The following is a 57671-nucleotide window of genomic DNA, read 5'->3' on the forward strand; positions in this document are numbered from 1 at the left end:
AATAAAAGGCTGAACAAGAGGTTTTATTGGCAATTTATTCTGCGGCAAATAACTGCGGGTTTGCGTCGGCACTAACACCATAAACACTACAAGTCAAAATCCAAGCAACTAATCCAAATCCAGCTGCTTTAACAAGCCAAATTTGCGCTTGAATAGTCAGTTTATTCACTAATCTTAGGTACATTAAATAAGAAAAAACAATAAGAAATGGCACTACCCAAAACGCACCAATAGCAAAGCTTCTATGCCCGATATAAATAGCCTTTTCATTAATCTTTTCTAAAACACTATATTCTTCTATAAATCCTAAAAAAGTACCATAAACACCAAAAAAACATAAGATAACAAAAAATACAGCTAAGACTTTATGCCTTTTTTTATCACTATATTCATCGTGAATAATATCTGACTTATCACTCATTTTAGGCTTCCATGAAAATAAGGGACCCCAAATAATTTATGTAAAAAACGTATAGGGTCATGATTATAATCATCGATTAAACGATTAGTCTCAGCGCTCAACCTTTCCCCATTATTAATAAGATTTTTTTCAGCCAATAACAATGATTGACTTATTTTATCTGACCAATACTCAGTGTCTATAAATAAATTAGTCACGAAAGCCAGAACCACACCTACGATGACAATTACTACCATTGAACCAATAGTTAATGAAGCTGCTGTACCGGCTATACCTATCGCAGCCCAAGTAATCAATGAACTAGCAGAGACAATTGCAATATCAACGGCCATTCCACCAACAAAATGACGCCAAGTTTTGGTATCATTCATCATTTGCTCTAAAGAGTAAAATGCACCTGAAATCAGTATGGTAAGAATACTACCCTGAGTAATAGATTTTAAAGCACCCAATTTACCAATCCCCAATGAAATAACTTTGGGATTGTTAGCCAAATAACGACTGCCGGTTAAATCTCTCCTTAAACGAGCATACCCTTGAAAAACAACGTAAGGTTGACCTGAATAGGTCACAGTCTTAAAAGCACTAAAGGCACTCCCACCTCGTTTCATCTCAATAGCCAGTGCACTCAGGGCGACTATATCTGTCATCAAGGGGATCAATCCACTACCAGTTTTTATTTTAGCATTATGCTTATCCCAAAATTGCTTACCAATAAGCGAGGACTGGGAAATAACTATACCCAGATCCTCAATAGCATCAACCCTAGTCATACCTTGTTTTTGTTTATGACTAATATAAAGTTCGATAAACTCAGCCGAGTTCATTTGTACCAGTTGGTATTCATTTTCAGAAAGTGCTTTAGCAAGCTTTTTCTTTCTTTGATAATCATTGATCGCACGATTGGCATAAGCAGACATGTAATATCCTTATTTTAATTAACTCCTTTAGAACGATATTGTATCTTAGATTAGGTAAAGTTTAATCTACCCCAAATAGCTAGTTAAACTAACCAATACACCTTATATAATGTGCTGAGAAATTTCTCTAAATGAAAGTCTATCACTCAGTAACTTCATAACGGTTATAGTTGCGATGACATAAAACTAAAAGGGCTGATGTTATATAGCACATCAGCCCTTTTATTATTCTCGATTTAATTGTCGATTTAGTGCCGTTTAAATTCCTGCACCAGCGATTTCTCTCGGTGGGTTAAGCACCTCAATCGCTTTTAAGTAAGCCAGTAAACCATTCACCTGAGTATCGAGATCACCTTTACTGGTATCTATGGTTAACTCTGCAGATTCTGGCACTTCGTAAGGTGATGAAATGCCAGTAAAGTTGCTAATTTCTCCCTTTCGAGCTTTGGCATACAAGCCTTTGGTGTCGCGCGATTCGCACACGCTCAATGGCGTAGACACATGTACTTCAACAAATTGTCCTTGTGGGAATAACGCCCTGACGCGATCACGTTCTTCGCGGGTCGGTGAAATAAACGCCGACAACACCACTAAGCCTGAATCAACCATTAATTTAGCCACTTCACCGACACGACGTAAATTTTCATCGCGATCTTCAAGGCTAAAGCCTAAATCTTTACACAGACCATGACGAACATTATCACCATCAAGTAAATAAGTATGAAAACCGTATTCAAATAACGCCCGCTCTAATGCACCTGCAAGGGTTGATTTACCTGAGCCTGATAGCCCGGTAAACCATAATAATACCGGATTTTGGCCTTTTTGGGCGCCACGGGCAGCTTGGTCAATGGCATGTTGATGCCAAACAATATTGCTCATCACTACTCCTATAGAGTGGTTATTACACCACACTAAAATTCTTTGTTAAAACGGGAAAAAATACGGGATCGAAAAAATAACCACTAAGGAATACACTATTGATAACGGTAAACCTAAGCGAACAAAGTCGCTTAATTTATAATTACCGGCATTAAATACCATTAGGTTAGTTTGATAGCCGTAAGGCGATATAAAGCTCGCACTTGCCCCAAATACCACCGCCATAATAAACGGACGAGGATCCGCGCCAAAGCTGGTGGCAACCGCGTAAGCTACCGGAAATGCAAGTGCGGCGGCGGCGTTGTTGGTAATTAACTCGGTAACAATTAAGGTAATGAGATAAATCCCAACAAAGGCGGCAAACACACCATAACCATTAAAAAGACTTAACAACGCTTGCGCCATGATGTCTGCTAGGCCGGTTGTGACCATTAAGTTAGCTAAGCCTAAGGCACTTCCTACGATAACCACCAGTTCTAACGGAAAGCGACGTTTAAGCTCACTTAAGGTTATCGCGCCAATCGCCACATAGCTGAGTAACAATAAAACTAAGCCTTTGGCTAATGGTAATACATCGAAAATGCTCGCCAAAATGGTTAATGCAAACCCAACAAGCACCCAGCTACCGCGTTTTTCATCTAAACGGACACTTAACTCTAAGCCACTGATAGCCGCAAAGTCGGTGGTTAAATTAGGACATTTAGAAAAACGGTCGCCTGGGGTGAGCAGTAATACGTCACCGGGTTGTAACACCACATCGCCTAGTCCACCTTTTAACGGTAGATGACCTCGACGAATAGCCATCACGGCAGCATCAAAGACTTCACGAAAGCGCGAATCTTTTAAGCTTGTGCCCACTAAACTTGATGATGGCGCTAGCACGGCTTCAACCAGATTTTGACCTTTTGCGTGCTGCTTACCAAACCATTCTAAACCGTCAAACTGATGTAACAGCTCAACCGACTCAACCGCACCGCTAAAACGTAAAACGTCATCGGCTTGCAGCACCATTTGCGGCGGCACTGGACAGATACGGATCCCACTGCGCTCTAACTCAACTAAATACAGTTTTTTAAGTGCCCGCAAACGGTTATCTATCACGCTCTTACCCACCAGGGTAGAGGTTTTGGCCACATGAGCTTCCAATAGATAAGGTAAAGACTCATCTTCGGATTCTTCACGTCTATCGGGTAAAAAGTTAGCCATGATGGTTAACACAACTAAACCACTTATGACCACTAATGCGCCGACTTGTGAAAACTCAAAAAAACCTAAAGGCTCAAGGCCCGCATTTTCAACAAAAGAGTTAACAATTAGACTCGTAGAGGTGCCAATTAGGGTTAATGTGCCGCCCAAAATTGCCGCGTAGTTTAATGGCAATAACAACTTAGAAGGCGCATGTGCTTGATTACGGCGCACCACACCGATTAACGAGGCGACGACCGCAGTATTATTGGTAAACGATGACAATAAGGCTGTCGATATACCTAACTTCGCTAATGTGGAAAATAACGAGCCTTTGCCAATGACTTGGCTTAATTTGCCCAGTAATGAGGTTTTCTCAAGTGCTGTGGCCGCCAGTACTAACAGCACTAAAGTGATCAGTCCGTTATTAGTAAAGCTGCCAAGTGCTACATTTAAGTCAACTAGCCCAAGGATATAACAAATTAACGAAGCGAAAAAAAACATGGCGGCCGGTTTTGCAAGCCCAGCAAGAAGCCCACCGACCAGCGCTAACAAGATAATCGCTAACAACCATATTTCGCTCATTAATTATTTTCCAAGTACGCTGATATCGCGCGCATTCCAATGCGGATAATGCTTACGCACTAACGCATTAAATTCGACTTCAAATGCACTAAACTCAGTGTTGGTTTGCTTGTCACCCTGATGACCACTGACGACCATAGCGGCAGCAACAGTGGCATTGGACAAACGATCAATTAAAATCATTCCACCGGTATCACGTACTAAGCTATAGGCATCTAACACAACCGATTCGGTTAAATCTAACTTAACCCGAGCGATGGTATTTAGGCTTAATGTGCTTGCTGCGCTGCGCTCAAGCGTATTGACATCGGTAATGTATTCAATTGCGCTTACCACCGCTTGGGTTTTCTTACCCGCCACTTTCACATCATATAACTGACCGATTTGTAATGGCTTTTCATCCATCCACACTAGGTCCGCTACTATGTGGTTAGCCATTTCTGGCGCGGTCGCCGGGTGAGCCAATAAATCACCACGTGAAATATCAATCTCATCTTCAAGGGTAATGGTGATTGCTTGACCTGCTACGGCTTCGGGTAAATCACCGTCAAAGGTGACAATACGTTCAATTTTACTGCGCTTGCCCGATGGCAATGCGACTAATTCGTCACCCACTTTAATGATGCCTGACGCTAACGTGCCAGAGAAACCACGAAAATCTAAGTTAGGTCGTAATACGTACTGCACCGGAAAACGTACCGGTAGCTCGCTCAGTTCACGCTGTGTATCGATAGTTTCAAGCAGCTCAAGTAATGTGCCACCTTGATACCAATCACATTGAGTACTAGGGTTGACCACGTTATCACCATTTAAGGCCGACAAGGGCACATAGTGAATATCTAAATCACCAAAGTCTTTCACAAAATCAGTAAAATCAGCTTGGATTTGGTCAAACACCGTTTGATCAAAGCCAACCAAGTCCATCTTATTCACGGCTACGACAAAGTGACGTAAACCTAATAATGAGGCAATAAACGCATGGCGTTTAGTTTGGGTTTGCACCCCATAACGCGCATCAACCAAAATGACCGCTAAATCACAGTTTGACGCACCCGTTGCCATGTTACGCGTGTATTGTTCATGGCCAGGGGTATCAGCAATAATAAACTTACGTTTTTCACTGGAAAAATAACGATAAGCCACATCGATAGTAATGCCCTGCTCACGCTCAGCTTGTAAACCATCTACCAATAGCGCAAGGTCAATGGCTTCGCCAGTGGTGCCCATTTTAGCGCTATCACTTTTTAAGCTTGCGAGCTGATCTTCATAAATTTGCGCGCTGTCATGCAATAAACGCCCAATAAGGGTACTTTTACCATCATCGACACTGCCACAGGTTAAAAAACGCAATAAGCCTTTATTTTGTTGTAATGCCAAATATTCTTTTACACCGTGCAGCTGGATCTCTGCGGCCATACGGTCGGTATTCTTTGTTGCTTGGTCCATAATCTTTCTCACTCAAATTCGTTCGCATGCTGGGTCGATAAAACAACCATATTCAATTGCTTAGAAATAGCCTTGACGCTTTTTCTCCTCCATTGAAGCACTTTGGTCTGAATCAATTAAGCGACCTTGACGTTCACTTGAGCGAGTTAACAGCATCTCTTCAATAATTTTTTCTAAGCTATCGGCTTCTGATGGCATCGCCGCCGTTAGTGGATAACAACCTAAGGTTCTAAAACGAACCCGCTCAACCGATTCAACATCGCCGGATTCGATTGGCATACGATCATCATCTTTTAAGATCAGCTGGCCGCCTTTGTTCACCACGGTGCGAGGGGCTGCAAAATATAACGGTACGATTTCGATATTCTCTTGGTAGATATACTGCCAAATATCAAGCTCAGTCCAGTTAGATAATGGGAACACCCGAATGCTTTCGCCTTTATTTACCGCGCCGTTATAGGTGCGCCATAATTCTGGACGTTGGTTTTTAGGATCCCAGCGGTGGTGCTTATCACGGAACGAATACACCCGCTCTTTGGCACGGGATTTTTCTTCATCTCGACGTGCGCCACCAAAAGCGGCATCAAATCCATATTGATTTAAGGCTTGCTTTAGCGCTTGGGTTTTCATGATGTCGGTATGTTTAGCACTACCATGGGTAAATGGACCAACACCTTGTTCAACGCCTTCTTGGTTAGTGTGAGTCAGTAGCTCAAAACCAAATGCTTTAGCTTGCGCATCACGAAAAGCGATCATCTCTTTGAATTTCCACCCCGTATTGACATGCAATAATGGGAATGGAATTTTGCCGGGGTAAAATGCTTTGCGCGCAAGATGCAGCATAACAGATGAGTCTTTACCAATAGAATAAAGCATCACAGGGTTACCAAACTCAGCTGCAACTTCACGGATGATCTGGATGCTCTCTGCTTCCAGTTGTTGTAAATGGCTTAACGAACGGCCTGCCATGATGATTCTCCATTAGCTAATATTGCTGCATCGCAGCGGGTTAAATTAATCGACTACAGCGCTTTAGCGACTGTGTCTAAATCTGTTTTTTGTTGCGCAGTGACGGGATCAAACCAATTCAAGCTCTCCGCTAATTCAACAACTTCACCGATAATCATCAGCGCAGGCATCTGCAAAGCAGGATCTGCGGCTAATTGAGCCAGTTCACCTAACTTACCCATAAACCGCTGTTGTGATGAGGTGGTTGCGTTAGACACGATTGCCACGGGCGTCTCAGCACTACGACCAGCATTGATCAAACCCTCACTGATAATATTGGCGTTTAATATGCCCATATAGACCACTAAGGTATTGTTGGAATTAGCATAACCGTGCCAATCCATAGGGCGACTCGCTAACTGGCAGTGACCTGTAATAAAGGTGACACCTTGAGCATAATCACGATGCGTTAGCGGAATACCAGCATAAGCCGACGTACCGCTGGCGGCGGTAATGCCAGGAACTACTTCAAAAGCAATACCCGCTGCGACTAAGATTTGTAACTCTTCGCCGCCCCTGCCAAAAATAAACGGATCGCCACCTTTTAAGCGCACTACATTTCTACGGGTGAATGCTTTGGTCACCAACAACTGATTAATTTCATCTTGGGCTGCGCTGTGTTTACCTGCGCGCTTACCCACGGCAATTTTTTCAGCATGACTGGGGATTAAATCTAAAATATCTTGGCTGACTAATGCGTCATATAACACTGCATCGGCATTCTTTAGGATGCGATAGGCTTTTAGTGTTAGCAGCTCAACGTCGCCAGGACCTGCGCCGACTAACCACACTTTGCCTTTGGCTTGTTGCCCCGGCATCGATACTAATTCCATCACATTAACCTTAAGATATTTGACCATATACAAATATAGCGTTTTCCATATTCCATATACAATAGTTTATAGTTAGTTTTTATAACTAAATAGCATATAAAGCCGTTTGTTGGTCGTTTACTCCATTTGACAGGCTAATACGGGCTGAATTAAGGGCTAGAATGAAAAAATGTTAACTTAATTCGACAAATCTCTGACAATTGATAACAATGACTCTCGAAAAATACTGTTTCTAAGAATGATATTAAAATTAAACCAATAATTATGCTTATGGATACTGCAATGATAAAAATCACTCAATATGTTGGACTCTCGCTGTTGTTACTTGGCTATAGTACGATCGCCATTGCAGAAGTTTCATTAGTCGACGAGCGCGTAAAAGGAGAACTCGCCACATCTGAAAAGCCATTTGTGATCACCCCGCACAAGGCCAATTACCTTCTACCAGTGACTTACCAAACCCGCACTAACGCATTGCCATTTGAGAGTAAATATCCAGATGAAGACTTCACCATTGATAACTTAGAAGCAAAGTTTCAAATCAGTTTTAAATTTCCAATTATGTATAACGTTTTTGGTGATAATGGCCATTTGTTCTTTGCCTACACCAATCAATCTTATTGGCAGGTTTATAACGAAGATGCGTCGTCTCCCTTTCGTGAAACTAACCACGAACCTGAAGTGTTTATGTTATTTAATAATGATTGGAAAATTGGCGGTTTTACTAACTCATTTTTAGGCATTGGCGCGGTACACCAGTCTAATGGCCAGACCAATCAATTGTCACGCAGCTGGAACCGAATTTATGGCAGTGCGGTATTTGACCGTGGTCCATTCGCACTGGGGCTTAGAGTGTGGTGGCGTCTACCAGAAGATGAAAAAGAAAACATTAATGTTGCTAAAGGTGATGATAACCCTGATATCAACCGCTATATGGGCAACTTTGAATTAACCGGAGTTTACGGCTTAAATGAGCATCGTTTTACCATGCTACTGCGTAACAACTTACGCGATACCAATCGCGGCGCTGTTGAATTGACTTGGAGTTATCCGATTATTGGTACATTACGTATTTATACTCAGTACTTTAATGGTTATGGTGAAAGCTTAATTGACTATAATCATCATAATCAGCGTGTTGGTATTGGTATTGCGTTAAATGACATTCTATAACATACGCGATTAACGTCGATTAAATCCGCAAGTGATCAACACTAAAGTGGCATGTGTGCCACATAAAAAAAGGTGACCATTGGGTCACCTTTTTAGTTTCGTTAACCATCTTGTGGTTTACGTCGCTTTAGCGAAACAGCCTTAATAAAAGCGGTTAACAGAAGCTACTTAGCACTGGCTTTGCTGTTTACTATAGAGCCAATCACTAAGCCTTTATCGGTAAAGTCTACCGACATCTGTAAACGCATATTGTAGTCTTTTAACATGAGCAACTCTTCTGGCATCGGTTCGCCACTCATTTCTACCATATCGACTAATGGGGCAAACATTTTCTGATAATCAACAGATAAGTTAACAAACCCATTAGACTCAAGAGTTTGCTTAAACATCAAATCAGCTAACTCTGTACCTCTATCGCCAGTATAAGCCACTAAATGATTACCTTTGATGGCTAATTTAGCGCTAACACCTAATTCAGGCGGTAACATTAACATGGGGGTAATGTCGACCGGATCACCATTATCTTTTAAGTCCACATTTGCCAGCGGTGGATAAAATGGCCTCATCATATCCACTAACATCATCGGCTTTTCAGCCGAAACGCTTATCAATGCATCTAGCTTTTCAAAGCTAGGCTGGCCATTTTTCTCGGTCAACTGGTAATCTGCTAGCGTCACACTGATGCCTTTAACACCATTCGCCATACCAGCCATCATGCCAAGCATCGCTGGATTGAGCTCACTTAACTCTGATTGCATTTGAGCCAGTGCAGTACATTGATATTGCGGTGTTTGTAAATCTTTCCATACTTCATTCAATGCTGGAGCTAATTGCTTCACATCAAGCCCAAACGCAACTGATAAGATATTGTCATGACCGTTGCTGGCAAATGATGGTACAAAACCACGCATTTTATTTAAGGCAGACAAAATCACTTGATTGTTACTTTCAATCACCACGGCCGCATCGATAGTGCTTTCTTCGCGGGTAATTGAGTATGAGTTGAGTCCCATCACACTGCGTGGCCAATTGGCCGCAATCGCCGAAAACTCACTCTGGCAAGTTGGCGTCTTTAACTCCGCAAATGGATCTTCGCCCTGTATTTCAATCATTTTGGTCATTTGCTTGGCCAGCATATTGCCGTCTGTCGACGTTAACCCTTTGACCAATTCAACATGGTTAATAAAGCTAATACTGTTTTGCATAAAACCATGAGTATTGGCAATGTCTTGCAACAGGGTAGTTTCGCTAATAGGGTGCTCAACTTTCTTCTCACCCAACGCGGTTTCAAGTAATTGAGGGGTGTTTAATGACGTATTCAAGGTCACCGTTAACCAGCCATCTTTAACGGAAAATACAACCTCAGCGTGTTCTTTTTCATCAACATCGGTTAATGCATAACCACGATATTCAACATTACCCGACTTGCCCATGGTGTGAGTTAAGCCGCTTTCCTGCTCGGCGCGATCTAATTCCGCCCAGAATGCTGCAGGATTGCTGATCTCAATTTTCATTACCGGCAATGCGCCTAAAGTATAAAAATAACTCTTAATTGAATCCGCTAAACCGTATGTTGATAGCAAGGTCTCAGGGTTAGGCAACACAGTCATGTATTGCTTATATAAACTGACAAAAAAGCGCTCTTGAGCTGATGAGCTATCATCGAGCGACAACATTTTATCCTTATCATAAGCTTGATAATTGCCAGCAATGCTATACAAATAATCTTTTAATGGAAATGGCACTAACTGCCCAGAAAACGCTAATGTATCAGCAGGGATATAGTCCAACATTGGGTCGTTTTTAACCACTGACGTCCCTTGTTGCGACAGAAAATATCCACCAGCACCAACAGCCAATACCACAGCAGCAATTGCCATTTTATTCATCTATAAACTCCAATTTATATTATTGTTAACTCTTCCTTGAAATGAGTTAGCGTTTAAACATTTATTATCTTTTTGGGATAAGCATTATCGATTACATCGATAAACTGCGGATTAATTTAGCATTAAATGTTAATAAGCGCATTAGATGTTACCTTTTGGGGGATATTTATCCTGAAAACCGCACCTGTAAAAAACCAATACGCCAAAAAGACAGCTTATTATCTAACGAGTTTTGAGAGGGAATTTGACGAGATAAAAGTGAAAATCAACAAGCATTAAGCAGGCAATAATTCAAACATCTGATTTCCCGATAACTCAAACCGCTGAGTTATCGGGAACAACCGAATCGATTACTTATACGCTAACAAGTCAATCAATGTGCTCGAGGACGTGAGCGAAGCTTTTGAAGGTACGTGGACTGCAAAAACAATCCCAAAACGTCTACAAAAAACCATCTACAGGAATCATTAAACGTAGACTATTATCGCCGCAATTGCATAAAAGTTTACATAAAATATAGTCCGTTTTCGCTCAAACCAGTCCATCAATCGTTTGAATAAATCAACCTTACGGATGACTCATACAAACACAAGACTCAATGACGCTATCACTCATCTTAGATATCGAAGTGCAAACCGCATTCTCGTTGTAAGCCATTAAAACGGGTTTCTTCTTCAGACATACCTAACTCAAGTGGTTTGCTTGAGTGAGTATCACCTACCGACACATAACCTTGTTCCCATAATGGGTGATATGGCAAGTCATGTTCAGTTAAGTACATGTGCACGTCTTTGTTGCTCCACTCAATGATGGGTAACAATTTAAAACGTTTGCCGCTAATGGCTAAAATAGGCAAAGCTTCACGGGTACTAGACTGACTGCGACGTAAGCCAGCAAACCAAGTACCAATATTCAATTCAGCTAATGCACGCTGCATAGGCTCAACTTTATTGATGCGGTTATACTTTTCTAAGCCATCAATCCCCTGCTCCCACAGCTTACCAAAACGCGCTTCTTGCCACGCTTGGGTTTGACCCGCTTGATACACTTTAAGATTCAGGTTTAAACGCTCGGTTAACTGATCAATAAATTGATAGGTCTCGGGGAACAAATAACCCGTGTCGGTTAAAATCACCGGAATATCGCTTTGCGCTTGAGTCACCATGTGTAACATCACCGCGCCTTGAATACCAAAGCTAGACGACACTGCATGCTCGCCTGGTAAATATGCTAGACCCCAAGCCACTCGTTGCTGCGCCGTTAACCCGGCTAAAAACTGATTAATCGTTTCCAGCGCAGCGGTTTGCTCTGCAAGAGGCGCTAATAACAACGCCTGCAATTGAGCGGGAGTGACACCATGATCGACGCCGGCATCAGTTGATGCAGTCGTTACCACTTCATTACCCATGAAAATCCTTAGCGGCGTCAATAACCGCCTTCACCACGCCGATACGCACAGTGAAGTTACCAAAGGTTTCGCCAGCATCACGTTCGGTGGCGTAGCGGCCAAACAAGGTATCCAATTCCGCTAAAATTTCGGCTTCTTGAATGTTTTCTTTATGCATTTTATTTAAACGCGTACCTTCAAAGCTAGCGCCTAAATACAAATTGTAACGACCCGGTGCTTTACCCACTAAACCAATTTCGGCGGCAAATGGACGCGCACACCCGTTGGGACAACCTGTCATACGCACTACTATTGATTGCTCGCTAATACCGTGTTTAGCCTGTAGCGCATCGATGTGATCGATAAACTCAGGGAAATAACGCTCAGCTTCGGCCATTGCTAATGGGCACGTGGGTAACGCCACACAGGCAATTGAATGGCCGCGAGTGCCACTTAACACTTGGCCTAATAAACCATGCTTACGGGCTAGGCCTTCAATGTCGGCTTTATCTTCTGCTGCAACACCGGCAATAATCATGTTCTGATTTGAGGTCATGCGGAAATCGCCTTTATGGATGTTGGCAATTTCACGTAAACCTGTTTGTAAGGTTTGACCGGGTAAATCTTTAATACGGCCACTTTCTATAAATAGCGTTAAGTGCCATTTGTTGTCGATACCTTCAACCCAACCATAACGATCGCCGCGATCACCAATGATCACATCACGCTTTGGTTCAAATTTCACTCCAGCACGTTTTTCAACTTCAGCTTTAAATGCGTCAAGACCATGGTCAACAATGGTGTACTTTAAACGGGCACGTTTACGCACTTCACGGTTACCCCAGTCTCGTTGAACGGTCATTACCGCTTCGGCAAACTTGGTGACGTCGTCCGTGTTAATAAAGCCCAAATCATCGGCTAAACGTGGGAAAGTTTCAACTTCACCGTGGGTAGAGCCCATACCGCCACCCGCCACCAAGTTAAAGCCCACTAACTCACCGGCTTGTGCTACCGCGATAAAACCAAGGTCATTGGTATACACGTCTACGTCGTTATGGGGCGGAACGGCAACAGCCATTTTAAATTTACGCGGCAAATAGGTTTTGCCATAAACAGGCTCTACGGTTTCTGTGCCTAATAGCTTTTCTTCATCTAACCAAATCTCAGCATACGCGCGAGTGTGTGGTAATAAATGATCAGATAAGTGCTTAGCGACGGCATAGGCTTGCGCATGTAACCTAGACTCAACCGGATTTGGATTACACATCACATTGCGGTTTACGTCACCACAGGCAGCAATAGAATCTAATGCGGCGCGATCAAGTCCTTGGATCAAGGTTTTTAGATTACGCTTGGGAATGCCGTGATACTGAAACGTTTGGCGGGTGGTTAAGCGAATACTGTTTGAGGTGGTGAGTGTCGATGATATTTTATCCACGGCTAACCACTGCTCTGGGGTACAAATACCACCCGGCACGCGTGCACGTAACATAAAGCTATGCAGAGGTTCTAATTTTTGCTCTTTACGCTCGTTACGTAAGTCACGGTCATCTTGCTGATAAAAACCGTGGAATTTAATCAGCTGTTGATCGCCCTCGCTAAACGATCCAGTGACTTGGGTATCTAACCCTTCTTGGATGTCACCGCGCAAATAATCACTGTCGTCTTTTAAGTATTCGTTTACTGCTAACTTTTGCTCACTCATGGCCTTGGCCTCTCTTAATTCTGTTCAATTCACTCGCGCTAATAGACTGCTAAATATTTATAATTTACTAACAGTGGGCTGAGTTAATACACATCTTTTTGGTAACGTTTTTCGCTACGCAGTGTTTCAAAGTAAGCTTCTGCGTCATCAAAGCTTAAGCCACCTTGTTCAACCGCGATGTTTACTAATGCTTGATGGACGTCTTTTGCCATACGCTCGGCATCACCACAGATATACACATGGGCGCCCTTTTGTAACCACTGCCATAACGCTTCAGCTTGTTCTGCAATGCGGTGCTGAACATACACTTTATCAGCTTGATCCCGTGAGAAAGCCACATCTAAACGCGACAAACCGCCGTTTTTAAGATATTGCTGCCACTCAACTTGGTATAAGAAATCTTGTTCAAAATGCGGGTTACCAAAGAATAGCCAGCTGTCACCCGACACACCGTCGACAGCGCGTTGCTGCATAAAGGCGCGGAATGGCGCAACACCGGTACCAGGACCCACCATGATGACAGGCGTTTGTGGATTTTCTGGTAAACGAAAATGGTTATTCTGCTCAACGTACACGTTAATCTGTTGACCTTCTTGTGCTGACGCTAAGAAATGCGATGCGCCGCCAAAACGAGCCTGGCCTTGACGTTCATCTTCAACCAACGCCACGGTTAAGTGCACTTCAGCTTCAACTTCTGCTTGGCTAGAGGCAATGGAGTATAGCCGTGGTGTTAGCGGACGTAACATACCAACTAACTGCGTCGCGCTGACTTTCGCTGGATATACAGCCACTAAATCGGCTAATTGGTGCTGTAGAATAAATTGTCTGGTTTGCTCTTTATCTTCACCAATAGCCGCAAGTTCTGCATTGCCGCTCAACTCAGCCCATGTTTTCACTAGGCCTGGGTATAACTGAGTGAGTTCTTTCTTGTCGGTTAACGCCGCTTTTAATGATAGTGACTCTTTCGCCACAGTCACATTGTCGTCTGGTGCTAAACCAAGCGCGGCGATCACTTCATCGACCAGCGCTTGGTTATTGCTAAACCACACCCCTAATGCGTCACCCACTTGATAAGTTAATCCTGACTCGCCTAAATCAATTTCAACATGGCGTACATCACGATCAGAATCTCGACCGGTAATTTTTTGGCTTACCAGTACTTCTGCTGTATAGGGGTTTTGCTTGGTATATTCACTTTCACCAGCAACAGATGCGGTACCAATTGACACCACACTCGCGCTTGACGCTTGAATATAAGGCTTAACGGCCTCAACAACACTGTCTTGCCATTGTTGTGAAATATCTTCATAGTCAACATCACATTCAACTAAGGGTAATAATGATGTTGCCCCTAATGCACTTAGACGCGCATCAAAGTCTTTACCGGTTTGGCAAAAAAACTCATAGCTTGAATCTCCTAACGCTAAAACAGAATAATGTAGATTATCCAATTTTGGTGCCCGCTTTGAGGTTAAAAACTTGTGCAGTTCAATCGCATCATCAGGTGCTTCGCCTTCACCATGGGTACTGACGAGCAATAACAAGATTGTTTCTTGTTTGAGTTGGCGGACATTATATTCGCCCATAGAAGCTAAATTAACCGCATAACCTTGCGCCTGCGCTTTGGCTGCGAGTTCTTTGGCTACGCCACGTCCATTGCCAGTTTGGCTACCATATAAAATGGTAACTGTTGGGGCGGCGCTTGTCTCTGTTGTGGTCTCGACACCGCTTTGACCTTGGTTAGCACTCGCTGCTAAGTAACCACTGACCCAGGCGAGTTGAACAGAAGATAATTCTGATGTGAGTTGTTTTAGCTTATCGACTTGTCCTTGAGACAAAGGTGATGCTAAAGCGGAAAGTTCTTTTAACAACATAAGACGGCCTTATAACAGTATAATGTGGTTAGCTTACTACTGAGTACCAAAACAAAAAAAGAATAAAAGATGATTTTTTATTCCATTTAGGAATATGCAAAGGGCTTTTTTTACGTTACAAAAGTGGGGTGGCGTTAAAAGGTTTTAAATTACCTCAATTTAAAACCAAGTAATTAGTCACAAAACATGCCTAATGTCGCAAGCTAGAAGGCCAATTAAGTGATGAATAATTATCAGCTTGATTGTTTTCTGAGTAAAACGACGTGCAAATACAATGTAACTATGTCAGCGTAATACTATCGACTAATGAGTTTACCCGACTTCTATGGTCATATGGTGCACTTTTTCTATTGGCAAAGAGCCCATATGAGGAAGTAATACTCAAACGGAATGGTCTATTGATGGGGAACCGCAATAGACGGTCTTTTTATTAACCATCAGGAAACAGTCATGCAGATTGGAATACCGAGAGAAAGTATCGAAGGTGAGACTCGAGTCGCGGCGACTCCAGCAACCGTGATACAGCTTAAAAAGCTCGGCTTTAGTGTGGCAATTGAAGCACAAGCAGGTGTGAAATCTAGCTTCGATAATGCAGCATTTGAAGCAGCAGGGGCAGATATTGTTGACAGCGTGTATCAAGCTGACTTTATTTTTAAAGTAAATGCACCGTCCGATGATGAAATCGCACAAATGAAGCCAGGCACAACCCTGGTCAGTTTTATTTGGCCAGCACAAAACCCTGAACTCGTTGAAAAACTATCCACTAACAATATTACTGTGATGGCCATGGACATGGTGCCGCGTATTTCACGCGCCCAATCACTCGATGCACTGTCATCTATGGCAAACATTGGTGGTTATCGCGCGGTCATTGAAGCCGCACATGAATTTGGTCGTTTCTTTACCGGGCAAATAACCGCAGCAGGCAAAGTACCACCAGCCAAAGTACTGATTATTGGTGCTGGTGTAGCAGGGCTTGCCGCTATTGGTACTGCAGGCTCTCTAGGAGCCATAGTCCGCGCATTTGACACCCGTCTTGAAGTGGCAGAGCAAATTGAGTCAATGGGCGGTAGCTTCTTAAAGCTTGAGTTTGAAAATAAAGAAGGTGGCTCATCTGACGGCTACGCTAAAACCATGTCAGAAGAATTTATTGCGGCTGAAATGGCGCTATTTGCCGAGCAAGCCAAAGAAGTCGACATCATCATCACCACCGCATTAATTCCAGGACGCCCTGCGCCAAAACTGATCACCAAAGACATGGTAGATACCATGAAACCGGGCTCAGTGATTGTCGATTTAGCCGCCGCTACAGGCGGCAACTGTGAATACACAGTAAAGGGTGAGCGTTTTATTACCGACAACGGCGTTAAGGTATTAGGTTATACCGACTTACCGGGTCGTTTACCGGCGCAATCGTCACAACTTTATGGCACTAACTTAGTCAACTTGATGAAGTTAATGTGTAAAGAAAAAGACGGTAATGCCGTGCTCGATTTTGATGATGTTGTTATGCGCAATATGACCGTCACTCGTGGCGGCGAAATCACCTTCCCACCACCGGCAATCTCAGTATCTGCTGCGCCACAGAAACCGGCGGCCAGCACTGAACCCAAAGCGGCCAAAGTTGAAAAGGCACCTTCAAAACTTAAGTATATTTTAGGTGCTTTAGGTATTGCCGGCTTTGCCGCCGTCGCCTCGGTTGCACCGGCTGAGTTTCTGTCGCACTTCACCGTCTTTATCCTAGCCTGTGTGGTGGGTTATTACGTGGTGTGGAATGTGTCGCACTCGTTGCATACGCCGTTAATGTCGGTCACTAATGCGATTTCAGGCATTATTGTGGTTGGTGCATTATTGCAAATAGGTCAAGGTTCAGCATTAGTCACTGCGCTTGCATTTTTCGCGGTGCTTATCGCCAGTATCAACATCTTTGGCGGGTTTACCGTCACTCAGCGCATGCTGAAGATGTTCCGTAAAGATTAAGGGGTAATATCGTGGCTCAAGGACTGGTTACAGCATCTTATATCATTGCTGCCGTGTTTTTTATTCTCAGCTTAGCTGGGTTATCAAAACAAGAAACGGCTAAAAATGGTAATTTATTTGGCATTATCGGGATGGCGATTGCACTCATTGCCACCATCCTCAATCCTGCTACAAACGGCGTAGAATGGATTATTCTCGCCATGGTTATCGGTGGATCAATTGGTATTCGCTTAGCATTGAAAGTCGAAATGACGGAAATGCCTGAGCTGGTAGCTATTTTGCACAGCTTTGTGGGTTTAGCTGCAGTATTAGTGGGCTTTAATAGCTTTATTGATATTCAACCACACCAAGTGTCTGAATTTGTCGTGGTAATGGGGCAAGACCTCAACACCACGCTAGAAACGGCAAAAGCGGCCTTTGCAGAAGCAAGTAAAGCCCAACAAACTGAACACTTGACTGGTGCAATGCTTAACATTCATTTAGTCGAAGTGTTTTTAGGCGTCTTTATTGGTGCTGTCACTTTTACGGGTTCGATTGTGGCATTTGCTAAGCTACGTGGATTGGTTTCATCGAAAGCACTTATGCTACCGCATCGCCATAAATTAAACTTATTGGCCGTTGTGGCCTCGTTTATATTAATGCTGATGTTCGTACAAGCCGGCGGAGCAGTGACACCACTGATCCTGATGACCTTAATTGCATTAGCATTTGGCTGGCATTTAGTGGCATCGATTGGTGGTGCCGATATGCCAGTGGTCGTGTCCATGCTGAACTCATATTCAGGCTGGGCAGCGGCAGCGGCAGGTTTCATGTTATCTAATGACTTACTGATTGTCGTTGGTGCGCTTGTGGGCTCGTCGGGTGCGATCCTGTCTTACATTATGTGTAAAGCAATGAACCGCTCGTTTATTTCTGTTATTGCCGGTGGTTTTGGCAATGATAGTGTGGCGGCCAGTGGCGATGACACCGTCGGTGAATACCGTGAAACAACGGCTGAAGACGTAGCTGACATGCTAAAAGCATCAGACTCCGTTGTCATCACCCCAGGTTATGGCATGGCGGTAGCGCAAGCTCAATATCCTGTCGCTGAAATAACCAAAAAGCTGCGGGCTCTGGGTATAAAAGTCCGCTTTGGTATTCACCCTGTTGCGGGGCGTTTACCTGGCCACATGAACGTACTATTAGCAGAAGCTAAAGTACCTTACGATATCGTGCTCGAAATGGACGAAATCAACGAAGACTTTAGCAATACTGATACTGTGCTCGTCATTGGTGCTAACGATACGGTTAACCCTGCAGCAATGGAAGATCCAAGCAGCCCTATCGCGGGCATGCCAGTGTTAGAAGTATGGAAAGCTCAAAATGTGATTGGCTTTAAACGTTCAATGAACACAGGTTATGCCGGTGTACAAAATCCATTGTTCTTTAAAGACAATACTCAAATGCTGTTTGGCGATGCCAAGGACAGTGTAGAAGCCATCCTTAAAGCCTTATAAATCGACTTTATGGCGTTCGAAATACCAGCAGATAATGCTGGTATTTTTTTGTTTAATAACCCGCTAAACTAGGCCTATTGGACTCTACAGGATTATCGGTTGTCAATGACACAGCAGGACATCATTTCTCAATTGCAGTTTGAGCTGAAGCAACACCAGCAGCGCTTAAAGCAACTAGAGTATGAAAACAGTCGGCTTACCCTATTAAATAAACGGGTAAACGAGCAGCTTGATGCTGCACTTGATGGCACTGGCCTATGCTTGTGGGAGCAACATATTCCCACAGGCAATTTGACTATCTTTAATCAACAGTGGGGCCACCTGCTTGGTTTTACCCGCGAAGAATTACCCGCCCATATCAACAGCTGGAAAAACAATCTTCACCCTGAAGACAAAGACTGGGTTATACAAGCCTTTGAAAGCCATGTAGCGGGTCAAGCTGAAATCTATCAAGCCGTACACCGCATGGTGCACAAAGATGGCAGTGTTGCATGGGTGTCAGACCGTGGCCGCATTATTGAATATGATATTAATGGTGAACCGCTTCGAATTATGGGCACTCATATTGATGTCACCCAAGAGAAGCGTTACGAACAAGACTTAGCTAGACTGGCTCTTCGCGATCCGCTCACCAATTTACTCAATCGAAATGCACTCATTGATGCATTTGAACAGGAAAAAAACACCCATAGTACACATCATGGTGCCCTGTATTTTATCGATCTTGACGGCTTTAAGATTATTAATGATCACTTAGGACATCGATATGGCGATACGCTATTAATCCATATTGCTAATGATATTTGCCAAGTATGCGATCAACTCCTTAGCGCGGCAGACACCACACACAATCATCAAGCTCCCCGTCATCACGTGGCACGTTTTGGTGGCGATGAATTTGTTATTTTAGCCTATTATAGTAACGTGGAACGATTAACTGTATTGGCCAGAACCCTGCTATCACACTATCAAGAGCCTATCGATTTAGAGGGTGAAACCATTAAAGTAGGACTCAGCATTGGGATCAGCTTGTTTGATGAGTTAGATGAGTTTACTAATGTTTGCGAACAAGCCGATAAAGCCATGTACAGTATTAAAAAACACGGTAAACATAACTTCTTATTTTGGTAATAAGATTGAAATGCCTAAAACGATCCCCCAAGCCATACCTAAAATAACCCTTAAAATAACACTCAGACGCTAGCAAAGTTTTGTAACAAAAAGGGGCTATTGGCAGGAAGATGAGCGAAATAATGAACCCTATTGTGTATAACGATTTACCGATCAGGTTAGGTTTGCGTCCGTGAGGGCGAGGTTAATGACACTAAAAACCTGCTGTGAATATCAATAAAAATACAATTTATATCACTTTAAATTCATTTTCAGGATATGCTGCCACTAAATTAAACAGTCCTTCATAACAAAACCTCAATTAAATGGACCGAGTAATCTCGATATACCCTTGTAATACAGAGAGTATGTTCGACCTATGTGGCCTGTGGTGACACCGGCGACAGACAATCAGTACCCTAATTTATCTTCAGCATTTGCTGTTTATCGTTATCAGGTGGGTTTATTTCGCGTTATACCGTAAACTCTCGCTCATTAATGGATTTTATTACTAACCTTGTCTCGCATAAGCCTAAATTGTTATTGACCATGATTAACAACAATGCCTTGTGATACAACTTACTACTGACCAATAAGAATTATTTTTTATGTTTTTATCACCTTATTTTACCAAGCTAGATCAAAGTGTGTTTATTTCGGCTCAACAGGCTAGTGATTTTGCTAAAAAAGTCGCCGAAGACTTCAACCCCATTCATGATGTAGGAGCTAAACGCTTCTGTGTTCCTGGCGATTTATTGTTTGCTCTAGTGTTGACCGAATACGGTTTAAGCCAAAATATGCAGTTTAAGTTTGCTGGTATGGTCGGTGATCGCGTGGAGTTAAACGTGGATAAAAACGTGGCCGATAAATTCAGCCTTTGCGACACCAAAGGCAAAGAATATCTGCATATTGAACGACAGGGTGACGAGTGCCAATGTGATGTGCAAACGGCGGCATTCATTAAAAGCTATGTCGCTTTTTCAGGATTGAATTTTATTCACGTACTTGTGCCTATGATGAAGCAATACAAGATGATGATTAATCCTGATCGTCCATTAGTGATTTATGAAAGCATGTCATTTCATTTGGACCATTTTGATTTCAGCACCATCAGTTTACACCTTATTAAACAAGACTTAGCTATTGATGGTAAGCGTGGTGATGTCACCCTCACCTTTGAACTTCAAAGCCAAGGCAAAGTGATAGGTAGCGGAGTCAAAACATTAGTATTAAGCGGTTTGCGCGAATTTGATGAAGAAAAAGCGCAGCAAATGTGCGACCGATACGAAAGCAGAAAGCGGGCGTAACCATGCATTGTGGGCGATTTTTTGTCGCTCACGAAATATCATTCCGTAACGATATCAGCTCGATCCAGCATGTTGAATGCTCAAATACCGACACGGAATGGTATCTTCGATATCCTATTGATCATAATGCCAATTTGAACACCGATTTGTGACTAACAGGGTAACACTTAACGGATACGTACGATTTAGTGCGTTACTTGCTCTTGGTGTAGTTGCCCATCTTGCAATAGTACCAATGCACTATTGCCGATAAGTTGTTCAACACATTGGCATCCAACCTCAGCAAAATGGCTAACAGCAGCCTCTCTGACGATATCAAGCGACTTGAAGGTTTTCATGTTTTCGTCAGTACTGGCACATAAACAGAAAAACAGTTGTAATACTGCTTTACGTTCAGGGTGGCGCATAACGTCAGCCCATGATCGCTCTAATGCTGTTATCGAAGTAAAGTCTAATCCTTCAATAAAAAACGCCCCAATACGTTGATCTAAACGCACTAGAAATTCTGTTTTTCGCGGAAAGTGATGACTGATCCCCGTGCGGCTAACACCAGTGGCTGCAGATAATGTTGTGTACGACATCGCCTCAAAACCAATTGTGAGGATTTGTTTGAAGGCTTCATCTAAAATTTGGTTAACGGTTAACTCAGTTTCAACTCTAGAACGCTTGGCCATAAACTTGATCTCTCTAATTATTTTGATGCAAGAGCTTACCAGACCGAACTAGAAAATTCTGCTGTGATTTAGCAAAATGGCAACATATTTAACCGTACAATGTACAGATCTACAGGATAAAACAGAATATTATCGCGATAACGATTTATTTACCCCTTTAAAATCAAAGGTAATAACAGAACACGGCTAAATGACCTTCATACGGTAAAAACAATCGCGAATAAAAGTTTATCGCTTATTTTATTGTTGAAAATTGCTTTTTCAGCCACTGCTGCGTTTCTGCCTTGCCCATCAACTGTTCTAAGGTCGGCGACAACACTTCAATTAACTTAGGTTGACGCCAAAACATGTACTCAGGCAAAGACTGAACTGCACCAAAAGTACGCTGGACTAAGCTAGAAAACTCTCCCATGTCACGCGTCGACCACGTCGGCATTAATGGATAAACCGCGGTTAAAAAATCCTCATACCGAGTAAAATGCTGTAATTGTTGGGCATCATAATGACTGAGTACAACCTGTAACTGGGGAGAACTCCAATGGGACAAATTACCACTGTCGTTAATGAGCGCTAGATTACGCCGATGGAACTGTTGCCACGCCAGATCGAGCTGGTGATAATGTTGCGCAATACGCCATAATAAATACAAATCGGCTAGCCATTCATGCTGATATTTAGTCAAAGAGGAAGGTAAAATGCTGTCTTGCAGTGCAATGTTATATAAATGGCCTATCTCGTGCCACAAGGTTAACTGTGTTTGTTCGGCTAACGGCAACTGATAAGTTGTTAACCCAATCGCGCCACTCTGTTCTGTCACCTCTTTAGCGGGATTAATAATAATCACCCCTGCAATGATGTCATCTTTAGCTACCAGCACCATGGCACTTTTACGCCCAATTGCACGGCGAATATTAGCAACAGAAAAAGCCGCTTGATGTTGTAATGAGGTAGGCAGTAACGCAACACATCGCACCAGAGTAGACACTGGGCACACCAGTGCTTGTTTAGTTGCAATAGGGGTGTAATAAGCGTGGCGAATATCATCATTCGCCACATTATCTTCAACAATAGCCTGAGTCGCTATGACCGGAACGATGGCCACTGATTGACTCATAAACGGGTTGGCATTGACAAGCTGACTTGCTAATAACGCTGCGCAAGCGAGGCTATAGCTTAATAACGTCAGTAATGATCGCTGCCAGTATCTAAGCATCGATTATTTTTGTGACATAATATTTTGAATAATGGCCGTGGTTGACACACCATCTTCAAATCCAAGCACTTCGACCTTACCGCCCGCGGCTATCACTTCAGCACCACCGGCAATATCTTCCACCTTATAATCACCACCTTTAACTAAAGAATCGGGTAATAAGCGCGTAATAATCCGTTGCGGCGTGTCTTCAGAGAATGGAACCACCCAATCAACCGCTGCTAGGCCCGCTAACACCGCCATACGACGATCAACCGTGTTGACTGGACGTCCAGGGCCTTTTAACCGTGTAACCGAGTCATCATCATTCACAGCAACAATGAGGCGATGACCTAACGCTTTGGCTTGCTGTAAATAACTCACATGACCCGCGTGTAGAATATCAAAACAACCATTGGTCATCACAATACGTTCACCGCGTAAACGTGCCTGATCCATCGCATAAGCTAATTGATCTTCTGTCATCACCCCAAAGCCAGACTCGCCATGGTTAAGGGCTAATGCCTGAATTAATTCGATGCGGCTGACCGTCGAGGTACCGAGTTTACCCACAACCACGCCTGCTGCGGTATTGGCAATCGCACAAGCTTGCGCTAACGTCGCGCCCGCAGCAATGGATGTCGCTAAGGCTGAGATCACGGTATCACCGGCACCCGTTACATCGTGAACTTCACGGGCAACCGTTGGAATGTGCAGTTCAGGTTGATCTTGCGATACTAAGGTCATGCCTTTTTCTGAACGAGTCACTAAAATGGCATCAAAATCATGCAATTTAATCAGTTTTAGGGCTTTTTCGATTAAATCATTTTCGCTGGTCACCGTACCGACAACCGCCTCAAACTCACTCATATTTGGCGTAATTAATGACGCACCATGATAACGGGCAAAATCATGCCCCTTAGGATCAACTAATACTTTTACCCCTTTGGCTCGCGCTTTAGCAATAAAATCCTTAGGTTCATCAATGGCGCCTTTGGCATAATCTGACAATACCAATACATCAACATTGTCTAAAATGGCTTCGCTTTGAGCGAATAACGCTTGGCTAGTGGCTTTATCAAACGGTTCTTCAAAATCTAAGCGGATCAATTGCTGATTGCGCGACAAAACGCGTAATTTAGTAATCGTTGGCTTGTCGGCGACCGTTAACCACTGTGGCTCAACGCCAAACACTTTCACCCCTTGGGTTAATGCTTGCGCGGTTTCATCTTGACCTACAATACCCGCTAGGTGGACATGCCCACCTAATGTAGCAATGTTTAATGCCACGTTGGCGGCACCGCCGGGTCTATCTTCGATTTGATTAATTTTAACAACAGGTACCGGGGCTTCGGGTGAAATGCGTCCCGTAGGGCCTACCCAATAGCGATCTAACATCACATCGCCAATCACTAAAACGCGCGCATTTTCAAAAGCGGGGAGAGAAACCTTCATGGTGTATTCGCTGTCTTGTAAAATTTAACCATGATTGTACCTAATTTTCAGCAAAATATGAGGTAGAATAACAAATAATTTTTATGAACTAGACGAGTTATCTGTGGTCGAGAAAGCCGAATTTTCTTCTGATTTATATCATCCTAAACATTGGCTAATGTGGTTTGGCGTCGGGTTAATGCGCTTGACCTTGTTATTACCCTTACCGTGGCAAATGAATATTGGCAGTGCACTTGGCCGATTAGTGATGAAAATAGCCAGTGGTCGAACCCATACCGCAAGGCGTAACATCGATTTATGCTTTCCAGATATGAGTGATACAGACAAACAACAACTGCTTAAGCGGACCTTTGAAGAAACCGGCAAAGCCTTATTTGATACCATTAACGCCTGGTGGTGGTCAAACGATCGCGTCCAGCAACACATGACGATTAAAGGCACTGAACATGTTAGTCAAAGCTTGGACAGTGGCAAAGGGGTGATTTTATTTGCGGTGCATTGCCTACCACTTGAAATGGGCGCGCGTATATTTGGTCAATTTGCCCCTGGTATTGGGGTATATCGTCCACACAACAATCCGGTAATGGAATACTTACAAGTAAAAGGTCGCTTACGCTCAAATAAAGGCTTAGTGCCTAAGCGTAACGTGCGCCAAATGATCCGCAGTTTACGCAGCCCTGACGTGATTTGGTACACAGCGGACCAAGACTTTGGCCGCTCAAGCGCGGTGTTTATTCCTTTCTTTGGGGTACCGGATGCAGCCACCATTACCGGTGCAACCTCTCTGGCGAGATTAGGCAAAGCCAATGTTGTGCCTTTTTTTGTTGAACGTAATGCTGATGATAACGGCTATACCCTCGAGATCATGGCGCCTTTAGATAACTTTCCCGGCGACAATGAAACTGATGACGCCATCCGAGGCAACCAGATAATTGAACAACTGATTAGCCGCAACAAACCACAATATATGTGGCTGCATCGTCGCTTTAAAACGCGTCCCACCGAAGATACACCCTCGTTATATGACTGAAGTTAGTTAATCGAGCGGCCGTATTGGTCATAAAAGCGTCTTTAGACGCTTTTTTATTGGCTCATCATTTACCACTCGTTTGATTTGTTACACCTAATACCATGCCAATTTATCAATGTGGTGACACGATTATCGATGTTGATTTGAAAAGCCACACCGCAAAGCGCAAAAACATTGCCACTACCAACGCAGTTTTGATGGCGTTTATTGAGAACATAATGATCCGAGCAGTATGGGGGGAACTTAGCATGAAGAGGCATATTGACACCCAAACCTTCACCGCACTAGCCCGGCAGGAATCGTCATTATATAAAATCACACATTTCACTGAGCGACTTCTTTTCCAGTGCATGTTGTGGGATGGTCGCATCATCTGCAGGATACCCAGCAATAATAAGCATATAGGGGCGTTCATTATCATTGTCGCGCCCACACACTTTACTTAAAAAGCTCATCGGTTTTGGGGTGTGCGTTAAAGTACCAAGGCCTGCGTGATGCAATGCTTGGATTAAAAATCCCGTCGCAATCCCCACTGATTCATGGACATAATAATTACTCTTTTGTTCACCCGCCGCTTCGGTGCGTTTTTTACTGAACACAGCAATTAGCCAAGGCGCATGTTCTAAATACGGTTTATCGGCGTTAGTCCCTAAAGGTTTCAATGCCGCTAACCATTCCTCGCCGGCACGACCGGCATAAAACGCTTGCTCTAATGCCTCAGCTTGTTGACGAATTTGCGCTTTTATTTGCGGACTGTTAATTGCCACAAAATGCCACGGCTGATGGTTGGCCCCATTAGGTGCCGTGCCCGCCGCTAAAATGCACTGTTCAATAATGGCTTGCGGGACTGCACGGTCAGAAAACGCCCTAATAGAATGACGCCGTTTAACCTGCTGGTAATTATCTTGTGCCCGTTTGAGCATTTCATCGGGTGAATATTCAATAAAATCGGTCAGAGGTAAATGCGTTTGGGTCATAATGCATCCTAATGATTAAGCTTACTTGTTACTGTTATGTTGAGCTTACACTCATGTTTGTTGCGATAACGCTAGTTTTTTGGAATAACACTAATATTTCTGCAAAAACACTAATATTTCTGCAAAAATACTACGCTAACAAACAGGATAATAATGACTATTAAAATATTCTTATTGAAACCGTTGGAGCGACAGATTAGAGTCTATGCGAGTCAGTTTAGCTTTCTAAAGGATCATATGATTGCAGTAATAATAGGTGCGACGGGGTTAGTGGGTAATACCTTACTGGCTCGCATCATTGAAAGTGAACAGTATAGTAAAGTATTGGTCATTGGCCGTTCGGAACCTAATTTAGTCGAACATCAATTTGGCGCCGAAAAAGTACAGTTTATTGACAGCCAGCTTGACGAACTTCATGAACTTACATTGGCAGACAAAGTGGATCATGCCTTTTGCTGTTTAGGTACCACTATCAAGCAAGCTGGTAGCGAAGAGGCCTTTATTCAGGTTGATAAATTAGCCGTACTGGCCTTTGCTAAACTGTGTCAAACCCAAGCAAATCCTTCGCTTAAATTTATGGTAGTGACCTCACTGGGTGCGGATGCTAAATCAAGCGTGTTTTATAACCGGATAAAAGGCGAGGTTGAACAAGCGCTTAAGGCGTTGTCCTTACCAGTAATGAATATTTTTCAACCCAGTTTATTATTAGGGCCTCGAGATAATAGACGTCTTCTGGAAGATATTGGCCAAACCATTTTGGGGGGATTATCGTTTTTGTTTATCGGCCCGCTGCGTCAATATCAGCCCATTGATGCACAAATGGTCGCGGAGTCGATGTACCAAGTCGCTCTGAAGCCTCAAGTCGCTCCCACCACTCAAATTATCACTAATGCCATGATGCATCGCTGTCATTATTCATAAGAGTACGCTCGACAATAATGCATGTTTGTGACAAGTTAATACCAATGTGTTGTTTAATGCTAACGACATAAAAGTATAACTGTAACGATTAAGTAAGGAGAACGAGATGAGTGATGCTAACGATTTAACCTTAAATGAAGTCTGTGAAATACTCGACAAAAGCCCTACTACAATTAAGCGTTATGCTCGCGAAAATTTACTGTTCACTGAACAACACGGTAATGTGCTTAGTTTTAATAAAGCCGAAGTGATGCGTTATTTAGCGTTTTCTGAACGTTAATCCCTCTTTACCCGTTTAACGTTCTTTGCTCAAAGTTCTTTACTAAAAGTTCTCTGCTAAAAGTTCTCTGCTAAAAAAATCCCCAAACCGTCATTGACAGTATTGGGGATTTTTTTATCGGCTTAGTGAGTACTGCACAGCAAGACGTTAGTCACCAAAGTCATCGAGTAAAATATTCTCCGACTCAACCCCTAAGCTTTCTAGCATAGCAATAACCGATGAATTCATCAGCGGCGGGCCACACATATAATACTCACAATCTTCCGGCGCTTTATGCTGTTTTAGGTAATTCTCGTACAGCACGTTATGGATAAAGCCTGTGTATCCGGTCCAATTATCTTCTGGCAATGGATCCGACAAGGCCACATTCCAAGTAAAATTGTCATTTTCAGCGGCAAGTTGATCAAAATCTTGTTGATAAAACACTTCGCGAGTTGAACGAGCCCCATACCAAAAGCTCATTTTACGCTTAGTGTTAACACTTTTTAGCTGATTAAAAATATGCGACCGCATTGGCGCCATGCCAGCACCACCACCAATAAACACCATTTCAGCATCGGTTTCTTTGACAAAAAACTCGCCAAATGGACCCGAAATAGTCACCTTATCACCGGCTTTTAAGCTAAATATATACGACGACATTTTCCCTGGTGGTAAACCGGCTTTAGGCGGGGTAGCGATACGTACATTAAGCAGTATACTGCCTTTTTCATCAGGATAATTGGCCATCGAATAAGCACGTAATACGTCTTCATCCACCGTAGAGACTAAATCAAATAAACCATACTTAACCCAGTCATCACGGTATTCGTCCGGAATATCAAAATCAGCATAACGGACTTTATGGGCAGGCGCTTCAATTTGAATGTAGCCACCCGCTTTAAATAACACATCTTCGCCTTCGGGAATTTTTAATAACAGTTCTTTAATAAAGGTCGCTTGGTTATTATTTGAAATAACCTCACATTGCCATTTTTTAACCCCAAAAATTTCTTCATCAATCTCAAGCTCCATGTCGGTTCGCACGGCGACTTGGCACGCCAAACGAGAGCCGTCTTTGGCTTCTTTTTTCGAGATATGATCCAGCTCAGTCGCTAAAATATCACCGCCACCGGCTTTCACTTTTACGCGGCATTGACCACAAGTACCACCACCGCCACAGGCTGATGGAATAAATATCTGTTGCCCAGACAATGCACCCAATAATTTATCACCCGCAGGGGTTTGCACGCTTTTACTGGCATCACCATTAATGCTAATCGTCACATCACCGGTGTTCACCAATTTTCGTTTGGCGACTAAAATCACCACCACTAGCAAACTTACCACTATGGTAAACATGCCAATACCTATTGCCATTTCCATTAAATAACCCTTTTTTTAATGCGTTATAACGTAATGCCCGCAAATGACATAAAGCCCAGAGCCATTAAGCCGGTGGTAATAAATGTGATCCCAATGCCTTGTAATCCATCAGGAATAGCATGAAACTTCATCCGTTCACGCAATCCTGCTAATAACACGATGGCCATCGCCCAACCCACAGCAGAACCCGCAGCAAAGACCACTGACTCAGTAAAGTTATAGTCACGGTTAGCCATAAAGATAACCCCGGCAAAAATAGCGCAATTGACCGTTAATAGCGGTAAGAAGATCCCTAATGACTGATATAAGGTCGGAATATAACGGTCTAAAAACATTTCTAAAATTTGCACTAACGCGGCTATCACCCCGATAAAGGTAATCAACTGTAAATAGCTTAAATTAAGTTCAGCAAACCCCGCCCACGCTAATGCGCCTGGCGCTAAGATATTGACGTAGATAATTTGATTTAGTGGCACTGCCAGCATCATCACCACAATCACTGCGATCCCTAAGCCAAATGCAGTTGAGACCTTTTTTGATACGGCTAAAAAGGTGCACATACCTAAGAAAAATGACAGCGCCATATTGTCGATAAACGCCGCTTGGATAAATAAATTAATATAGTGTTCCATGCTGTTTCCTTATCCGCGCTTGCGCTGAATGATTTTAATGACCCAAATCATCACGCCAATGATAAAAAAGGCACTGGGTGGCAATGTGAACATCTCATTCGCCAAATACCAGCCGCCATTTTCGACAGTGGTTAAGATTGAATGACCAAACAAACTGCCACGACCCAGTAGTTCACGAATAAACGCCACGCCCATTAAAATCACCCCATAACCCAAGGCATTGCCTAAGGCATCGAACACGGCTAGGTGAGGAGGATGTTTCATCGCAAAGGCTTCGGCGCGGCCCATAATGATACAGTTAGTGATGATCAAACTCACAAACACAGATAACTGTTTCGATAGCTCATACGCCACATCTTGTAGCACCATATCGACAATAATCACCAAGGACGCAATCACGGTCATTTGCGCAATAATGCGCACACTGTTGGGAATAAAGTGGCGAATGCTTGAAATAATCAAGTTCGAAAACACCAACACAAACGTCACCGCGAGTGTCATCACAAATGCGGTTTGCATCGAATTACTGACCGCTAAGGCCGAACACACACCTAATACCTGCATTGCCACTGGATTATTGGCAAAAATAGGCGATGTCAGGATCTCGCGAGTTGAAGTGGTATTACTCATTTACTTATCCTCTGCAGCGGCTAACGTGTGTAGATAAGTTTGGTATCCCTCTACGCCAAACCAAAACTCGACTAAACGTTGGATACCGACACCCGAACGAGTCGCACCACTGACACCATCGATGCCGTGAATGTCACCGTCTTTTGCACCGCCCTTAATCACTTTAATGGCAATGTTACCTTTGGCATCAAATAGCGTTTTGCCTTGCCACAAGGCTAACCATTGTGGGTCAGTAATAAAGTCAGCAATACCTGGGGTTTCGCCATGCTCATAAAACACGATGTTCTCAATGGTGTTTAAGTCAGGTTTTATCGCCATGTAACCGTAAATAATCGACCACAAACCTTTGCCGTAAATAGGCATAACAATACTGGCAAGTTGACCCTTGGTGTCGTACACCTCAAAAATGCGAATATCGGTCGCCATGGTTTTAATCTTGGCGATGTCTTTTTTAGGTTTAGTAGACGTTTCAGGGTTAATGGCCGCCATGCGTTCGTCAAAATCAAGTAAGTTAGCTTTTTCAGTCACTTTACCTGTCGCCAAGTTAACCATTTTCGGTTGAACTCGCTGAGTAAACAACTCGCTAAAGTCACCTTGGCTGATGTCGATGTCAGCAGCCTTTAACACATACTGCTGCACTTCTTCACGCTTCTTGGCTAATTTGCGCTCTTTTAAAATCTCGACAGTACCCGTGATCATAAACGAACAAACTAAGCTTAAAATGATAATAAAAACCATGGTTCCAGCGACGGTATCTTTCTTAAAGGCCATGACGTTTTAGTCTCCGTTTAATATTAGCGCGAGCGACTAAGTAGTCGAATAACGGTGCCCATAAATTAGTAAACAAAATAGCCAACATAATACCCTCTGGCATTTTGGTATTGAGTAAACGAATAATAATGGTCATAAAGCCAATCATAAATCCAAAAACAAACTTGGCCTTACGGGTATAGGATGCCGTCACCGGATCGGTGGCCATAAACATCATTCCCAATGCAAAACCACCGGTCACTAAGTGCCATGTCCACGGCATTGCCGACATGGGATTTCTGCTAGAACCAAAATAGTTGAACAACAAGACGGTAATGATCATTCCCAGCATAACGCCGGCTACCACACGCCAATCAGCTACGCGGGTTAGGAGTAAAATACCGCCACCAATAAGAATGGCTAAGGTACTGGTTTCACCCACAGCACCTGGGGTAAAGCCTAAAAAGGCATTCCACCAGCTCGGATCACTCACCACGCTAAACCAACTCACATCGACAAAGCTTAATTTTTTAGCCACTGTAAGAGTTAATGTGGTTGCACCAGAAAAGCCATCAACCGCAACAAACTGTCCTAACGCCACCACTTCGGTTGGATAAGCAAAGTAAATAAACGCATAACCCGCTAGCGCAGGATTTAAGAAGTTGTAGCCCATGCCGCCAAAAAGCTCTTTTGCCACCACAACCCCAAAACTGATGCCTAAGGCCACAATCCATAATGGTGTAGAAATGGGTAAAATTAACGAGAACGATAAGGCAGTGATAAAAAAGCCTTCATGTAATTCTTGGCGACGCACTTTGGCAAACACCACTTCCCATACCAAGTTTACTATCAGCGCCGTTAAGTAAAACGGCACATAAAAACTGGCACCATAAGCGAATAAACTGATCAAACCTGCACTTTCAGTCAGCGAGCCAAACATCGCGTTATACAAGGCTAATTGCCATACATCAGGCTGGGTTGCCCCGGCAATAATGGCCATTTGCGCCTGAAGACCAATGTTGTACATACCCAATAACATGGCAGGAAATAAACACATGCCGACAATGTGCATGGTGCGCTTAACATCAATAGCATCACGAATATGCACATCACCTTTAGTGCTGCGGCCATTGGCTATCCACAAAGACCGTAGATAACTCCGCATTGAGTTACCATGGGCGTAGTAACTGTCTTGGGTGCTGGTTTTTTTCTGTTGCTGACTCATTAACCTTCCCTCTCGATAATATCTAGGCAAGCACGTAATTCTTTACCGAAGTCATATTTCCCAGGGCACACAAAAGTACATAGTGCTAAATCTTCTTCATCTAGTTCTAATGCCCCTAATAACTGTGCCTCATCGGTATCGCGTACCACTAAGTCGCGCACTAAAAGCGTGGGCAGAATATCTAATGGCATCACACGATCAAGTTGACCAAATGCCATCATGGCCCGTGGAGAACCACCAGCTTGGGTCGTAAAGTCGAACAGTTTTTTGGTGCGACTAAAGCCTGACATCATGATGCCGGTCATTGAGAATTTTCGGCTATCATGGCGAACCCAAGGTAAAATCTCTTGTTGTCCATTTTCAGTGAGCACACTAATTTGATTATGAAAGCGGCCAAGATAATCATAAACGCCGACAGCCGTATGGCCTGACAATAGTGATCCAGAAACAATACGGGAATCTTGTTGATTGATTTCATCCAGGGTCAAATCGCTTAGCTTCGCACCCAATTGAGTTTTCATTAATCGTGGCATTAACACATTAGGGCCGGCTAATGACACGATACGATTGGTATACAGTTCGCCGGTTAAAAACAGTTTGCCAAAGGCAATCACGTCTTGATAACCCACATGCCACACTTGGCGTTCAATACTGGCAGGTAACAGATAATGAATATGGGTGCCAACTAATCCGGCAGGGTGCACACCGTTAAAACGCTGAACACTGACTTGCGATAAGTCGTGCTCAATGCTGGCATCGGCCAATAACGAAGCGCCATCGTCTTGGCATAGATACACCTGACCGCTAGTCAAAAACGTTAGGGCAAATAATCCGGCCTGAAAAGCCTGTGGTTGAGTCGCAATAATAACCCGTGGATCGGGCGCAAGAGGATTGGTGTCAATGGCGGTGACAAATATACCGGCAGGGCTTGCATCTAACTGGGGCACTCGAGAAAAAGGACGTGTGCGCAACGCGGTCCATAAGCCACTGCGGACTAAACCGTCTTTAACAGCTTGATGTGATAGCGTATTAATATCCATAGACTCAAGAATGAAACAGGGCTCTTGCTTGGCATCACAATCAATGACCACCGACTGCAGGACCCGACGCTCTCCGCGATTAATAGCGACAACAACTCCGCTTGCTGGCGCGGTAAATAACACCCCTGGCGTTTTTTTGTCTTCAAATAACACTTGGCCTTTGACGACACTATCGCCTACTTCAACCGACATTGTTGGCTTTAAGCCCACATATTCTTCACCAATTAACGCCACTTGGGTCGTTTTAGGTGCGTCATCTATTTGCTGTAGTGGTTCACCAGCAACCGGGATATCAAGTCCACGCTTAATAGTTATCACTGGATTGTTAGCACCAGCCATCACATTCACCATCTAAAAATATTCGATAGCTAATATTATATGTTTGCAACTACTAATATAACAACAAAGATCACAGTCCGAGTGAGAACTGTAATTTTTCAACATAACCGAATACCAAATGTGTGAACCAAATCAATTTATTGACCAATATGATGCAATTTGTGTAATTTTAAAGTCAAAAAGGTTTTTACATTTCGACGTCATTTCCGCGGCGATTTACTAATAATTATTAACAAAAATAGCCGAAAGCCACTTCATTAAAGGCCAACTTACGCCCATTAATGATGTCGCATTAAAATGGCGAACCGCTGATATTCTATATCGTTAGCCAGAGACGTTAATCAGCCAATTGTTGAATTAACCGTCCTTGCTGAAAAAGGTACACCGAATCCATTTGTTCTAACGCGGTCAAGCGATGGCTGATCATTAGCAGGGTTTTGTGCTGGGCAAAATCGAGTAAGACGTTGAGGATTTCACGCTCGGTACGTTTATCGAGTCCTTCAGTAGGTTCATCTAACAGCAGCAAAGGAGCATCACGCAATAATGCCCGAGCCACGCCAATTCTGCGCTGCTCGCCACCGGATAATTGTCGGCCGCCCTCACCGATCCAACAATCTAATGGTTTATCGCCTTGCAACAAGGTTTGCAGACCCACTTGCTGTAACACTTCAATAAAACGGTGATCATGTTCTTTTTTGGCCTCACCGTGCAGATACGGCAACGCTAACGCTAAATTGTCACGTAAAGTACCTGAAAACAGGTAAATACGTTGACTAACCACAGTCATCGCAGCACGAAGATTGGCATCGCTGTAGTCACTGATTGGCTGATCATCAAGCGTAATGGATCCCTGCTGCGCCGCCCAGTCACGGGTGATCAGTCCCAATAAGCTTGATTTACCACAACCAGTAGGACCTAAAATAGCCACCTTTTCACCGGCTTTAATGGTTAAGCCGAGGCCTTGTAACACCGGAGAGTGCGCGTGATAACCAAAGTGAACGCCACTGATCTGCAAAGCTCCGTGATGGGCTTGTAAGTGACTATCAGGATTAAATATCACACTCGGTGTTTGCTCGGTTATTTCCGTCACCCGCCGCGCAGCAAGTACCGTGCTTGATAAATGTTGGAATGCACCGGCTATCGGCATCATCATTTCAAGACTGGCCATAGTGGCGAACACCATTAATGCCATTAACGGCCCTGGCGGCGAGAGCTCACCGACACTTTGACCCGCTAAATACAGCATAGAGACAACCGCACTGCCATTGATTAATATCAGTAATGCTTGGCTTAGCCCGGTAATATTGGCCATGGTGGTTTGCTGACTAAATAAACTGTGCTGCGCTTGTTCAAGTTGAGCCAAATAGCGCTTATTAGCGCCAAATAAACTTAACTCGGCCTGCCCCTGAATAACATCAAGTAACTCAACTCGATATTGCCTTTGCGCCTGCATTAATACTTGCCCAGGCGCCTTACCTAAGTAATAAAATACTAGCGGTAAGATAAACCAAGCGGCTAATAACAGAGTGCATAAACTCAAGGCTAAATGGTTATCAAACCAACCGAGAAACGCCAACAATACACCAATCATCATCAAAGATGCGGCCATTGGCGTGAGTAAGCGTAAATAGAGATGATCTAAGGTATCAATATCGGCAACCAAACGATTGAGTAAGTCACCTCTTCGCAGACCTTGCAAGTTAGCCGCGCTTAACGGCAGTAACTTCTTCCATGCCCAAACACGCAGTTGCGTCAATAATTTAAAGGTCGCTTCATGGGTTGCTAACCGCTCACCGTAACGGCTTGCAGTACGAGCGATGGAGAAAAATCGCACACCTCCGGCGGGGGTGAAATAGTTAAACGTCTGCGCGGTAACCACCGCTAAGCCTGCTACTGCACTGGCAGATAAAAACCAGCCCGATAATGACAATAAGCCAATGCCCGTCAGTAATGTCGTCGATGTGAGCAAGAGCCCCACTAACATCATCAGCCACTGGCGGCGAAACAAAGCAACAAAAGGGCGTAATACCTGGATGATACTGCGCGGTTTCGCGTCAACGGATTGTGACATCAGCATACCTCCTGTTGTTGATTCTGTTGTTGATTGCGCATTTGTGCTAATAACCCATCAACCTGTTGTAAATCATTAACATGGCCTTGTTGTACGACCCTTCCTTTGTCCATGACCAAGACGCAATTCATCGTGTGTAAATCATCTAATTTATGGGTCACGGTTAATCCCGTTGTCGACTGCATTGCGCGCTGCAACGTGGCCATCACAGACTGCTCACTTTGGGCATCTAAACTGGCTGTTGGTTCATCTAATAAAAATAACTTCGCCGGTTGTGCCAACGCACGAGCCAAAGCAAAACGCTGAGCTTGGCCTACCGACACACCCGCGCTTTGATCGCTGATGATTAAATCGAGCCCTAATGGATGCTGTAACACAAACTCACTGATGTTGGCCTGTTCAAGCAACGCCATAATCTGCTCATCGTTTAATTGCGGGTTGGCCAAAGCAACATTTTCTCTCACGGTGCCATGGAATAATTGCGGATCTTGGCCTAACCAAGCCAGATGCTGACGCCATTGCGCCACATTAAGGTGCGATAATTCATGACCATTAATCAGCAATGATCCCTGATAAGGTAAAAACCCCAATAATGCATTCAGCAAACTGGTTTTTCCCGCGCCACTTGGACCCACAATGGCCCAGTGTTCACCTGCGGGTAACGTAAATGAAACAGGCCCAACTAAACGCTGACCATCTAAACTAAACACTTCAACCCCAATGGCTTGGATACCTATGCTATCGGCAGAGAATGTATTATTTTGTGGTATTGAATCGATAGCCACTGTGCTGACTTGGTAATCAAGCAGCTCAACTAGCGCTTCTGCTGCGCCAATGGCTTGAGCTTTGGCGTGATAATGGGTGCCTAAGTCGCGAAGCGGTTGATAAAATTCTGGCGCTAAAATCAACACAAACATACCGGTAAACAAACTCACCTGCACGCCATAATGACCAAAGTCGAGATGACCTAAGTAACTAAAGCCAAAATACACCGCCAATACCGCAATCGACACTGCGGCAAAGAACTCTAATACCGCTGAACTGAGAAAGGCTAAACGTAATACCGACATAGTGCGGGAGCGAAAGTCTTCTGAAGCCTGTTCAATATTGACTAACTCCGCGGCGCCGCGATTAAACAGCTTTAACGTTTGCAGTCCTTTTAGCCGATCCATAAAGTGGCCGCTTAAACGCGACAACGCCTGCATATTTTTACGGTTAGCATCTGCCGCACCCATGCCAACTAAAATCATAAACATTGGAATTAAAGGCGCAGTGGCCAACAAAATGATCCCTGCAGCCCAATTAAGCGGAAACACACACGCTAAGATCAGCAAAGGAATAAACCCCGCTAACATCATCTGCGGTAAGTATTTAGCATAAAAGTCATGTAAATCTTCAACCTGCTCAAACACTAAGGTTGCCCATGCTCCAGCAGGTTTACCTTTAATAAACACCGGACCCAGTGCCACTAACTTATTAAGCACAGCTTGACGTATATCTTCGCGTAAACGTTTTCCCGCCTCAAAACTAAGCCGTTCACGCACTTGGGCTAACAAGGCTCGTATCAATAACAAGCTAATAAGTGCATAGAATTCATTGCTTAATGCGCCAGGTACGAGGTTATCAATAATGACACCCTGCAAAATCTGGGCAATAAAATAGGCCTGTCCTACAATGGCAATGCCATTTAACACCCCACATAACGCAGATAATTTAAGGAAAATACCACAAGAAGATTGTTGGTTTTTAAGCCATTTTGCTAATGACTTTTCTAACGACTTGTCCATGAAGCTCCGGCGCAGTTATTGATGACCACTTTTATCACGCAGTATCGCAGTACTGGCATCTAGTTAACACTTAAAACGGTGTAAATGATATCTGATTCACATTTTGCTAATAAAGCCTGATTTAATAATTAAATTTAGTAACAATATCAATTACCTTAAATATCTTCTCGAAACATATCGCATTCAGTAAAGTACCTCTTGTGAAAATAGCCTGGTTTATCCCAAGCCAATATCACATTGCTCAGCATAATCATGATGAATCGTATAACCAAGCTAATTGATGAACAGAACACAGAGGGAGGCGATAGGCTAATATCAGTTTAGCATCGATAACACTCTTTACTGAGTGTTACTCTCGCCGTATTTAACCAACACGTGCCAGAGTAACTTTAAGTCTTGTCGTTTTTTAGAATGTGCTCCCCGCTCACTCCAAGAAGTAGGTTGTTTTTGTAATTGGTATGCCGCACGGCCAATAATTTCTGCATTGATCAACTCATTTTCAGCAATACTTTGTGCCAAAATAGGCATGGCAGCACCACGAAAATCATCCGGTACTTGCGCCACATTAATTTGACGCCCTTTATGCCAATGCAATTCAATTTCGTATTCGTTACACAAGGCGATTAATGAATCCCCTATGGCGCTCCCGATAAATGACGGATCCGCGACTAATATGGCGACATCTTCCTCCAGCATCACATCACCGTGAATTTGGGCTTCAATATAATGATCTAAATTAGCGCTTGGCATAGCGTCAAAGCGACGGCTGATATCATCGGTTAAATGCTGACTAAAATGTTCAATTAGCTTACTCGGTTTAAGCCCTGGAATGCCCAACGCATATTGACGTTCAAAACTTTCACTTAATAATGCCGCTATAATCGCATCAAAACACTTTATGGTGCCCTTTTCTTTGGGCAATCGATAAGAGTCCAGGTAACTAAAGGTACATCGCGACAATATTTGAGGATGGGTGACAAAATAACAACTGCCAAAGCGAGGCGCTGGGCCTAGCGGACATAAACCAAAATCTAACGCACCATATTTAGGCCGATGCTTAATACCAGAATAAGTGTGACCAAATAATTGGTTTTCCCAATGGTCGCGAGACCCGCCTAATTCTGGCGATAAGTGGCCATTAGAAACATGAGTTTCAAACTGACTTTTATACACACCATCACGCAATAACCCATCAACAACGGTGAGGCCACGGTTATCAATTTGATCGGGATGAAAATGCAAAGCGACTCGACTATGTTGCGCTAGCTCACGCATGGCGAGTTGGAGTGATAAGGTTGAAATATTAGACATTAACAACACATTCTTGATCACGGCATGAGCATGATCTCGCAGCTCATACGCCATTTTCTCTATGTGTGTTTGTGCCATTAATTTCATCAGTAAGAGACTCCTAAGTTAAGTAACCTCAGCTCGGGATAATAACGGTTATCAAACAACCCTTCCCCTGCTAACTGCGTTGAATTGACTTGCAATTGAGTCGCTGTTGAAGCGTCAATCCTCTTTATTAGCAAAACACATGGCAAATTAGCGATAAATTAGCTGAAATGTTCTGATTTTAGCTTACTTACCCCATATATTAACCCGAGATCAGCTTAGTAAAACCCTGCTAAGTCGCTGAATATTGCATTAGAAAACAGCTTATCATTTTATTGTATGTAATAAGTCGACGTTTAGCACTGTTGCAAGTCTTAAGATTAACACGATTTCATTCAACCGCTGTATTTGGGATAATAACCTCTGTATTTGAACGATTAAATCGCCCATTATTGATTGCAACCCAAGAGGATACATCATCGCCCACTAAGGGATTTGATAGCACTTATAGCGGTTTTCAGGTAAGCTTCACGGCCGCCGTTACTGGCTACCTTTTATTCAAAGCAACAATGCGTTGCCCAAAGAGATTTTTCTATGAGTTTTTCCTCACTTGGTCTGAATGCTGCTATTTTAAAAGCGGTTGAAAAACAAGGTTACGACACCCCCACTCCAATTCAAGCACAAGCAATTCCAGCCGTTTTAGCGGGCCAAGATGTAATGGCAGCGGCACAAACTGGGACAGGAAAAACAGCTGGTTTTACCCTGCCAATTTTAGAATTGTTGTCTAAAGGTGAACGCGCGCAACGTGGTCAAGTCCGTGCGCTCGTGTTAACACCAACACGTGAACTTGCAGCACAAGTACAAGAAAGCGTCGCCACTTATGGCGTCAACTTACCGTTAAAATCAGCCGTGGTATTTGGTGGTGTGTCTATCGTGCCACAATTAGCTGCGCTCAGAAATGGGGTCGACATTTTAGTCGCCACCCCTGGCCGTTTACTCGACTTATGCCAGCAAAAAGCCCTTAGCTTCAGCAAATTAGAAATTCTCGTGTTAGATGAAGCAGACCGCATGCTAGACATGGGCTTTATTCGTGACATTAAAAAAGTATTATCGATGTTACCTGCTAAGCGTCAAAACCTGATGTTTTCAGCGACTTTTTCGAATGAAATTCGTGAACTGGCTAAAGGTTTGGTTAACAATCCGGTAGAAATTTCAGTAACGCCTCGCAACGCTACCGCCGCCTCGGTGACACAATGTGTGTACCCATTGGATAAAACACGAAAATCAATGGCACTAATCGAACTGATTAAAACCAATGATTGGAAGCAAGTATTGGTCTTTTCGCGCACCAAACATGGCGCCAACCGTTTGGCCAAGAGTTTAGATGCCGCCCACATTAAAGCTGCAGCGATTCATGGTAATAAAAGCCAAACCGCACGCACAAAGGCTTTGGCTGATTTTAAAGCTGGCGCAGTACAAGTGATGGTCGCAACCGACATTGCCGCTCGCGGTATCGACATAGATCAACTGCCATGTGTTGTGAACTTTGACTTGCCCAATGTACCTGAAGATTATGTACATCGTATTGGCCGTACAGGCCGAGCAGGTTCAACAGGTCAAGCGGTATCATTAGTTGGCTTAGAAGAAGTTAAATTACTGCATGATATTGAGCGCTTAACTAACCGCGTCATTGAGCGTAAGCAGCTTGATGGTTTTGAAGCACCGTTCACAATTCCTGAACCTAACCTCAAATCAAGTGGCAGCTCAAAAAGCACTCAAGCGAGAAAGCCAAACCCGAACCGCAGTAAACATGCTCAGCAACATGCTAATGATGGTGCTCAAGGTGATAAGCCAGCGCGTAAGTTTGACTCACGCCAGCAATCACGTGGCCACGACAATAACGCTAACCCTGCTGATCCTAAGGCAGAAGCTAGAGCCAATGGTAATAAACCACCACAACGTTCACGTCCACCACGTCGAAGTGGTACGGCACCAGTAACATCGACAAGCAGTAATCCTTATGCCAATGCTAAAGTAAAAAGCTAACTAGCTAACTAGCTCACTAGCTCACTAGCTCACTAGCGATAAAGCATAAAAAAAACCGGTGAACATTGTTCACCGGTTTTTTATTATTCAGGCATCATCAATCGGCTATAAATTGACCGATAACACATTAATTGGTCACATAAACCAAGCGCGGTAATTACGGCCTTTTAACTTACCTTTACTGATGATATTCATCGCTTGTTTAGACACATTGCTTTTTACTGCAACGTAAGCGCGAAAATCAGTCACTTTGATTTTACCAATATCGTTAAAATCTAAACCATTGCCACCCGTTAATGCCCCAACAATATCACCTGGACGGATTTTTTGCTTTTTACCCCCCTCAATCTGAATGGTGATCATCGCAGCCGCTAATGGCTGCTTGTTGAGTACGCTCATTGCGGGTAAAGGCTCACTGACTACGTCTTTATTCATGGCTTCTTCTATCATCGCCATTTTGTAACCGTCTTCTTCACCAAACAAAGTATATGCGGCCCCTGAACTGCCAGCTCGGCCAGTACGGCCTATACGGTGAATATGCACTTCAGTATCGTAAGCAATATGATAATTAAATACTGCGTCTAACTCATCAATATCCAATCCACGCGCCGCAACGTCGGTGGCCACTAAAATACGCGCACTACGGTTAGCAAACTGCAATAACATTTGATCGCGATCGCGCTGCTCTAAATCGCCATGTAATGCTAATACACTAAAGCCAAATTCATGTAATGAGTCAGCTACTTGTTGGGTTTCACGCTTGGTATTACAAAACACTACTGCGCTTTCAGGCTGCTTATCTAATAACAATAAACGCAATGCTTCAAGACGGCCCTGGTTATCTTCGATACGATAAAAATGTTGATCGATAGTTAGGTTATCGTGCTTAGCTTCCACTTTAACCATTACCGGTTTATACAGAATTTGATCGGCAATCGCTTGGATCTGATCAGGGAACGTGGCGCTAAACAGTAACGTTTGACGCTCACGAGGTGCGGCAGCAATGATTTGGTCAATGTGCTGTTGGAAGCCCATTTCTAACATGCGATCTGCTTCATCTAAAATAAGCATGTTCATGTTACTTAAATCTAAACGGTTGCGATCTAAATGATCAACAATACGACCCGGTGTACCGACAATAATATGCGCACCGTGCTCTAATGAACCAACTTGCGGTCCCATAGGTACGCCGCCACAAAGTGTTAATACTTTAACGTTATGAATACCACGGGCCAAGGTACGAATGTCTTTCGCCACTTGGTCAGCTAATTCGCGCGTTGGACATAACACCATAGTTTGAATGCGAAAACGTTTTACATCCAGCTTATTGAGTAGCCCTAAACCAAAGGCTGCGGTTTTACCAGAACCTGTCATCGCTTGGCCAATGACATCTTCACCAGCCAAAATAGGCGGTAAGCTTTCGGCTTGGATCTGAGTCATCGATTCAAAACCCATAGTTTGGAGGTTTTCAAGCAATTCAGGTTTTAATTTAAGTGATGCAAAAGCCGTGTTAACGACTTGTTCTGTAGACTGACTCAAGGCAAATATCCTCTGATATCGAAAGGTAAAAAGCAGGCAAAAGCTGCAAAAAAATATACCAATACCATTACATAAATGAGCCAATAACGCGCAAAACTATCATTAAACAGCAGAACAAAATTAGCATATACAATGATGTTATATGAAAAATGCTTACCGCTATTTACGAACGATTTATCTTGCCAGAAGGAACAGATAATAAATAAGATTGGTGTTAGCAAAGGTGTTAAAACAAACCTAAGCCAGATATCAGCTATTGTAGCAATTTTATTGCCCGTTCGCTGACAAATATTTACCGATAACTCAGCTTATATTGAGCGCAATCCTAGAAAATTTGCTCAAAACGACCTTGCTGATAATCGTGTACTGCTTGCTCTATCTCAGCTTGACTATTCATCACAAACGGCCCCATATGAACAATCTCTTCATTAATAGGTTTTCCCGCAAGCAACAATAATCCTGCACCTGTCGATTTAGTTTGAAAATGACTGACGTCATGTGGATCTAATACCAACAACTGCCCTGATCTAGCCGTTTCTCGCAGACCTTGTGCATCAACATAGTTAAGTTCACCTTGATACACATAAGCACACACCGTTTGGTATTCTGCAAGATTAAGTGTGCCATGGCCATACTCAGCTAAGGTTAAATCGGCAATAGCACCATGACCGGCTAAACCTTGAATACTTGAGCTAATCTCATGAGGGTCATGATTAAAGCCCCAGCTTCCCGCCAAGGCAACAAGATTTGCGCCGTGTTCGTTATCTATACACGGATTAGCCTGCTTGCTGGTATCTTGATAAATAGGTGGACGCATTTTATGTTTTGCTGGCATATTGAGCCAAATTTGAAACCCATGCAGCCCTTCTTTAGTATCTGCTAATGGCATTTCAGAATGCACCACACCACTGCCAGTACTCATCCACTGCACGTCACCGGCACGTATATGCTTAACATTGCCCATTTGATCGCGATGCTCAAAGCCACCTGTACGGATATAGGTAAAAGTTTCTATGCCGCGATGAGGATGAGGCGGAAAACCACCAATAAAATATTGCTCGTTATCAGACTTTATTTCATCCATCATTAAATAGGGGTCAAAACGAAGCTTATCGAAATCGGCAATACGATTGATGTTAACACCATCACCGTCCATTGCAGGCAGTGCACTGTAGCGATTCAATACTTTCATCATAAACCCCATTTATTTAACCTCAACTCAAGATAATAAACGGTTATCAACCAGCTATTTTCTCGTTCACTGCATTTTACTGACTCGCAGTAGCACGCTATTGACGCGTTATTAACGTGTCATTGCACCTCGTTAACAGAACAAATTATGAGCTTGATATGACAGATAAATAGATAATTTATTTTATCTCTATAACCCGAGCAGAGGTTATTTATATCAATATCACTTGAGCATAGCAGGCAATATAGTTAATGAATATTGTATGATAGTGTGATTTTTATACGATGAAATCGACTGCAAAAGCATGTTCACGCGCTTACGGTGTCGCGATAAAGCGAGTTAATCCCAATGAGATTTACGGCTCAAAAAACGAGCAAAGCAACAACAAAGATACAATAAAAACAAACGGCGATAGCTTGAAAAAGATGTATGCCAAGTAGGTCGACATTCCCCAAGTCATTGCAAATCGCTCAACCTAGGTGGCTAATTGTAATGCCACACGGCGGTATGCAACGACATAAGGAATATTGCAGAGCCAACGGCGTTGGCCATGTATAAGGTAGGATTATTATGCTCAATCTATATCGAATTAATATTGACGCTCAAAACGTCTAATTAAACTGTGACACCAACTCTGTTTGGCGAACACCTTGACCACTAATTTCTTGGCTATGTATTGCAGCATTATGGCAATTTTGTTCGAATTGATTGATACCAGCTTGTAATGCCATCGCATTATTATAAATTTGATTAACGACAGTGGCTTGTTCTTCAGCAGCAACTGAAATTTGCTCTCCATTACCCTCGATAATGTTCATCACTTCACTGACAGAAATCAGGCTTTGCTCAAGCATGTTACTGGAGTCAATGCTCTTGTCTATTAACAAATGACTTTGATCCATTTGCGCTACAGCCTCTGCAGTCGTGTGACTGAGTGTATTGATAATAGCGTGTATTTCAAGAGCAGACGTTGCTGAGCGGCTTGCCAAGTTACGCACTTCATCGGCGACCACTGCAAATCCTCTGCCCGTCTCTCCAGCGCGCGCGGCTTCAATGGCCGCATTAAGCGCCAGTAAGTTTGTTTGCTGCGCAATACTTTCTATCACATCGACGGCTTGATTCACGCTTTGGCATTGTTGATTCAGGGTAGAAATAGCAACACGCGACTCTTCGAGTAAGCTATTAATTTCAGTTGTGGCGGTTTTACTGTTAACTAATGCCACCTTAGTTGCCTGTATTTGTTCCACTAATTGATGGATTTCTGCCGTTGAGTTACTGGTGTTTTGGGCAATGTCAGTAACAGAAGCGTTCATTTGCCCAATGGCTGTAACGACTTGTTCTAAATTTTGTGATTGCTCAACCAACTGGCTCTGATTGGCTTGATTTTGTTGTTGATGCTCTTCTAAACCTTGCTGGAGTTCTTCACCACTGTCTTTGATACGTCCGACCACGGCAAGTATTTCTGCTTTTTGCATCCGTAGGCTTAATTCTATGTGAGAAAGCTCATCGGTATAACCCGTGTAAACAAATTGATTGAGTGGATTATCATGTATTTTTTTACTCAAAATAAGTATGTTATCAAAACGCTGTTTAAGAACATAAAGCGGTCGACAAAAACATATAATGGCGATAATAAAGGTTAACATAGTGAAGAAAGCACTGGCGTAAGGTAAGGACATGAATAACCCTACTGAAAACAACCAGCCCAATAGCAGTTTAGTGATAATACTGGCGCCAAACTTTGGCTTGGCTGCTTTGCCAGCATTGACCGCATCATAACAGGCTTGAGCACGTTCAGTGAGCTCAACTTCAGGTTGAGTTCTAACCGACTGGTATTCACAAATAGTACCGTTGCGTTTAATGGGGGTGACATAGGCGTTAACCCAATAGTATTTGCCATTTTTGCAACGGTTCTTCACTAGCCCCATCCAGCTTTGTCCTTGCTTAATAGTATCCCAGAGGTCAGCAAATGCGGCTTTAGGCATATCAGGATGGCGGACAATATTATGTGGCTTGTTGATTAATTCTTCTTTTTGGTAGCCACAAACAGTAACAAAGTCATCATTAACATGGGTAATGATACTGTCTAGATCTGTTGTTGAAAGAATTTTATAATCTGACGGATACGTGATTTCTTCATCAATAATTTCTTTTACAGTCATGGTGATACATTAAACGCAGTCAATTAAATAAGTGAGGCGATTATTAATCAGTCAGCACGACATTGATGTGATGATTAGCTAATTTAATCGCCAAATATTTAACATTTGTAAAATACACGAGTTAAGTCACATTGATGGTTTTTAAGATCGAGGTGATGTCTCAAACATTAGCCGCTCATTTGGATGGCATCGGTAAATAATGTTAATATTTGTTCACCTTGTTAGTGACTTTTTTCTTCAGACGATAGCAGCGGATAAGGTCATTAAGCGTCAGCTATAAGGCCGATCATCTATTTAACCAATAACATAGCGAAAAATATCTTGGTAGACAGACTTTGATTTGTTGCCCATCAGCAAACGACCATTTGAAAAACATATTTATGGCGCTATTTTAGATCGACTATTTTAATCTAGCTGACTCTATCTCAACGGTGTTTTAATATAAAAATGAAAAGTCATATTCATTCAAAGAGGTTAATTCCAGGTATGGATCGCTTGCTCTTTTGTGGTTGCCTTTTACATAATAGTCGCTTAATACCCACCATTTTTCTCATCGCCAACAGCGAGAAAGGAACGGGAGTTGAAGCAAAAATAAGCGTTTATACTGTGACGATTCTCTAGCAATTAGTTATCGCACCATGATCACTCTTGATGTGTGCTGGATAACGTTAAAATAATCAAAACACAGTATAATCATGGTTAATTAATGATTGGTGGGAAACGAAGTGCTGACACAAATTCTAGTCACGATATTAGTAATCGTTGGCGCTATTGTATATTTACGCAGTGGCCGGGGCAGTAAAGCGAGTCGCAGTGCTGCAATAGCAGAGGAACAAAGCTCGCCATTTTTTAGTCGGGTGATTATTTACGCTATGATTGCAGTGTCGATGTTAGCCTCAACTGGCTATTGGGGTTGGAGTCTGTATGACGAAAACACCGTGGTTGAAGTGACGATTACATCACCCATTGAAGCGATGACCACAAGCTACAAAGTACGTAAAAAAGATATTGAAGCCAAGCGGATTACCACCGTTGATGGGATTCAAATCCGTTTATCTAATCAAGAGCGATTAACGATTAAAGCGGCAGAGGCACAGTAATTATTTGTACCTAATCAGAGTCACCCTGCCGCCCACTCATCTGGCGCTATTTTACTGCCACTATGCCTGATCGCAAAGCGCCTGCCATTGGGCGCTAGCAACAGGGTCGCCATTTTTAAAACCAATATAGCTATTCAGTTTACGGCTGATATCACTCTGGCATTGAGTTTCTACAGATGTGGGGATTTCGATCAAATGCAGCCCGCCTGTGGCTGTTTGTTGTAGGGTCTGTATCAGCTGTGCCTGAGTCTGACAATAATGGCCCTGCCCGCCGTAAGCTTGGATCAACAACTTAGGATCAAAACCTTCTGCATTGCAGTGATATATGGGCGCATTGCCTGCTTTGCCTAAATGAAACACATTGTTTCGCATGTAAAGTATCGTGACATTGGCATGCTGTTTCTGCAAATTAATCAACTCATTAGCCTGAAAATTAAACCCGCCATCACCTGTGATAACCAAAATAGGCACTTGACTGCCAATGTAAGCGAGTTCATCGGCTACCGCTCTGGCATAGGGAAGGCTTGTGCCCATGGCGGCATACCAAGGATTGGCCAAAAAACTGCGTCCAAGTTCAGTGCTTAAGGTATTAAGCTCGAAGCTGGCGAAGAAGGCATTGCCTATTTCAGGAATAAATACATAGGGCTGAGGCAAAGTGGCTTGAGCTACATTGATCACCTTTGCCAAATTGGCATAGCTTAGGCTCTGCTGGGCTTCAATGTTTTCTCCCATAACGGCAACAGCATCTTGCGGCGCAGCCTGCGGTGATAGTTGAGGTTGTTTTGTTGTGGCTTCTAGCCTGTGCTGCAGCCCCAACTCTAGCAGGGTGACGACGGCGATGATGTCTTGCTCCCGGTGAGCAGTGCCCTTTAACATCGTCTTATTCTGGTGCTTGTCTATGGCATGAGTCTGGCTGCCAAAGGCATTGTTGGTGTCGGATGGAAAAATAGCTGTGCCTATTTCCAACACATAATCGGCGATGGTTTCAATGTAGATTTTACCTGGGGTGTGGCTGAATACGCCGTTATAGCAGCCAAGACAGAGAGGATCACTTTCATCGACCATACCCTTGGCAAACCAAGTGACGGCATAGGGTAGTTGCAACTGATGACATAGCTTGACCAATCTTGCCAATAGATCGGGATTAAGGCGCAACTTTTCCCCAAGAAACAGTAAGGGAGCCTTAGATTTGCTCAGCTTATCGAGTATGTTCGCGGCGATAAGTTCAGCGCCGCTCAAATTAAGGTGTTGTCCTTGGAGAGAATCCAGACTTGGGGGTAAAGACAAGGCTTGGGTCGGTTGCTGCACCAGATCCCTGGGGATCTCGATATACACAGGTTGGCGATGTAAATAAGCATGAGTCATTAATGCTAAGCATTGCTCAGCGGCAATATTAGGCTGACCAGTATGACGCTGTCCTTGTAGTCGCTCTGCGCGAATACCTAGGGCTTTAAACGCATTGAGGGCAGCATTGAGATCCGTATTCCACGCGGTATGAGGATGCACAGTATGGTGCAAGGAATGCTGGGCGATTTCATTCTCCCCAGGAGCACCGGATATAAAAATAACAGGTAAGCCTTCGGTGCGGGCTAGGGCCGCGGCAGAAATACAGGGTAAGCTGCCGACTGTGTATGTTGTAAGGCAGACACCAAGGCCTGCTACCTCGGCTTGAGCACATGCGCTAAAGCCTGCGTGCATCTCATTACTTGAGGGCAGCACAGTAAGGCTCGGCTCAAGTGCATTAATAAGGTTGGCGACAAAATCGCCACCCACACCATAGAGCCGCTTCGCCCCAAAAAATTGCAATAACTGGGCAAGGCTATGTCCTAGTTGTGGCAAGCTGTCATGGTACTGCTTGCCAAAATTGTGTTGAATCGATGAGGTCACATTACGCTCCTATAGTCGTTAATGGCCTTAGACTAAGCGCAAGTGCTAGATCATGTATTGATCGAGATCAGCTTTATAAAATTGCCCTGCAGATGCGGTTGTCACAACGCCCTCCCCATAACCAAGCAACCCATTTTGCTAATCCTCTCCCAATGGCCAATCGGCCACACCACTAGAACAACTCATTTCACCGCAGCTCAAACCAAGTGACCCATTGAAAATTTAAGCGAGGTTTAAGTTTGGGTTAAGTAACCTACTCCTAAACCACAATTAGGCGCGTCACATCATGCCATTAAATAACTTGCACACCATTAACGTCTGGGATGTGTTGATCCGCATATTCCATTGGTCACACGTTGGTTTTTTTACTCTAGCCTATTTAACCGAGGGCGAAGATGAGTGGATGACCATTCACAGCTACGCGGGTTACAGCATCTTAATCTTATTAGTTTTTCGCCTGTTATGGGGATGCATCAAAAGACCCGCAAAGCAATCGACCCCATGGCACAGTCCATTACCATCGATCGCTTAACCGACAGTGCCAAAATAGAAAAATGGTTCACTCGTAACTTTAGTCGCTACGCCACAGCTAATATAAGATGCAAACTTCGGCATTCCCTTTATATAATTACTTTCAAACCAATCGATAGTGAACCCGCTGCTTTGTATATTTTCAATCATAGGCCTATTTAAATTACAGCCACCAAAGGCGTTACCCCATAAACGATTTAAACGATTTTGCCATTTTTTAATTGAGTCATCAGGAGCTTGACCATGCTCACAGAAAAGAATTTTACCATCGGGCTTTAATACTCTGTGTATTTGCTTCATTGCGGCACGCCAATCAGCAATAGTGCAAAGCGTGTACGTTAACACGACTGAGTCAACACAATGATCATCAAGCGGAATTTGTTCACCGGGGAGACTTAGCCACTCAACCTGAATAGGGGATTTAGCTAGATTTTTTAGCGCTTTTTTACGCATTCCAAGAGAAGGTTCAAGCCCCCATATCATGTTTACTTTCATAGGATTATATAAAGTCATGTTAACAGCAGACCCCATACCAACCTCTAACACATTGCCATAAGCTAAAGGAACGACTTTTTGCCTAAGTTCCATTATGACACTTGAAGAACAAGCGCAATTGATAATGTGTGGAAGAATATTATTTTCATAAAAACTCAAAGGTAAAACCTCTCTATAATTTGAGATTTACATGTCGAACGTTCAATATAAACCGCGCGAGCTTCAGCGGCTATAGGGCGCGAATGTATATTATGGTTAGCGCGCAATGTAAACCTCATCGGCTATTTCCCCTCGGCTCAATATGTATCTATATGCCTATATTGCCCTTATTTCTTGAATCCAGCCTTAACCGTAACCAGTGTAGTGGCCTTCTGGTTCGGAATTATAACTCCCGCGCACTTTATTAACTGAGGGGATTGGTACCGTTTATTTAACACCGAGATCCGATCCAGTCGATCACAGTTCAAACCAATAGCAGATCTTGTCATTAAAAAATGATAGCTAACTTTAGCCTAATCCCGCTGTTTTTATTACGATGGGCATAAGAACTTACACAGCTTAAAGTAAACTACAATATGGCAAAACCGAATAAGAAAGGACCTTCCCGAACCGTCGACATCTTCTGCGCTAAGTGTAAAACCCAGCTGTTTAAGTATCGCAAGGGAGGTAAAGGCGCCTTAATCAAATGCTTCAAGGAGCGTATTGTCGAAAACAACACCAAAGTCCCCTGCACTTGCCCTGAATGCGGCCAGGTATTTGCCCGAGAGACTTTAGTCCGCGGCGCGCCAGCCTTTAAAATGGTGGGTGGAAAAGTCACGTTTAAATAATTCCTAGCATCATCAGTAACAATGACACTACTGCGGATCTATCCATGGCGAGTGTGGGTCTCAATGTGAATATGAGTAAAAACGGCCACCTTGTTGCAAAAGGCTCATCATCCCCGCGCCAGTGAGTATACTAACCCCCGATAATGGCAAACACTGCTTTCTGCCACCACAATCAAGCAAATAATCACCATCAGCCATTTTTTAGGGGGACATGAGTCGCATCAAAAGCAATGATAAAAGTGAAGCAATTGAATAGAAAACTAAGGCCAACAGCCTTCGAGGAGTAGACGATTGCCCTGACTCATCGACAGCGTCCATATATGACATGTTTATTACGGCTATTTTATTTATGGAGTGATTAATCAGTGATTAATTGACCGAGTAATAGAACGCGGAAAAGCCAAATGCTAACTCAATCAATAAATGAAACGTTAACGCAGGCCATAAACTGCGAGTCTTAATGGTTAAATAGGATAATAAAGGCGAGGCGATGATCATGCCGATGGCTTCGTAGATAGGTTTTTTTATGTGGAATAATACTTCGAAGATGCACACGATAATGGTCATTATAATCGCTGCCGCCATTGGATTAAGTTTGTAATGCTTGGTTAAACAATATTGGCCACCGCCCAATAAAAATCCTCGGTGGAGGACTTCCCAGCCTATGATGGTCGATGCGGTAAAAATGAGAAAACGCTGAAACTTACCCGCTTCTCTGAGATCCTCTAAAGAACGTCCATGGCGATAGTGAGAGAAATAATCTGCGGCAAAAAATTGTAGATAAATAAATAAACAAAGCAGAAGACCAAAAAAGACAGCCATAAGCAGCAGGTTTTCACGATTAATTGTAGGTTTAGAGAAATACAGTTGTTTTAACGGTATCGCCAGCAAAAAAACCAGAACAAAAGGAAAGACTAATCGGCTTAAAACCCAATAACCTTTAAAGCCTCCCGACGCTAAAAAATTATTGCTGACATACACACCAACCACCTGTAACAGTAATATTACTATTAATAATATGCAGAACGGAGCCGCCATTTTGGCGCTAAGGATCTGGTCTTGGTGTGACATGTTTGTTATTTCCTTTTATGCTTTTTGTCGCTGAACCCATACATTGACATAATGTACCCATAGTTTGACAAATCTAACCCATTCAATGACATAAAAATGGCTTTTGTAATTATATTACAAAAGCCATTTTCTTTAATATCAGTATCTTGAGTGATTAATAACCCATACATTGACAAATTTTTGCATGTTAGTACGCTAAACATACTGTATTTGTGCGAATTTAACTCATGTCCATTTTCAAGTTAGCTTTGCTAACACAGAACTGCTCCAAAGTTACTTAGAACCAAAGTTCTATTTAACAATGCTTGCCTTCGTTTTCCATACAAAAGCTAATCGATATTGCTCTTCTAAAGAGACTATTTTTTACGGCCTAGATCGCTTAATCTAATAAGCTGGTTTTATATACAGTTATAATGCGTTTTGGCTTAATTTAAATCAAACAACCCAATAAGTAAGTCTAAGGTAGTAAGTAATAATTATGCGATTAAGCTTAACTAATTGATATTGCAGCAAATAAATTTTATTGGTAATTTTATGAACACTTTATTTTGGCTATCTCGGTTTGTTTTTGGGTTTTGCGAGTAATTTATCGCTTTACATCAACGATATAGCAAATGTAGGATGATATTAATCAATAACTTAAGCGGCCGACTTTATTTGGCGAGCTGTTCAATAAGCTGTTGAACTAAGCCGCTGCGCGGAGCCAACAGATGCTTCAATTGAGTTTATAACCCTCATTGAATCAGCCAAGCTTAAAGATGTATGATAGAAAAATACGATGAAAGGGAATTTCAATGAAACACGTACAAATCAAGCCACATAATCAGTTCAAAACTGTTCTGCAGCCTAGAGCCAGCATCAAAAAAAGCAAATTCCTACAGCATAAAACGTACCAATTAACCTGAACTCGGCATCAGCCAAGTCCAACAAGCGATTTGTGCCATGCAAACGGCGCAACGCACAAATACTAAAACGTTATGCGTTTAAGGAAGCCTAGGTGCAGCACGTAAGACAAGGGAATTTAATAGCCATACAACACGATGGCGAGTACCACTATTTTTTAGTTCTCACTGAATCAGCATTCTTTGGGTGTCAGTGGTCATATTGCTTCTACAAAACATCGAATGGGTTGTTAGCCGAAGATGAAATACTTAAAACATACGGAAATGGCTTTCCTGCGCTCGTTGATTTCATAATTGAGCGCCGTGCTAATGAAGTAGTTAAGATATCTAAAAAGGTGGATGTTTCGAGTTTTCAGATCACTTCGAACTTAAAAGCGAGAATCGATCAGTACGGCGGAGGCCATAAGTGGTATATCTATTCGCCAGGGTTTTCCATAATCGCGCAACAAGGACGCCTTAAGCCTGAGCAAGAATGCTTGCCAATAGCCTCTGGGCTAAAAGCAAAGGATGCTATCCGTTTAATTAAAACGAAATGGAAAATTGAAAATGTTGTTACGGAAGAAGGACGAGGGCAGTATCCGCTGTAATCGCATAACAAACGCGTCAATTAGGACGCTCGCAAGCTCGCGCTTATTACGCGGGCGATAGAGCACATATGAAACTTATAATCAGCGCAAGTGAATGTGATACGTCGACTCTTAAGATAGCAGAAGCGTTAAGGTTTGTTTTCCAAAAGTTTGAAGATCAACTTTCTGGTAATTACGATGGGGTTATTGAACACTTATGGATTGACCTTGAATTGTCTGAAATGAGTTTCAAAGCATTTGGCAAGCCACCCAAACCATTTCGATTCCAAAAGCGTGTTTCTGGTGCGGGTCACATGGGTCTTTCAGCAATACCGGACTCCTACAATGTTGGGCATTATAGTGTCAGACCAGATTTTGAAATATTGAAGAAAAATACAATTGAACAAAGCGTAAGCTATATCATTGGTTTAATTTACCAATCAACTGAAATGCTCTTAGATAAACAAAAGAGATTGAGTGGTTTTAATGCAGTGGATTTCAGAGACAAGTTTTTGTCTGTAGCTATCAGCTTAGGTTTTAACATCGGCGATGAATAGCTCTAACAAGCTCAAGCACGTGGAATTGGGCATGTTGTCACCTTTTTCGCGTGCCGCAAAAAAGTCGCCAACATACCCAATCCAGTGTTGCGGGCGTTACCCATAAAGATTTTGATCCGAAACTCACAGATTAGAGTTAAAAATCTAACTCGGAAATGTCCAAAAGAGAGCTTGGAAGTGACCAAACATTATTATGGTGGTAAAAATAGGACTCAGTTCGATTTGTTGGACTAATCCCTACTATGGCTTCCGATTTGAATGTATCCATACCATCAGCAGGGTTGCTAGTTAGCCTTTATGCCCTTGGTGTAGCCATCGGCGCACCTGTTTTGACCGCGTTAACTGGAAGGTTGAACCGTAAATATGTATTGCTCGCCGTGATGTCTTCATTTGTGGTTGGCAACTTGTTGTCATGGCTAGCTCCAAGTTATGATACTTTGATTGTGGCCCCGTATTTTGATCAACTAGTCATTTTATGTTCAGTATTTTCCTCCTTTTGCTTTCGCGTAACTATCTTTGTAGATTAAATTACGCAAAAGCAAAAAGGTTTACTGAATTTAGGTGAAAAGGCTAATTAAATATATACCTTTTAGTGTTTACTTCTAATAAAGTTTCTATAATTTTGATTTTGTTATGGATTACTTAAGATTTAAATCCTGCCGCAGTCATCAATAATTTAAATCCCATAGATACTATGCCTAACGAAAGCACACTTATAACCCAGATACTCAGAAGCCATAGCCATTGCTGGAGTGCTCTATTGAGTTTCATTTTAACCTCCGTAATGATTAATTAGTGGTAAGCTTCGCCTTCTTTTACTTTTCCGGCGAAGACGTAATAACTCCAAAATGTATATGCAAGGATCACAGGAAGAATGATCAACGCACCATAAAGCATGAAACTGAGGCTTTCTTTTGGGGCTGCAGCTTGCCATATTGAAATGTTAGGAGGAATGATGTTGGGCCATAGGCTGATCCCAAGACCAGCAAAGCCAAGAAAAAAAATCATTAATGCCATTAAAAAGGGTGATGTTTCTTTTTGCTTTTTGACTGAATCAAATGTTTTCCAGCACAAAACAGCAGTCAGTAAGGGCACTGGAGCTAATAGGAATAGATTGGGTAGCGTAAACCAACGTTCGGCAATGGATACGCTAGTAAGTGGTGTCCATACGCTCACAACAATTATCGCAACAATAAGTAAGCTGAGAATGTTAGGCACGAAAGTAAATATGGTCTGTTGCAGCTCACCTTCAATTTTCGTTAGCAACCAAGTGCTACCAAGTAATGCATATGCTGCCAACAGACCAAAGCCACAAAATAGTGGGAATGGAGTGAGCCAATCTAACTGCCCACCTGCAAATACACAACCTTCAACAGTAAATCCTTGAACGACAGCACCAACGACGACACCTTGGCAATAGGTGGTAATAATTGAGCCTACCATAAAGGCGCGATCCCAGAATTTAAGGTGACTAGGTAGTGCTTTAAAACGAAACTCAAAGGCAACGCCCCGAAAAATTAGTGCGACTAGCATCAGTGTCAGTGGAATGGTTAACGCTTCAAGAATTATCGAGTAAGCGAGTGGGAAGGCGCCAAATAGCGCTGCGCCACCAAGTACTATCCACGTTTCATTACCATCCCAAACGGGGGCAACACTATTAACCATGACATCTTTTTGTGAACTGCTTTGAACAAAAGGCATCACAATTCCTATGCCTAAATCAAAACCATCCATGAAAATGTACATCAAGGTAGCAAAGATGATGATACCAAACCAAACAACCGAAAGATCCAATTCCATAACGATTACCTCAAGTCATGCCGTAAATTTAAAGTCGACCAGAAATTGTAGAAATTTCATGGGAGCCAGTGTTGTGAGCATCATCTAGCTGAGGCCCCTGTTTCATTTGGCGTATCATGTAGAAGTAACCAAATCCAAAGACGAGGCTGTAAACAATGAAGAAACATAGAAGGCTAATACTCATTTGTAAGTCACTATGGGCCGATACAGCATCTTTAGTTTTCATCAGTCCGTATACAACCCAAGGCTGACGACCGACTTCGGTGGTAAACCAACCTGCAAGTATGGCAATTAACCCGGCTGGCCCCATTAAAAGACAGAACTTTAGATACCAACCTGTATTATAAAGGCGCTGTTTTTTACGCAGCCAAAGACTGTAGAAACCTTGTAAAATCATGAGTATTCCAAGTGCGACCATAATTCTAAAAGACCAAAATACGACTAGTGAGTTAGGTCTTTCATCCTTTGGAAAGTCTTTCAATGCTGGAATGGGTTCTACCAAACTGTGTTTGAGTATCAAGCTGCCAAGGACTGGTATTTCAAGCGCGTAGTCAGTACGTTCTGTTTCCATATTCGGGAATCCAAACAGAATCAATGGACTTGGGCCACCGTCAGAGTTATCCCAGTGTCCTTCTATCGCTGCAATTTTTGCAGGTTGATGTTCAAGCGTATTAAGGCCATGTATGTCCCCTATATAGGCTTGGATCGGTGCAACAAGAACTAACATCCACATTGCCATCGAAAACATTTTCTTTACTGGGCCAGTTTTGTTGCCCTTGAGCAGATGCCAGGCTGCGCAAGCACCGACAAATACAGCAGTGCTGAGAAATGCTGCGACACCCATATGAACTAATCTGTATGGAAATGAAGGGTTAAAAATGACAGCAAACCAATCGGTTGGGACTACTTGACCATTGATAATCTCGTAACCGGTTGGGGTTTGCATCCAACTGTTAGAGGCGAGGATCCAAAAAGTGGAGAGTATGGTTCCCAGAGCTACCATACAGGTGGCAAAAAAGTGTAGCTTATCGCCTACTCGCTGCCAGCCAAAGAGCATAACACCAAGAAAACCTGCTTCTAAGAAAAAAGCGGTCAGCACTTCATAGGTGAGTAACGGCCCTGTAATACTACCGGCAAAATATGAAAAACCACTCCAATTTGTTCCAAATTGATAGGCCATAACAAGGCCTGAAACAACACCCATACCAAAGTTTACAGCAAAAATCTTTGACCAAAAAAGGTAGAGAATTTTGTAGTCAGGATTGCGTGTTTTGAGGCTTAAACCCTCCAAAACGGCAAGATAGCTAGCCAGTCCAATGGTTATTGTTGGAAAAATAATGTGGAAAGATACTGTAAATGCAAACTGTATCCGTGCTAATAAAAAAGCATCGAACTCGAACATAAGCTAGCCTTATTCATTTTAGAAGGTCGTAATATTAATTGATGGACAAGGAGATCAGTAGACACAGAAATTAAGTCTGAATATATAACAGATGGTTTTTATCGGTGTTATAATCTGGAAGGTGTTAATTGTTATGGTGAATTCGAATTGGCAAAGTATGAAGATCTGGTTTATCAACTCAAACGTCAGATAAAATCTGGAGTCTGGCGTGCGGGCGATAAATTACCGTCGCTTAGAAAACAGTCTGCACATAGTGGTCTAAGTTTGATGACAGTTTTACATGCTTATCAAGTCTTGGAGTCTCAAGGTTATGTGGTTTCTCAAGCGCGTTCAGGCTATCGTGTGACACCTGAGTTAAAAGAAACTGAACCTCATCTGCATGCTGCGGTGTCGTTAACTGAAAAAGTTGATATTAACGACTTTGTGTTTGAAGTGCTGCAAGCAGGTCGTAACCCGTATATGGTTAATTTTGGTTTCGCGTATCCAGATCCTAGTTTGTATCCACGCCAACAAGTTAATCGTTCGCTAATGTCTGCCGCCCGAAATCTACCTATTTCTAGTACATTCGATAATTTACCGCCTGGTAATGAAGAGTTAAGAACGATCCTTGCTAAACGGTATGCGACAAAAGGAGTTAACATATCGCCTGAGGAGATTGTGATTACCGCCGGAGCACTCGAAGCGTTAAAT

General features: G+C 43.0%; 47 protein-coding genes and 3 pseudogenes (1 of these 50 running past the window's edge). 17 read left to right on the forward strand and 33 right to left on the reverse strand.

What is annotated here, in order from left to right; genetic code table 11:
* Positions 1–34: 34 nt before the first annotated feature.
* The 7 genes from AAEZ02_RS09830 to cobA all read right to left on the reverse strand — a co-directional run bounded on the left by AAEZ02_RS09830 (position 35) and on the right by cobA (position 7280).
* Entirely contained in the window at positions 35–421 is a 387-nt protein-coding gene (locus tag AAEZ02_RS09830; protein ID WP_351122899.1) for a hypothetical protein, read from the reverse strand.
* Entirely contained in the window at positions 418–1341 is a 924-nt protein-coding gene (locus AAEZ02_RS09835; protein WP_351122902.1) for a hypothetical protein, read from the reverse strand. The genes AAEZ02_RS09830 and AAEZ02_RS09835 overlap by 4 nt, the downstream gene beginning before the upstream one ends.
* Positions 1342–1599: 258 nt before the next feature.
* Complete coding sequence (gene cysC / locus AAEZ02_RS09840; protein WP_124013512.1) at positions 1600–2223, reverse strand: adenylyl-sulfate kinase; 624 nt, start codon at positions 2221–2223, stop codon at positions 1600–1602.
* A gap of 45 nt (positions 2224–2268) precedes the next feature.
* On the reverse strand, positions 2269–3993 hold the full coding sequence (locus tag AAEZ02_RS09845) for an SLC13 family permease (RefSeq protein ID WP_101032793.1): 1725 nt from the start codon (positions 3991–3993) through the stop codon (positions 2269–2271).
* A gap of 3 nt (positions 3994–3996) precedes the next feature.
* Entirely contained in the window at positions 3997–5439 is a 1443-nt protein-coding gene (gene cysN / locus AAEZ02_RS09850) for a sulfate adenylyltransferase subunit CysN (RefSeq protein WP_124013511.1), read from the reverse strand.
* Positions 5440–5499: 60 nt separating this feature from the next.
* Positions 5500–6408, reverse strand: coding sequence for a sulfate adenylyltransferase subunit CysD (gene cysD / locus AAEZ02_RS09855; protein ID WP_101032795.1), 909 nt, complete (start codon positions 6406–6408; stop codon positions 5500–5502).
* A gap of 53 nt (positions 6409–6461) precedes the next feature.
* Positions 6462–7280, reverse strand: a complete 819-nt coding sequence (gene cobA, locus AAEZ02_RS09860; RefSeq protein ID WP_124013510.1) for a uroporphyrinogen-III C-methyltransferase — start codon at positions 7278–7280, stop codon at positions 6462–6464.
* Between the two features lie 282 nt (positions 7281–7562).
* Here cobA and AAEZ02_RS09865 point away from each other — a divergent pair, with 282 nt between their 5' ends.
* Positions 7563–8453, forward strand: coding sequence for a phospholipase A (locus AAEZ02_RS09865; RefSeq protein ID WP_124013509.1), 891 nt, complete (start codon positions 7563–7565; stop codon positions 8451–8453).
* A gap of 164 nt (positions 8454–8617) precedes the next feature.
* On the opposite strand, the gene AAEZ02_RS09870 is transcribed toward AAEZ02_RS09865, so the two are convergent.
* The 4 genes from AAEZ02_RS09870 to AAEZ02_RS09885 all read right to left on the reverse strand — a co-directional run bounded on the left by AAEZ02_RS09870 (position 8618) and on the right by AAEZ02_RS09885 (position 15308).
* Positions 8618–10342 (reverse strand): hypothetical protein, encoded by a 1725-nt coding sequence (locus AAEZ02_RS09870; RefSeq protein ID WP_351088328.1) that lies wholly within the window; start codon positions 10340–10342, stop codon positions 8618–8620.
* A 616-nt stretch (positions 10343–10958) separates the two neighbouring features.
* Positions 10959–11750 carry a phosphoadenylyl-sulfate reductase gene (locus AAEZ02_RS09875; protein WP_351076600.1) on the reverse strand — a complete coding sequence of 264 codons (792 nt, stop codon included), beginning with the start codon at positions 11748–11750 and terminating at the stop codon, positions 10959–10961.
* On the reverse strand, positions 11743–13434 hold the full coding sequence (gene cysI / locus AAEZ02_RS09880; RefSeq protein ID WP_335688328.1) for an assimilatory sulfite reductase (NADPH) hemoprotein subunit: 1692 nt from the start codon (positions 13432–13434) through the stop codon (positions 11743–11745). The genes AAEZ02_RS09875 and cysI overlap by 8 nt, the downstream gene beginning before the upstream one ends.
* 83 nt (positions 13435–13517) lie before the next feature.
* On the reverse strand, positions 13518–15308 hold the full coding sequence (locus AAEZ02_RS09885; protein WP_351076596.1) for an assimilatory sulfite reductase (NADPH) flavoprotein subunit: 1791 nt from the start codon (positions 15306–15308) through the stop codon (positions 13518–13520).
* A 450-nt stretch (positions 15309–15758) separates the two neighbouring features.
* Here AAEZ02_RS09885 and AAEZ02_RS09890 point away from each other — a divergent pair, with 450 nt between their 5' ends.
* The 4 genes from AAEZ02_RS09890 to AAEZ02_RS09905 all read left to right on the forward strand — a co-directional run bounded on the left by AAEZ02_RS09890 (position 15759) and on the right by AAEZ02_RS09905 (position 21201).
* Positions 15759–17288, forward strand: a complete 1530-nt coding sequence (locus tag AAEZ02_RS09890; RefSeq protein WP_351076593.1) for a Re/Si-specific NAD(P)(+) transhydrogenase subunit alpha — start codon at positions 15759–15761, stop codon at positions 17286–17288.
* An 11-nt stretch (positions 17289–17299) separates the two neighbouring features.
* Entirely contained in the window at positions 17300–18784 is a 1485-nt protein-coding gene (gene pntB / locus AAEZ02_RS09895; RefSeq protein WP_124013504.1) for a Re/Si-specific NAD(P)(+) transhydrogenase subunit beta, read from the forward strand.
* A gap of 105 nt (positions 18785–18889) precedes the next feature.
* Complete coding sequence (locus tag AAEZ02_RS09900; RefSeq protein ID WP_351076589.1) at positions 18890–19915, forward strand: diguanylate cyclase domain-containing protein; 1026 nt, start codon at positions 18890–18892, stop codon at positions 19913–19915.
* 587 nt (positions 19916–20502) lie between these two features.
* A complete protein-coding gene (locus AAEZ02_RS09905; protein WP_101032805.1) occupies positions 20503–21201 on the forward strand; it encodes a DUF3581 domain-containing protein in 699 nt (232 codons plus the stop codon).
* Between the two features lie 185 nt (positions 21202–21386).
* Here AAEZ02_RS09905 and AAEZ02_RS09910 read toward each other — a convergent pair whose 3' ends face one another.
* The 3 genes from AAEZ02_RS09910 to hldE form a co-directional block, all read right to left on the reverse strand.
* Positions 21387–21875 (reverse strand): TetR/AcrR family transcriptional regulator, encoded by a 489-nt coding sequence (locus tag AAEZ02_RS09910; RefSeq protein WP_351122906.1) that lies wholly within the window; start codon positions 21873–21875, stop codon positions 21387–21389.
* A 235-nt stretch (positions 21876–22110) separates the two neighbouring features.
* Entirely contained in the window at positions 22111–23088 is a 978-nt protein-coding gene (locus tag AAEZ02_RS09915; protein WP_351076583.1) for a hypothetical protein, read from the reverse strand.
* A 3-nt stretch (positions 23089–23091) separates the two neighbouring features.
* Complete coding sequence (gene hldE, locus AAEZ02_RS09920; RefSeq protein WP_124013501.1) at positions 23092–24522, reverse strand: bifunctional D-glycero-beta-D-manno-heptose-7-phosphate kinase/D-glycero-beta-D-manno-heptose 1-phosphate adenylyltransferase HldE; 1431 nt, start codon at positions 24520–24522, stop codon at positions 23092–23094.
* Positions 24523–24625: 103 nt separating this feature from the next.
* Between hldE and lpxL the strand changes: the two genes are divergently transcribed.
* Positions 24626–25552 carry an LpxL/LpxP family Kdo(2)-lipid IV(A) lauroyl/palmitoleoyl acyltransferase gene (gene lpxL, locus AAEZ02_RS09925; protein WP_351122908.1) on the forward strand — a complete coding sequence of 309 codons (927 nt, stop codon included), beginning with the start codon at positions 24626–24628 and terminating at the stop codon, positions 25550–25552.
* 305 nt (positions 25553–25857) lie between these two features.
* On the opposite strand, the gene AAEZ02_RS09930 is transcribed toward lpxL, so the two are convergent.
* Positions 25858–26529, reverse strand: coding sequence for a nitroreductase family protein (locus AAEZ02_RS09930; protein ID WP_124013499.1), 672 nt, complete (start codon positions 26527–26529; stop codon positions 25858–25860).
* A gap of 237 nt (positions 26530–26766) precedes the next feature.
* Between AAEZ02_RS09930 and AAEZ02_RS09935 the strand changes: the two genes are divergently transcribed.
* Complete coding sequence (locus AAEZ02_RS09935) at positions 26767–27450, forward strand: Rossmann-fold NAD(P)-binding domain-containing protein (protein ID WP_157822212.1); 684 nt, start codon at positions 26767–26769, stop codon at positions 27448–27450.
* A 106-nt stretch (positions 27451–27556) separates the two neighbouring features.
* Positions 27557–27730: a helix-turn-helix domain-containing protein gene (locus tag AAEZ02_RS09940; protein ID WP_101032811.1), complete on the forward strand. Its 174-nt coding sequence runs from the start codon at positions 27557–27559 to the stop codon at positions 27728–27730.
* Positions 27731–27877: 147 nt separating this feature from the next.
* On the opposite strand, the gene nqrF is transcribed toward AAEZ02_RS09940, so the two are convergent.
* From nqrF to AAEZ02_RS09985, 9 genes are all read right to left on the reverse strand, one after another.
* Positions 27878–29095 carry an NADH:ubiquinone reductase (Na(+)-transporting) subunit F gene (gene nqrF, locus AAEZ02_RS09945; RefSeq protein ID WP_101032812.1) on the reverse strand — a complete coding sequence of 406 codons (1218 nt, stop codon included), beginning with the start codon at positions 29093–29095 and terminating at the stop codon, positions 27878–27880.
* A gap of 23 nt (positions 29096–29118) precedes the next feature.
* Positions 29119–29727 (reverse strand): NADH:ubiquinone reductase (Na(+)-transporting) subunit E, encoded by a 609-nt coding sequence (nqrE, locus tag AAEZ02_RS09950; RefSeq protein WP_101032813.1) that lies wholly within the window; start codon positions 29725–29727, stop codon positions 29119–29121.
* Between the two features lie 9 nt (positions 29728–29736).
* Positions 29737–30357, reverse strand: a complete 621-nt coding sequence (locus AAEZ02_RS09955; protein ID WP_101032814.1) for an NADH:ubiquinone reductase (Na(+)-transporting) subunit D — start codon at positions 30355–30357, stop codon at positions 29737–29739.
* Complete coding sequence (locus AAEZ02_RS09960; protein WP_101032815.1) at positions 30358–31128, reverse strand: Na(+)-translocating NADH-quinone reductase subunit C; 771 nt, start codon at positions 31126–31128, stop codon at positions 30358–30360.
* Positions 31118–32332: an NADH:ubiquinone reductase (Na(+)-transporting) subunit B gene (locus tag AAEZ02_RS09965; RefSeq protein WP_351122912.1), complete on the reverse strand. Its 1215-nt coding sequence runs from the start codon at positions 32330–32332 to the stop codon at positions 31118–31120. Before AAEZ02_RS09965 ends, AAEZ02_RS09960 begins: the two co-directional genes overlap by 11 nt.
* On the reverse strand, positions 32332–33711 hold the full coding sequence (locus AAEZ02_RS09970; RefSeq protein WP_351122915.1) for a Na(+)-translocating NADH-quinone reductase subunit A: 1380 nt from the start codon (positions 33709–33711) through the stop codon (positions 32332–32334). Before AAEZ02_RS09970 ends, AAEZ02_RS09965 begins: the two co-directional genes overlap by 1 nt.
* Positions 33712–34048: 337 nt before the next feature.
* Positions 34049–35746 carry a heme ABC transporter ATP-binding protein/permease CydC gene (gene cydC / locus AAEZ02_RS09975; protein ID WP_351076702.1) on the reverse strand — a complete coding sequence of 566 codons (1698 nt, stop codon included), beginning with the start codon at positions 35744–35746 and terminating at the stop codon, positions 34049–34051.
* Positions 35747–35781: 35 nt separating this feature from the next.
* Positions 35782–37569, reverse strand: coding sequence for a heme ABC transporter permease/ATP-binding protein CydD (gene cydD / locus AAEZ02_RS09980; RefSeq protein ID WP_351076570.1), 1788 nt, complete (start codon positions 37567–37569; stop codon positions 35782–35784).
* Positions 37570–37908: 339 nt separating this feature from the next.
* Positions 37909–38967 (reverse strand): DUF3626 domain-containing protein, encoded by a 1059-nt coding sequence (locus AAEZ02_RS09985; protein WP_351122918.1) that lies wholly within the window; start codon positions 38965–38967, stop codon positions 37909–37911.
* Positions 38968–39498: 531 nt separating this feature from the next.
* Here AAEZ02_RS09985 and AAEZ02_RS09990 point away from each other — a divergent pair.
* A complete protein-coding gene (locus AAEZ02_RS09990) occupies positions 39499–40950 on the forward strand; it encodes a DEAD/DEAH box helicase (RefSeq protein WP_335688353.1) in 1452 nt (483 codons plus the stop codon).
* 135 nt (positions 40951–41085) lie between these two features.
* On the opposite strand, the gene dbpA is transcribed toward AAEZ02_RS09990, so the two are convergent.
* The 3 genes from dbpA to AAEZ02_RS10005 form a co-directional block, all read right to left on the reverse strand.
* On the reverse strand, positions 41086–42489 hold the full coding sequence (gene dbpA / locus AAEZ02_RS09995; protein WP_351076563.1) for an ATP-dependent RNA helicase DbpA: 1404 nt from the start codon (positions 42487–42489) through the stop codon (positions 41086–41088).
* Between the two features lie 325 nt (positions 42490–42814).
* Entirely contained in the window at positions 42815–43681 is an 867-nt protein-coding gene (locus AAEZ02_RS10000; protein WP_351076699.1) for a pirin family protein, read from the reverse strand.
* Between the two features lie 611 nt (positions 43682–44292).
* Positions 44293–45843 (reverse strand): methyl-accepting chemotaxis protein, encoded by a 1551-nt coding sequence (locus tag AAEZ02_RS10005; RefSeq protein ID WP_124013494.1) that lies wholly within the window; start codon positions 45841–45843, stop codon positions 44293–44295.
* Between the two features lie 725 nt (positions 45844–46568).
* On the opposite strand from AAEZ02_RS10005, the gene AAEZ02_RS10010 reads away from it, so the two are divergent.
* Positions 46569–46943 (forward strand): hypothetical protein, encoded by a 375-nt coding sequence (locus AAEZ02_RS10010; RefSeq protein ID WP_101034746.1) that lies wholly within the window; start codon positions 46569–46571, stop codon positions 46941–46943.
* 60 nt (positions 46944–47003) lie between these two features.
* Here AAEZ02_RS10010 and AAEZ02_RS10015 read toward each other — a convergent pair whose 3' ends face one another.
* Positions 47004–48830 carry a thiamine pyrophosphate-binding protein gene (locus AAEZ02_RS10015; RefSeq protein ID WP_124013493.1) on the reverse strand — a complete coding sequence of 609 codons (1827 nt, stop codon included), beginning with the start codon at positions 48828–48830 and terminating at the stop codon, positions 47004–47006.
* Between the two features lie 286 nt (positions 48831–49116).
* Between AAEZ02_RS10015 and AAEZ02_RS10020 the strand changes: the two are divergent.
* Together AAEZ02_RS10020 and AAEZ02_RS10025 are read left to right on the forward strand one after the other, a co-directional pair.
* Positions 49117–49299, forward strand: a pseudogene (locus AAEZ02_RS10020) (cytochrome b/b6 domain-containing protein); the annotation flags it as partial.
* Positions 49293–49400 (forward strand): annotated as a pseudogene (locus tag AAEZ02_RS10025) (DUF1924 domain-containing protein); the annotation flags it as partial. The pseudogenes AAEZ02_RS10020 and AAEZ02_RS10025, both read left to right, overlap by 7 nt.
* Here AAEZ02_RS10025 and AAEZ02_RS10030 read toward each other — a convergent pair.
* Positions 49359–50015, reverse strand: a complete 657-nt coding sequence (locus AAEZ02_RS10030) for a class I SAM-dependent methyltransferase (RefSeq protein ID WP_164839403.1) — start codon at positions 50013–50015, stop codon at positions 49359–49361. The pseudogene AAEZ02_RS10025 and the gene AAEZ02_RS10030 overlap by 42 nt on opposite strands.
* A 416-nt stretch (positions 50016–50431) precedes the next feature.
* On the opposite strand from AAEZ02_RS10030, the gene AAEZ02_RS10035 reads away from it, so the two are divergent.
* The gene (locus tag AAEZ02_RS10035; RefSeq protein WP_124013491.1) at positions 50432–50683 is read left to right on the forward strand and encodes a hypothetical protein; all 252 of its coding nucleotides are present in this window, start codon (positions 50432–50434) and stop codon (positions 50681–50683) included.
* Positions 50684–51052: 369 nt separating this feature from the next.
* Here AAEZ02_RS10035 and AAEZ02_RS10040 read toward each other — a convergent pair whose 3' ends face one another.
* On the reverse strand, positions 51053–51754 hold the full coding sequence (locus tag AAEZ02_RS10040; RefSeq protein WP_124013490.1) for a CPBP family glutamic-type intramembrane protease: 702 nt from the start codon (positions 51752–51754) through the stop codon (positions 51053–51055).
* Positions 51755–52751: 997 nt separating this feature from the next.
* On the opposite strand from AAEZ02_RS10040, the gene AAEZ02_RS10045 reads away from it, so the two are divergent.
* The 3 genes and pseudogenes from AAEZ02_RS10045 to AAEZ02_RS10055 all read left to right on the forward strand — a co-directional run.
* Positions 52752–53243: a hypothetical protein gene (locus tag AAEZ02_RS10045; RefSeq protein WP_351122921.1), complete on the forward strand. Its 492-nt coding sequence runs from the start codon at positions 52752–52754 to the stop codon at positions 53241–53243.
* A gap of 68 nt (positions 53244–53311) precedes the next feature.
* Positions 53312–53779: a hypothetical protein gene (locus tag AAEZ02_RS10050; RefSeq protein ID WP_351122924.1), complete on the forward strand. Its 468-nt coding sequence runs from the start codon at positions 53312–53314 to the stop codon at positions 53777–53779.
* Positions 53780–54003: 224 nt separating this feature from the next.
* Positions 54004–54228: pseudogene (locus AAEZ02_RS10055) on the forward strand (MFS transporter); the annotation flags it as partial.
* Between the two features lie 193 nt (positions 54229–54421).
* Here the strand turns inward: AAEZ02_RS10055 and AAEZ02_RS10060 are convergent.
* Genes AAEZ02_RS10060 through AAEZ02_RS10070 form a run of 3 tightly spaced genes read right to left on the reverse strand, consistent with a single transcriptional unit; the run spans position 54422 to position 56981 of the window.
* Positions 54422–54550, reverse strand: a complete 129-nt coding sequence (locus AAEZ02_RS10060; RefSeq protein ID WP_124012003.1) for a DUF2474 domain-containing protein — start codon at positions 54548–54550, stop codon at positions 54422–54424.
* A gap of 21 nt (positions 54551–54571) precedes the next feature.
* Complete coding sequence (cydB, locus tag AAEZ02_RS10065; RefSeq protein ID WP_351122927.1) at positions 54572–55579, reverse strand: cytochrome d ubiquinol oxidase subunit II; 1008 nt, start codon at positions 55577–55579, stop codon at positions 54572–54574.
* A gap of 28 nt (positions 55580–55607) precedes the next feature.
* Positions 55608–56981, reverse strand: coding sequence for a cytochrome ubiquinol oxidase subunit I (locus AAEZ02_RS10070; protein WP_124012004.1), 1374 nt, complete (start codon positions 56979–56981; stop codon positions 55608–55610).
* 147 nt (positions 56982–57128) lie between these two features.
* Here AAEZ02_RS10070 and AAEZ02_RS10075 point away from each other — a divergent pair, with 147 nt between their 5' ends.
* Positions 57129–57671: the 5' end (the start) of an aminotransferase-like domain-containing protein gene (locus AAEZ02_RS10075; protein WP_351122930.1), read on the forward strand. The gene runs 900 nt beyond the window's last position; the window shows 543 of its 1443 coding nt (coding positions 1–543); the start codon lies at positions 57129–57131; its stop codon lies off the right edge, out of view.

The organism is Shewanella sp. T24-MNA-CIBAN-0130 (assembly GCF_040310185.1).
Lineage (GTDB): Bacteria > Pseudomonadota > Gammaproteobacteria > Enterobacterales > Shewanellaceae > Shewanella > Shewanella psychromarinicola.

Bases quoted from the DNA above. Each gene is read 5' to 3' on its own strand.
- AAEZ02_RS09830 (WP_351122899.1), bottom strand. From the start codon at position 421: ATGAGTGATAAGTCAGATATTATTCACGATGAATATAGTGATAAAAAA.
- AAEZ02_RS09835 (WP_351122902.1), bottom strand. From the start codon at position 1,341: ATGTCTGCTTATGCCAATCGTGCGATCAATGATTATCAAAGAAAGAAA.
- cysC (WP_124013512.1), bottom strand. From the start codon at position 2,223: ATGAGCAATATTGTTTGGCATCAACATGCCATTGACCAAGCTGCCCGT.
- AAEZ02_RS09845 (WP_101032793.1), bottom strand. From the start codon at position 3,993: ATGAGCGAAATATGGTTGTTAGCGATTATCTTGTTAGCGCTGGTCGGT.
- cysN (WP_124013511.1), bottom strand. From the start codon at position 5,439: ATGGACCAAGCAACAAAGAATACCGACCGTATGGCCGCAGAGATCCAG.
- cysD (WP_101032795.1), bottom strand. From the start codon at position 6,408: ATGGCAGGCCGTTCGTTAAGCCATTTACAACAACTGGAAGCAGAGAGC.
- cobA (WP_124013510.1), bottom strand. From the start codon at position 7,280: ATGGAATTAGTATCGATGCCGGGGCAACAAGCCAAAGGCAAAGTGTGG.
- AAEZ02_RS09865 (WP_124013509.1), top strand. From the start codon at position 7,563: ATGATAAAAATCACTCAATATGTTGGACTCTCGCTGTTGTTACTTGGC.
- AAEZ02_RS09870 (WP_351088328.1), bottom strand. From the start codon at position 10,342: ATGAATAAAATGGCAATTGCTGCTGTGGTATTGGCTGTTGGTGCTGGT.
- AAEZ02_RS09875 (WP_351076600.1), bottom strand. From the start codon at position 11,750: ATGGGTAATGAAGTGGTAACGACTGCATCAACTGATGCCGGCGTCGAT.
- cysI (WP_335688328.1), bottom strand. From the start codon at position 13,434: ATGAGTGAGCAAAAGTTAGCAGTAAACGAATACTTAAAAGACGACAGT.
- AAEZ02_RS09885 (WP_351076596.1), bottom strand. From the start codon at position 15,308: ATGTTGTTAAAAGAACTTTCCGCTTTAGCATCACCTTTGTCTCAAGGA.
- AAEZ02_RS09890 (WP_351076593.1), top strand. From the start codon at position 15,759: ATGCAGATTGGAATACCGAGAGAAAGTATCGAAGGTGAGACTCGAGTC.
- AAEZ02_RS09900 (WP_351076589.1), top strand. From the start codon at position 18,890: ATGACACAGCAGGACATCATTTCTCAATTGCAGTTTGAGCTGAAGCAA.
- AAEZ02_RS09905 (WP_101032805.1), top strand. From the start codon at position 20,503: ATGTTTTTATCACCTTATTTTACCAAGCTAGATCAAAGTGTGTTTATT.
- AAEZ02_RS09910 (WP_351122906.1), bottom strand. From the start codon at position 21,875: ATGGCCAAGCGTTCTAGAGTTGAAACTGAGTTAACCGTTAACCAAATT.
- AAEZ02_RS09915 (WP_351076583.1), bottom strand. From the start codon at position 23,088: ATGCTTAGATACTGGCAGCGATCATTACTGACGTTATTAAGCTATAGC.
- hldE (WP_124013501.1), bottom strand. From the start codon at position 24,522: ATGAAGGTTTCTCTCCCCGCTTTTGAAAATGCGCGCGTTTTAGTGATT.
- AAEZ02_RS09930 (WP_124013499.1), bottom strand. From the start codon at position 26,529: ATGACCCAAACGCATTTACCTCTGACCGATTTTATTGAATATTCACCC.
- AAEZ02_RS09935 (WP_157822212.1), top strand. From the start codon at position 26,767: ATGATTGCAGTAATAATAGGTGCGACGGGGTTAGTGGGTAATACCTTA.
- AAEZ02_RS09940 (WP_101032811.1), top strand. From the start codon at position 27,557: ATGAGTGATGCTAACGATTTAACCTTAAATGAAGTCTGTGAAATACTC.
- nqrF (WP_101032812.1), bottom strand. From the start codon at position 29,095: ATGGAAATGGCAATAGGTATTGGCATGTTTACCATAGTGGTAAGTTTG.
- nqrE (WP_101032813.1), bottom strand. From the start codon at position 29,727: ATGGAACACTATATTAATTTATTTATCCAAGCGGCGTTTATCGACAAT.
- AAEZ02_RS09955 (WP_101032814.1), bottom strand. From the start codon at position 30,357: ATGAGTAATACCACTTCAACTCGCGAGATCCTGACATCGCCTATTTTT.
- AAEZ02_RS09960 (WP_101032815.1), bottom strand. From the start codon at position 31,128: ATGGCCTTTAAGAAAGATACCGTCGCTGGAACCATGGTTTTTATTATC.
- AAEZ02_RS09965 (WP_351122912.1), bottom strand. From the start codon at position 32,332: ATGAGTCAGCAACAGAAAAAAACCAGCACCCAAGACAGTTACTACGCC.
- AAEZ02_RS09970 (WP_351122915.1), bottom strand. From the start codon at position 33,711: ATGGCTGGTGCTAACAATCCAGTGATAACTATTAAGCGTGGACTTGAT.
- cydD (WP_351076570.1), bottom strand. From the start codon at position 37,569: ATGGACAAGTCGTTAGAAAAGTCATTAGCAAAATGGCTTAAAAACCAA.
- AAEZ02_RS09985 (WP_351122918.1), bottom strand. From the start codon at position 38,967: ATGAAATTAATGGCACAAACACACATAGAGAAAATGGCGTATGAGCTG.
- AAEZ02_RS09990 (WP_335688353.1), top strand. From the start codon at position 39,499: ATGAGTTTTTCCTCACTTGGTCTGAATGCTGCTATTTTAAAAGCGGTT.
- AAEZ02_RS10000 (WP_351076699.1), bottom strand. From the start codon at position 43,681: ATGAAAGTATTGAATCGCTACAGTGCACTGCCTGCAATGGACGGTGAT.
- AAEZ02_RS10005 (WP_124013494.1), bottom strand. From the start codon at position 45,843: ATGACTGTAAAAGAAATTATTGATGAAGAAATCACGTATCCGTCAGAT.
- AAEZ02_RS10035 (WP_124013491.1), top strand. From the start codon at position 50,432: ATGGCAAAACCGAATAAGAAAGGACCTTCCCGAACCGTCGACATCTTC.
- AAEZ02_RS10040 (WP_124013490.1), bottom strand. From the start codon at position 51,754: ATGTCACACCAAGACCAGATCCTTAGCGCCAAAATGGCGGCTCCGTTC.
- AAEZ02_RS10050 (WP_351122924.1), top strand. From the start codon at position 53,312: ATGAAACTTATAATCAGCGCAAGTGAATGTGATACGTCGACTCTTAAG.
- AAEZ02_RS10060 (WP_124012003.1), bottom strand. From the start codon at position 54,550: ATGAAACTCAATAGAGCACTCCAGCAATGGCTATGGCTTCTGAGTATC.
- cydB (WP_351122927.1), bottom strand. From the start codon at position 55,579: ATGGAATTGGATCTTTCGGTTGTTTGGTTTGGTATCATCATCTTTGCT.
- AAEZ02_RS10070 (WP_124012004.1), bottom strand. From the start codon at position 56,981: ATGTTCGAGTTCGATGCTTTTTTATTAGCACGGATACAGTTTGCATTT.